The sequence below is a fragment of the Candidatus Nitrotoga arctica genome (genome assembly GCF_918378365.1).
In the GTDB taxonomy this organism is placed as follows: domain Bacteria; phylum Pseudomonadota; class Gammaproteobacteria; order Burkholderiales; family Gallionellaceae; genus Nitrotoga; species Nitrotoga arctica.
In genome coordinates, this window is sequence record NZ_OU912926.1 from 1,380,702 (window position 1) to 1,438,372 (window position 57,671).

A 57,671-nucleotide genomic window follows, 5' to 3' on the forward strand; every position below is an offset into this window, starting at 1 on the left:
CAACTTAGCAGGTGGATTTTGGTATAAATAATTGTCTTGTTTAACATATGGCAACTCTCTTCCATGATACCAAACCATGCTTCATTTCTGCTAAACTGGTTTTAACAATTATAGAGTCCGACATGAGATTTTTTTCCGTTATATCCCTGTTCTACTTGATTGGCTTGCAACCCGCCTGGGGCGAAAATATTTCACTAAAGATTGGCAAACACAGTATTCATGCCGAAATCGCCAACACCCCGCAAAGCCGCGAACAAGGACTTATGCAGCGCGGTCGTCTATGCGCAAATTGCGGCATGCTATTTATCTTTGAAAAAGCTGACAGGTATAGCTTCTGGATGAAGAATACGCCGCTGCCGTTAAGCATCGCGTTCATCGCTGTCGATGGCTCCATCCTCAACATTGAGGAAATGCAGCCTAACACCGAAGATACGCACCACGCTCAAAGCGATGCATTGTATGCACTAGAAATGAATAGCGGCTGGTTTACCCGGAATGGCATCAAACGAGGGAAAATGGTTCAAGGATTAAGGCAGGCTCCTACAGGATACTAACCTCCCTAAACTGCATAAAAAATCCCGGTGAATCCCGGGATTTTTTATTTTGCTCACGCTTTAAAAATTACGCGTAGTTCTTTGTTGCGAAATCCCAGTTAACCAAGCCCCAGAAGCTTTCAACATATTTGGCGCGGGCGTTGCGATAATCAATATAGTAAGCGTGTTCCCACACATCACAGGTCAATAACGGCTTGTCATTACCGGATAGGGGTGTGGCGGCATTGCTGGTGTTAACGATGTCCAGCGAGCCATCAGACTTCTTCACCAGCCATGTCCAGCCTGAGCCAAAGTTACCCACGCAAGAAGCAGAGAATGTTTTTTTAAAGTCTTCGAAACTACCCCATTTCTTGTTGATACCCTCCGCCAGCGCTCCAATCGGCACACCGCCACCATTAGGCTTCATGCCATTCCAGTAAAAGGTATGGTTCCATACTTGGGCCGCATTGTTGAAAATGCCGCCGCTAGATTTTTTGACAATCTCTTCCAGCGTGGCGTTCTCAAATTCAGTGCCTTTAATCAAGTTATTGAGATTGGTCACATAGGTTTGGTGATGTTTACCATAGTGATATTCCAAAGTTTCCTTAGAAATGTGCGGCGCAAGTGCATCCATAGCATAAGGTAGTGCAGGTAAAGTATGTTCCATTTAGTTCTCCTCTATTTAAGTTTCAAGTGGTTCAAAATTTACAGTCGAATAACAGCCCTTGGGGCTAAAAAAACATCACAATAAAGGCTAGTATGGTTTCCTCCATTTTTGCCAACAAAACTCACCGACTAATCGGTTTATATCGAATTCGCTTCGGCTTCGCACCTTCTTCACCCAAACGCTTCCTTTTATCCGCTTCGTATTCTTGATAATTGCCATCGAAAAAGGTGACTTGGGAGTTGCCTTCAAAGGCAAGGATATGGGTAGCGATACGATCCAAAAACCAGCGATCATGCGAGATAACCAGCACACAACCGGCGAATTCCAGCAGCGCGTCTTCAAGCGCACGCAGGGTTTCCACGTCGAGGTCGTTGGAGGGTTCATCCAGCAACAGAACATTGCCGCCCGAAATAAGGGTTTTTGCCAAGTGCAGACGTCCGCGTTCGCCCCCTGAAAGATTACCGACCAGCTTTTGCTGATCTGCGCCCTTAAAGTTAAAGCGGCCAATGTAGGCGCGCGAAGGCGTCTCAAACTTGCCCACGGTGAGGATGTCATTACCGCCGGAAATAACATCGAACACAGTCTTATCGCTCTCCAGCGCATCGCGCGATTGGTCTACATGCGAGATTTTGACTGTTGATCCGATCTTTATTTCACCAGAATCCGGTTTTTCTTTTCCAGTTAGCATGCGGAATAGCGTCGACTTACCTGCGCCGTTGGGGCCAATAATGCCAACGATAGCGCCGGGCGGAATCTTGAGGCTGAGATTGTCAATCAGCAGTCGATCGCCATAAGCTTTAGAAACATTATTAAACTCTATAACTTCATTGCCCAGCCTGTCCGCCACGGGAATAAAAATTTCCTGGGTCTCATTGCGCTTCTGATATTCCTGCGAATTTAATTCCTCAAAGCGGGCAATACGCGCCTTTGATTTTGCTTGCCGTCCTTTGGGATTCTGGCGCACCCATTCCAGCTCTTTGCTTAGTGCCTTTTGGCGCGCGGACTCAGAGGACTCTTCTTGCTTGAGCCTGGCTCCTTTTTGTTCCAGCCAGCTTGAGTAGTTTCCCTTCCACGGAATCCCGTGACCACGATCGAGTTCTAAAATCCACTCGGCGGCATTGTCAAGGAAGTAGCGATCATGTGTCACTGCCACCACGGTGCCAGGAAAGCGTAAAAGAAATTGCTCTAGCCATTCTACCGATTCAGCATCCAAATGGTTGGTCGGCTCATCTAGCAGCAACATGTCTGGCTTGGACAGCAGCAACTTGCACAACGCAACGCGACGTTTCTCGCCTCCGGAGAGATTTTTGATAACGGCATCCCACTCGGGCAGACGTAATGCATCGGCAGCAATTTCCATTTGTTGATCCGCATTACCGTCACTGGCAGCGATGATGGCTTCGAGTCGAGCCTGCTCGGCGGCCAGTGCATCAAAATCGGCATCAGGATCAGCATAGGCAGCATACACCTCATCCAGTTTTTTTTGCGCACTGAATACTTCACCCAGTCCTTCCTGCACTGCCTCGCGCACGGTCTGCTCCGGGCTAAGTTGTGGTTCTTGCGGCAGATAGCCGATATTCAAGTTCGGCATCGGAATGGCTTCGCCTTCGAAATCCTTGTCCACGCCAGCCATAATCTTTAGTACGGTAGATTTGCCCGAGCCATTCAGTCCCAGCAGGCCGATCTTGGCACCAGGGAAGAAGCTGAGGGAAATATCCTTGAGAATTTGGCGTTTGGGCGGAACGATCTTGCCCACGCGGTTCATGGTAAAAACATATTGGGCCATAGTGTCTATTTTTTTGTGTCGAATGATTAATTAGGTGTGTAAGCTTACCCCAAGGCAAAAAAATTTGGGAGTATGTTAAATGCGCAATGAAAAGGTAAAGATAAACGGTCGGAGCTTTGATTGAGCGCGCCACACGCTGCATGCAGGGCTGGCGCGGCTTTTACAAAAGCTTTGACTTGAAAACCACCGTCCTGATCTGAATAATTACATCCAAATAATCAAAATTCCTACTGCCAGAATTAATCCTCCTTTGATCACGTAATACAAAGATCGATTCCATGCTTTCAGTTTTCGACGGTACTGACCTGCCAACCAAACAAAACGGAATAATTTGTTGATACCACCGGTTTGATCCCCGGTTTCATTGGGTGAGCTTGCTGCGGTCATGATTGTTCTGCCTAACCATTTGTTAATCATTTGTGCCCAGCGGTAGCGCATTGGGCGCTCAATGTCGCAAAACAGGATAATGCGATTGGTGTCGCATCCATTTTGAGCCCAATGAATATAGGTTTCATCAAAGACAACGGCCTGTCCATCTCGCCAACTATAGCGCTGACCATCGACTTCTATAAAGCAGCGATCATTATTGGGTGTCACCAAACCAAGGTGATAGCGCAGTGATCCCGCGAAAGGATCGCGATGCTCATTGAGTTTTCCGCCGGGCGCTAATTCTGCAAACATAGCGGCTTTCACGCACGGAATAGCGCGCAAAAGTGCAACTGTTTGTGGGCAATAGTATTCAGCTGACGGATGGCTGGCGCCATACCATTTTAAATAAAAGCGTTTCCATCCATTTTTAAAAAACGAATTAAAACCTGCATCATCATTTTTTTGCGCAGCTTTGATCTTCTCCAAGGCTTGTAGATTAAGAGCTTCAGCTCTGATTAATTCCCAATTCTCTTCCAGCAATTTCAAGCCATGGAATTGACTGACAGAAAAATAGGCCGTGTAAGGAACCCCTGAAAACAAATACATAAACAGGTTCATCGGCGCCACGATGGATGAGTGATCGAATAACTGACGAAACAAAGGGAGACGGACCTTACCCCGAAAATGGACGATAAAAATTGATATCACATAAATCGAGATCACTGCCCATTTCATAACAACTCCTCCATTTACTGCTACTCAAAGAGATATTTTATCTTCATCGCCAACTAAGTTTGGCATTATTTTTAAAATTATATACTTATGATATTCACTCTTTGTCTGCTTCTTTCGACAAAGAAAAGAGATCCCAAACAGCTATGAACATTGCAGCAATCACCGGACCGATGATAAAACCGTTCAGGCCAAAAAGAGCCATGCCGCCAAGCGTTGAAATAAGTACTACGTAGTCTGGCATTTGTGTGTCCTTACCAACGAGCACAGGCCGAAGAATATTATCAATCAGTCCGATCACAAGCACGCCAAATGCGATCAGGATCACGCCGCTCCAGATTTCACCTGTAACGAGAAAATATATTGCGACCGGTGCCCATATTAATGCCGCACCAATTGCAGGCAATAACGAAAGAAACGCCATCAGGACGCCCCATAACAGCGGTCCCTGAATACCAAGAATCCAAAAGATTAAACCACCTGATGCACCTTGCATCGCGGCCACAGCGATGTTGCCTTTTACCGTCGCACGAATGACCGTGATGAACTTGCTGAGCAAATGGCGCTTGTGCTCCATACTTAATGGAATTGCTTGCTTGATCCGTCCGGACAAACCGGAACCTTCACGTAGCAGAAAGAACAGCAAATACAGCATGATTCCAAAACTGATGATGAACTCAAAAGTATTTTGACCGATAGTGAAAGCCTGAGTCGCAATGAATTTGCTGCCTTCCATCACGCCGGTAGATATCTTGTCTTGCAATGCGGAGATGTTTCCAAATCCGAAACGATCTAGTAGATCGACCATCCATCGCGGCAAGGCGTTAATGATCTGTTGAAAATACGTGCCGAAATGTAGCTCTCCCGACTGGAGTTTTTGGTAAAGGCTGACTCCCTCTTGCACTAGTGAAGCGGTGATGAACGTCAGCGGGAGAATTACTATAACCAAACAAAGTACCAGAGTGGCGAGCGCAGTCAGATTCTGCCTGCCGCGCGTTACAACGAGCAAACGACGATAGAGTGGTGTAAACAGTATGGCAAGGACGCTACCCCAAAAAACTGCCCCGAAAAATGGCCATACGATCCAGCCGAATGCAATGGAAACGATAGTTAACAGAAGTAAAAATGCTTTTTTCTGAAATTCTGAGGAATTCATATGTAATTTTGGAGACCAAGTGAATGGTATTCATTGTTTTGGAGTCTCAATGTTACCTGAACTTAGTATTGAAGGTAGATCAAGAATATATCGACAAACTATGCCAGATTTATTCTTGGCAATTTTTAGAATGTAACCACTGCCCCCAATAAATTAATATGCCTCTAAACCATTTTCAGTTTAACCTGAGCCTGCGTCAGGCAAGCGTTGAGGAGGTGTAATGACAATTCTGCTCTCCACGCACGCCGATTGAATCGATAACAGAACTTATTGAGATACTCTTGCAGATACTTGGACGATACCCCGTGATAGGTTCCCAGCAGAAACGCCTTGAGGTTGCCGATGGCGATATGCACCCAGGGCAGCCATTCTCCGGCTTTGTCGGGCGGGGTCACCCGTGCGGTATGGTGCTGGGTCTTGCCGATCTCCACCAACGAAGCCAGCGCATCATTGCGCACTATTGATCCGGCACGAATTATTCATGAAGCCGCGTAGGCGACTTTTGGGTCGCGGAAATAACGGCGCACGCGTTCGGGGTTTTGCTCAAGCATGGTCATGTGATCAGTCGCAGCAGCTCTGAGTTTTGCCTTGGTGCGCACTGGCACCTTTGAAGTGATGACGTGCTTGAGATCTGCATTCAGTCTTTCTTCGGGGTTGAGTTCAGGGCTGTAGCTGGGCAAGTAGAACAACTCGATTTTCTGTGCGTTCTCGGCAGCCCAAGCCTTTACAGGTTTGCTGTGATGAACTCTCAAGTTGTCCAGTATCAGAAACACCTTGCGGTCTGTATCCTTGATGAGCGCCTCCAGAAATTCAATGAGCTTGTCGGAGTTAAATGCCTCATCAATAATCATCCAGCGCGTTTTACCCTGATTGGTTACCGTCGCAATCATCGATAGCTTGTGGCGCGTGCCGCCTACTGCGAACGTCACAGGTGTCTTGCCCACCGGCGCATAGCTCCTGCCTCTGACATCCGTGTTGACTAGCGCCGTCTCGTCGCCCCAGTGAATTTCCGCACCTTCGGCTTTTGCTCTGGTTTCAATGGCCGGATACTGTTCAACAAGCCAAGCCTGGACGGCTTCAGGCCGCTGCTCGTATGCTTTTTTAATGGGTTTTTGTGGTGTAAAACCCCAACGTGCCAAGTGGTTGCCTACTGCCCGAATAGACAGCTTGATACCGTGCGCCAGCTCAATGTGCTGGCGCACAGCGGGCCTGCTCCATAGCGCAAAATCCATCTTGAGTTGTTCGGGGCGTCTGTCGCAGATGGTTTGTTGAATCGCCAGCTCTTGGCTAACCGTCAAGCGACGTCCACTGCCAGGTTTTTTACCCCGAACGCCGGGCTTGAGTGCCCCCGAACCTTCAGCCTTATACAACCGCAGCGCCGTATTGACTGCCGTCCAGCTCAGTCCCGTTTGCACCACGATCTCCATCACCGCCACACCTTTGCGGTGCATACGAATGACTTGCTTGCGTCGTTCATGCAGTACTTCTCGCGACTGCTTGCGGGCATCTTCTTTTTCCATACTCCATAGACATCGAAAACCAATAAAAATTCATTTATAAATCGTGCCGGGTCTATAGTTGGCCAGGCGGGAGGTGGTGTTGCACAAACTTCGCCACCGACTTCTTTGTGACAGCGGAGACCTTTTGCATGGCGATATAACCGGCACGCTGACCCCGGTTCTCAACCGCCACCAGCACCGGAGATTTTCCTTCAGCGCCGCGCCCTCGCTTTCCACTACGTCGGCCACCTACCAGAGCATTGTCAATCTCGATCAGATCTTGCAGCCGATAGAGGCTATCGCGATGCCCCATGGCAATACGTATCTTGCGCAGCATCCGGCGGGCGGTGATCCAAGATATACCGATTTGTTTGGAAAGCCGCATGGCGGAGATACCGCCCTTGTCCGATGCACTCAGATAGATTGCCCAGAACCACTTGGTCAGGGAAAAGTTGGTGGAGTGAAACAGCGTCCCAGCCGTGAGCGAGGCTTGGTAATGACATTGGGAGCATTCGTAACTGTGGCGCGTGGGGTGATGGCATAGCCATGATCATGTCCACATCGCGGACAACGGAATCTTTCCGACCAACGTTGTTGCGCCAGCGCTTGAGCGCAGGTTTCTTCCGTTCCGTACCGTTTCTGCCAGTCCAGCAGGTTCACTTCCGTCGTATTCATGAGTCAACTCCTTATCTCTTTGATTATGAAGGGTTGGTCAAGTAGAACTGAAAATGGTTCAGAAGCATATAAATTAATGACTCTCAATGAATTAGGGACGCATGAATTTTAGATGCCTAGAATGCACAAAATTATCAAATATTTAATAATGTAACCGTCTAACTCCCTGACGCTCCGCCAAAGTTGAGGTTGACCTGGTTGCCGTGAACGGGGTTTCGTGCATCGGGAAAAAGCCAGGAAAGAAATCTGATTAAGAAGTGTTAGGTGGACATGACTTTAGTTCAGACGATCATCTAATGCAAAAAAGAGCGGGCCTTTGATCGTAAGAATGACCGTTATAAAAAGTTGGTGTGTTAGTGAGTAGGATCCAACGCCTAACATGAGGATCGTAAACCAACTTGCATGATTCGCTTTTTTTGCTTTAATAGTTGATTAAAGCATCTAAATCCCGGCCTTCGCGGGAATGACGAATCATACTATTTGATGGCTGAGTCTTTAGGCGCTGGCGCTGTTCGCTCAAATGAAGGTGATAATATCGTCACCGTAATTCGGCGATTTCGCGCGCGTCCTTCTGCCGTATCATTGGATGTGACTGGATAGTTGGCGGCGGAGCCTATCGCTTTCAGGTATCGTGGCGTTAACCCATGTCCGATAAATAAGCGCACTACGCTACTGGCACGTGCCGAAGATAATTCCCAATTGGATGGAAACTGCTGAGTGTTAATGGGGATGTTATCGGTATGTCCTTCGACCTCAATGGCCAGATCGACCTGCTCCAGCACCTTCGCCACTTCAGCCAGAGTATTTATTGCACTACCTTGCAATACCGCATCGCCCTGATTGAATAGCGCGCTAGCATTGATTTCCACCGCTACACCGCGATTAGTCTGCATTACACTGACCTGGCCATTTTTAACCAATGCGCTCATAACTTGATTGATTTTTTTGGCGATGTCCTGCATGGCTTCCTGCTGTTGCTCGGCTAGCTTGGCGTTCCTCCTGTCCACTAGGGATTTCAGCAATAAGTCTTGCTCGCTGGTTGGAACAATTGCTTCGGATTTGACTATCTGTTTACCAAAGGCGGAAGTCAATGAGGCACTGAACATTTGATATTTACTCTCATTAACCGAAGAAATTGCATACATCACCACAAAGAAGGCAAATAACAGTGTGATGAAGTCGGCGTATGAGATCAGCCAGCGATCATGGTTGTCATGTTCTTTATGTCTCACCCGACGTGCCATGGCTTAAGGAATAAATCCCTGCAATTTGCTTTCGATGAAACGTGAACTCTCACCACTGGCGATGGCTGTCAGTCCATCTACCAATATTTCACGCATTACTACCTGTTGCAGGATTAACATTTTCAATTTATTGGCCATAGGCAAAAAAACCAGATTCGCAAGTCCCACACCGTAAATGGTAGAAATAAACGCAACGGCAATACCTGCCCCCAGTTTTGACGGTTCGCTAAGACTCTGCATGACGTGTATCAATCCAAGCACAGCGCCTAGAATGCCGATAGTCGGCGCATAACCTGCTGCTGATTCCCATATACGTGCAGACTGGAATCGCAATTGTTCATACGCATGATTATCGACCTCCAGTACTTCTCGAATTTTTTCCGCACTGTTGCCATCCACTAGCAGTTGAAGTCCTTTTTTCACAAATAAATCGCTGCTTCTGGCAATGTGTGGTTCCAGAATAAGTATGCCGTCCTTGCGTGCCTGTTTGCTCCAAGCGGTAATCTGATAGATCAATTTTTGCGGGGATAACTTGGGTGTAACGAACACCCAACGACCCATTTTGATCCCAGCTAAAAAAACATTTAGTGGGCTTTGTAGCATCACGGCGCCCAGCGTACCGCCGAACACGATGAGAAAAGCCGCGCCCTGAAAAAGAATGGATAGCTCACCGCCTTCAAGTAATTGTCCGCCTAAGATACCGCCCAGGCCAAGCAAAAGACCGGCTAAGCTAAGCTTGTCCATTAATGGCCTTTCAACGAACTGCGCAAACGCGCTACCGCTTGGCTGTGCAACTGGCACACCCGCGATTCGCTTACGCCCATCACCTCACCGATTTCGCGCAAGTTCATATCCTGCTCATAATGCATGCCCATCAATAGGCGCTCACGCTCCGGCAAATTTCCGATGGCCTTAATCAATGCACCGCGAAAACGTTCATCTTGCAATACTTCGAGCGGATTGGCATCGCTATCAAAATCATAACGCTCAAAGAAATCCTCTTCACCTTCGCTGTGAAAATCCTCGTAATAAACTAATTGCGCGCCACGCGACGTGAATAACATATGCTGATACTCGGTCAAGGGCATGCCCAACTCCTGAGCAAGTTCCGTTTCGCTCGGTGGTTTGCCCAGACGTTGTTGTAGTTTGCTGATTGCCGCTTCAATTCGGCGCATATCACGGCGCAAGCTGCGCGGCATCCAATCGGCTTGGCGCAATTCGTCCAGCATCGAACCGCGGATGCGCTGCGAGGCATAAGTTTCAAACTGCGCGCCCCGCAACTCGTCATAGCGCCCCGCTGCCTCCAAAAGCCCCATCATGCCAGCCTGTATAAGGTCATCTACTACTATGCTGCTGGGCAATCGCACCATCAAATGATGCGCAATACGTTTTACTAGCGGCGCATATTCTTTGATGCACTGTTCCTTGTCGCTTAATCCGCTTGCTGTGTACATAATATTTATTATGGAGATTTACATTGATTATGGAAGGTGTAACTGTAGCAACCATCATTCCCGTTTCGATAAGCTCAATACAGCTGGCTTTGGTGAAACGAAAATCAAAAATTTAAAATGCTTTATTAAAGTTTACGAGGCCCTGTCTTTGTGGAAATGACTGGGTTCAGTAAAACAAGGCGTAATTTGAAATTCTAGCGCCATATCTGTAAATTAAATTAAAATTTATTGATAAAATTTCCTAATCGATGACATATCAAAACGTTGTTTGATTTATAGAGATATCCATAATGTATGTATTAATAATTTGCGTGTGTCCTAATTCAGGGTACTTACCTGCCGAATCAATCGCTGCATAATGCTGGGCAGACCTTCTCCTGACCCCTCCCTCTCCGTAGCGGGCAGCAACATCAGGTTGCGTCCCAGCTCGCCAAATGCCAGCGCAGACCGTGCAGTTGGGAATACATCAAGAACGGGGCGGCATAATTGTGTCGCACGTTTGAGCTTATCATCAAACGGAATATAACCTAGATATTCCACGCATACCTGCAAATGTTGGCGTGCCACTTGTGCCACGTTACCAAATATAAGACGTGCCGCTTGTTCATTACATGCTTTGTTAACAATAATCCCAAAGTTCTGGCGTCCATCCTGCATGGCCATGCGCTTGATTAAGGCATAACTTTCAGTAATAGCAGAGGGAGTGGAGTTCAGTACGAGCAGTAGCGGCTGATTGGGTGCCAGGCTACCAGTAATATCCGGCTCCCTATATGTTGTTGCATCCACCAGTACAACATCAACATCACAGGACGCTTCCGCCAAACTTTCCAGCAAATGCTCACGTTTTTGTGTACACAATGTTGGCAACGCTTGAATGGCACGTGCTACAGGTAGTATGCGTATATTCTGTGGACCATCATGCAGCATAATATCGCGCATCGTCTTTCCGTGTTGTACAGCGTGCAACAAATCATGATGTGGCTTAAGCGCAAGCATATTACTTACATTGTCGTGTGACGGACTTTCGTCCAGTATGAGCACCTCTTTGCCGGCGTGCGCCAAGGCCGTAGCCAGATTCACCACTACACTGGTCGCTCCGAAGCCAGCGCGGGCAGCGGCCACCGTGATCACACGCGTGGAAGCACGAACCAACAGACGGCGCAATCCCTCTGCTTGATCAGTTACGCGTTCAAGTTGCATATTCCTCCCGCATTACAGGTGCCGCACCCACCCCCGCCATCAGCGCAGGGAATTCCAGTTCATGCAAAGCGAATGGAGTTGCTTTAGCAGATTGTTTGAAGGCACGATGCAACAGATATTCCATGTTCACTTCGTGCAAGTCTTCCGGCACGCGTTGTCCATTGGCGATGTAGTGCAATGTCAATTTGTGGCGCATTGCTACATCCAGCACCGTACCGAAGGTTACTGCTTCGTCCAGTTTCGTGGGGATGCAACCAATGACCCCTGCACCGCTATACATGCACACCACATCATTTAGGGTGTCACCGCTACTGGTGGCATTAAGCAACAACAGTCGTTGCACTCCAGTAGCATTGAACATCTCGGCTTGTGCTGCCATGCGACTATCGTGCTGCCCCATACCGATGGTATCAATCAGCACCAAATGTTTTTGTTTCAGGCTGGACAAGGTGAGACGTAAATCCTCGGTGTCGCGTACAGTATGCACTGTCACACCAAGTATTTTGCCATAAATGCGCAATTGTTCATGCGCACCAATTCGGTAGCTGTCGGTGGTGAGTAATGCCACTTTGGCTGCACCATAACGAACCACCGCACGTGCCGCCAGCTTGGCCGTGGTGGTGGTTTTTCCAACGCCGGTGGGGCCTATCAATGCAACCACGCCGCCGCGCACGATTAAATCTTCTTGCTTCGTGGCGATACGCAAGTTGTTTCCTAGCACTTGACGCACCCATTCCATATTGGCTTTAGCAGGCATCTTGTCAATCATTTGGCGCGACAGGGCTGGGCTAAATCCGGCATTCAGCAGATCGCGCAACATACGTGTGCGTTGGGGGTCGCGCTGCTGCCTGTCTGACCATGATAGACAGTCCATTTGTTCCTGCATCATATTACGCATGAACTTGATCTCACTGAGGATGCCTTGCTGTTCCAATTGCATTGTTGATATGGATGATATTGGAGGCTCCGCCATAACTGCGACGGGTGCGCGTTCCTGCATAACTATCGGCGCTCGGGCTGACACGGGAACGGGTTGCTTGGACTCATGTGTTAACTGGGCAAATTCCGCGCTGGCCAGCGCCATAATCTCGACCCCACCGTCTACCTTACGATTGGATAGGATAACCGCATCAGCGCCCATCTCAATGCGTATCAGCCGTAATGCTTCGCGCGAAGTTGGTGCCACAAATTTTTTCATGTTCATGCTCTTCCTCCTACCATTGAAGTTACCCGTACTGCTTTGAAGCCCGGCACTTCCTCATGCGAAATAACTTTCAGTTGCGGTAACGCACGTTTTAGAAAACGTGCCAGCAAATCACGTAACTGTCCCGGTACCAACAGCACCGTGGGCAGCCCTAATTGTTCTTGTAGTTGTGCAGCAGTTCGCGCTTCACGCAGAAGCGTATCGGCTAATCCGGGTTCGATAGCCAAATTGCTGCCGCCCGTCTGCATGGCTTGCATCAAGATATATTCCAGCTCTTTGTCCATGCCGATGACCTGCAATTCTTGCGCCGCAGGGTAGAACTGTTGCACGATGGCCGGGCCCAGCGCGACACGCACTAAGGCGGTAAGATGGTGAGCGTCCTGTGTCTGAGCGGCACACTCAGCCAACGTTTCCAAAATGGTGCGCATATCACGGATATGCATACCTTCGTCGAGCAAGTTCTGCATCACCTTCTGTACTGTAGAAAGCGGCAGCAATTTAGGGATAAGATCTTCGGTCAATTTGGGTGACAGCTTGCTTAAATGATCGAACAATAGCTGTAATTCCTGTCGACCCAATAATTCAGCGGAATGGGTATGGATAAGATGGCTTAGATGGGTGGCGATAACCGTGCTGGCATCAACCACCGTATAGCCCATAGACTGTGCTTGCTCACGCATCGCCGTATCTACCCAGATAGCAGGCAGGCCGAATGCCGGGTCATGTGTCTGGGTACCGGGCAATACACCGCTGACGCTGCCGGGGTTAATCGCCAGATGCATATTGGGAAAGGCGTCGCCCGTGCCAATTTCCACCCCTTTCAGGGTAATGCGGTAAGTATTCGGGCGCAGATCAAGATTGTCGCGAATATGCACTGCAGGCGGCAAGAATCCGATGTCATGGGTAAATTTCTTGCGTATCCCCTTGATGCGTCGCAATAGATCACCGTCCTGTGCTTTATCAACCAACGTGATAAGACGATACCCGACTTCTAGTCCCAGTATGTCCACTTGCGACACGTCTTCCCAGCTTGCCTCATTAGTTTCCGATGGGGATACCTCAATGCTGGCAGCCTCAGGCTTTTGCTCGACTGTCTTGGGGCGTTGGATAATGAAATAAGCCAGGCCGCCTAGAGCGCCAGCAAGCAACAGGAAAGAGAAGTGCGGCATGTTAGGAATAAGACCCAGCATGCCGATGATGCCCGCAGTTAAAACCAGCACCTGGGGTTGACTAAATAACTGTCCCACGATTTGCTGGCTGATATTTTCTTCAGTGGATACACGGCTCACCATCATGCCGGCGGCAGTGGAGATAACAAGCGCCGGAATTTGCGCCACCAAACCATCGCCAATGGCTAACAGGGTATAATTATTGGCGGCCGTAGCGATGTCCAGGTTGTGTTGAAATACGCCAATGATTAATCCGCCGATGACATTGATAAAAATGATGATAATGCCCGCTACCGCATCGCCCCGCACGAATTTGCTGGCGCCATCCATTGAGCCATAGAAATCTGCCTCCTGCGAAATAGCAGCACGCCGCCGTCGCGCTTCTTCTTCGCCAATCAGCCCGGCATTCAAATCGGCGTCGATCGCCATCTGCTTACCAGGCATCGCATCTAATGTGAAGCGTGCTCCCACCTCAGCGATACGTCCTGCACCCTTGGTAATCACCACAAAGTTAATCACCACCAGAATGATGAACACTACAATGCCGACGGCGTAATTGCCGCCCACCAGGAAGTGGCCGAATGCTTCAATTACCTTGCCCGCAGCGCCAGGGCCGGTATGACCTTCCAGCAGCACCACACGAGTGGAAGCCACGTTGAGCGAAAGGCGTAGCAGTGTGGTAATCAGCAGGATGGTTGGGAATACAGCGAAATCCAGAATCTTGACGGTATGCATGCTTACCAGCAAAACCATAACCGCTATTGCAATATTGAAAGTGAACAGAATATCAAGCAGAAATGGCGGCAACGGCAACACCATCATTGCCAGAATCATCACAATCAGCACTGGTCCAGCCATGCTGCGCAAACCAATACGCTTGATTAAATTTTGTATCGTTAATAAATTAATCATATAGATCCTTCCTCATCAGATGCGGGATCAAGTTGTGGTGGCACCGGCAAATCATGTGGAGCATCCGGCATGACACCACTCCCTTGACGATAACGGCGCAATTGATAAACATAGGCCAATACTTCCGCTACGGCGTTGTATAACGCTTCGGGGATGGCCTGCCCTAACTCGGTATGCTTGTGCAAGGCGCGCGCCAGTGGTGGTGCTTCAAGGATAGGCACATTATTCTTTATGGCAATTTCACGGATGCGTGCAGCAAGCAGATGGGAGCCTTTGGCCACCACGACAGGCGCGCCCATACCTTTTTCGCTGTAACTCAATGCTACGGCATAGTGTGTGGGATTGGTCACCACCACGTCGGCAGTGGGAATGTTCGCCATCATGCGGCGGCGTGCCATTTCGCGCTGCATGCTGCGAATGCGTCCCTTAACCTGTGGATCACCCTCGGATTCCCTCGCCTCCTTACGCACCTCTTCCTTGGTCATCTTCAGTTTTTTGTTGTGTTCCCACAACTGAAAGGGGACATCCACTGCCGCAATCAGAAACATGCCACCCATAATCGTGACGAAGCTCATCCACAACAGATGGCCTAGATGAGGCAAGGCAGCAGTTAATGGTTCCGCTATCAACATCATCACCGAGTCCTTGTAGTGCCAGATAGCCCATGCACCTATTCCACCTACTACCAGCGATTTGGCGATAGCCTTACCAAGTTCGACTAGGCTATTAATCGAGAACATGCGCCCTATCCCTGTGATCGGATTGAGTTTTGAAAGGTTGGGTTGGAGGGGTTTCAAGCTGAATATCCAGCCATTAAGTAATAATGGGGAGAGCGCGGCAGTAACAAGCAGTAACAATAGAAAAGGCAAAAATGCCACTAGAACCTCCAGTGACAGCGTATGCAAGCGTGGTAATAATAAATCGTCATTGAAAGCCAGTGTGGCATCAAGAGTGAGACCATCACGCAACAGTTTGACTAGTTGAGCAGACAGCGCGGAACCCATCAGCCATAGCCCAGCACCACCTGCAAGTAGCACGGAGAAAGTTGACAATTCGCGCGAACGCGCGGCCTGACCTTCTTCACGGGCCTGATCCAAGCGCCGCTGGGAGGGTTCTTCTGTTTTTTCGAGATCGCTGTCTTCTGACATGACTTATTACTCCACTGACTATAACGATTATCAGCAATCTGGAAGAACACGACCCGACGAATAAAGCGGGTTTTACGGTTTATTTCACTCTCTGAACTATAGACCCGGCACGATTTATAAATGAATTTTTATTGGTTTTCGATGTCTATGGAGTATGGAAAAAGAAGATGCCCGCAAGCAGTCGCGAGAAGTACTGCATGAACGACGCAAGCAAGTCATTCGTATGCACCGCAAAGGTGTGGCGGTGATGGAGATCGTGGTGCAAACGGGACTGAGCTGGACGGCAGTCAATACGGCGCTGCGGTTGTATAAGGCTGAAGGTTCGGGGGCACTCAAGCCCGGCGTTCGGGGTAAAAAACCTGGCAGTGGACGTCGCTTGACGGTTAGCCAAGAGCTGGCGATCCAACAAACCATCTGCGACAGACGCCCCGAACAACTCAAGATGGATTTTGCGCTATGGAGCAGGCCCGCTGTGCGCCAGCACATTGAGCTGGCGCACAGTATCAAGCTGTCTATTCGGGCAGTAGGCAACTACTTGGCACGTTGGGGTTTTACACCACAAAAACCCATTAAAAAAGCATACGAGCAGCGGCCTGAAGCCGTCCAGGCTTGGCTTGATGAACAATATCCGGCCATTGAAGCCAGAGCAAAAACAGAAGGTGCGGAAATTCACTGGGGCGACGAGACGGCGCTAGTCAACACGGATGTCAGAGGCAGGAGCTATGCGCCGGTGGGCAAGACACCTGTGACGTTCGCAGTAGGCGGCACGCGCCACAAGCTATCGATGATTGCGACGGTAACCAATCAGGGTAAAACGCGCTGGATGATTATTGATGAGGCATTTAACTCCGACAAGCTCATTGAATTTCTGGAGGCGCTCATCAAGGATACAGACCGCAAGGTGTTTCTGATACTGGACAACTTGAGAGTTCATCACAGCAAACCTGTAAAGGCTTGGGCTGCCGAGAACGCACAGAAAATCGAGTTGTTCTACTTGCCCAGCTACAGCCCTGAACTCAACCCCGAAGAAAGACTGAATGCAGATCTCAAGCACGTCATCACTTCAAAGGTGCCAGTGCGCACCAAGGCAAAACTCAGAGCTGCTGCGACTGATCACATGACCATGCTTGAGCAAAACCCCGAACGCGTGCGCCGTTATTTCCGCGACCCAAAAGTCGCCTACGCGGCTTCATGAATAATTTGTGCCGGATCAATAAGAAGGAAGTAATTGCCCACAACCTGAAATGTGAGTAAGCACTTATGAAGAATAGCTTTAGCACGCTCTAATGAAGAACGCGTGTATTCCGTGCAATCTAAACTGTTTAATTTGCTATGAACTTGCAAAGAGGAAAAATGTGCTTTGGGCTATAATGTCAAAGTTAAAAGGTTACGTGTACATATAATTTGATGGGCTAAGTGATTCGTAGCAGGCAATATTTCGATAAGTGCCCAATGAACAACAAGAAATTGTCAACTAAAAATTTGTTCATTCGTTGATTACGTACTCTATCTCATAGAGCCGATTTGATATGATTTTCTTCAGGAATGCCTAGAACATTCAAATTATCATTAAACATCACATTTAATTCAGGCCAACCTTGGCAATTAAGCAGCACAAAATAATTAAGCGAGCAACTAGAAAACTCTTAACGAAGAGCTCATTCTACTGGGTTGCGCTAGTGTTTTCGGCATTGCTGAATGGCTGTGTTATGGGTCCTGATTTCAAAAAACCTGAAGCCCCTCTTGCTACCAGTTACGCTCCTCAACCATTGTCTCAAGGAACTGCTGGGGGACCAGGTCAAGCTAGGGAATTGCAAAAATATAATGTAACAGCAGCCATTCCTTATGACTGGTGGACAATGTTTCATTCACCGCAAATTAATTCATTAATTGAACGAGCTTTTAAGACCAATCCAACGATACAGTCTGCACAAGCCGCGTTGCGTGGGTTGCAGCAGAATGTTATTGCGCAAGAGGGCTTTTTCTATCCCACCATAGGTGCCAGTTATTCGCCATCGCGTAATAAACTGAGTGGTAACAATGGGGGTAACGCATTAGGTCTACAGGGGAATGGTCGGAATATCCAAACCGTTTCAAACCCTGCAGGACCAGTATTTGTCGGGCCAGTTTATTACAATTATCATATCGCGCAATTAACGGTTGGTTACGTGCCGGATGTGTTCGGTGTTAACCGTCGGCAGGTCGAGTCTCTTCAGGCCCAATTAAATGCGCAGCATTTTCAATTGGAAGCTACCTACATCACACTTGCTTCAAATGTTGTGGCGGCTGCCTTACAGGAAGCGTCGCTACGCAGCCAAATTGTTGTGATGCAAAAAATCATCAACTCCTACAATGAAAATCTCGAGATTATGCGCAAACAGCTTAAGCTTGGATTTATTGCTGAGCTTGATGTGGCGTCTCAAGAATCAGTGAAGGCACAGGCAGAGCAAGCGCTCATCCCAATGAAAAAACAGCTCGAACTAACTCGCGATTTGATTCGCGCCCTTGCCGGCAATTTACCCAATGAAGATGTGCCAGAAAAATTTGAACTCGGGTCGCTTCATTTACCGGAGGAGCTTCCATTAAGCCTACCCTCGCAGCTTGTTGAACAGCGCCCCGATATTCGAGCCGCGCAAGAACAATTACACTCAGCCAGTGCGGAAGTGGGCGTGGCCATAGCCAGCCGACTTCCGCAGTTTTCAATTACCGGTGCGATTGGAGGAATGGCCTCAACCCCGTCTTGGTTGTTCCAGACAGGTGGTCCTTTTTTTTCTTTGCTTGGAAGTATTTCTAAAACGCTATTGGATGGCGGGACATTAAAAGCTAAGGAACGCGCCGCAAGAGAGCGTCTGGTTGAGGCCGGTGCAGATTATCGAAATGTGGTGATTACTGCTTTCCAGAATGTGGCTGATACGCTGCATGCTATCCAGTCAGATGCCGATTTCTTGAAAGCTGCTGCAAGATCTGAACAAGCACTGAAAGTAACTGCTGATATTACCCGCAAGCAATACAAGTTGGGCTATGTCAGTTATCAAATCGTGGTGATAGCCGAACAAAGCCACCAGCAATCATTAATTAATCTGATTCAGGCTCAAACTAATCGCTTTGGCGATGCGGCGGCGTTGTACCAAGCACTCGGAGGAGGATGGTGGAATCGTTCCGATGCCACAAATAAGTACTAATTTAATCACGACGCTCGCCTTACCAAATGAGAAATTCGTTCTATGATCAAACTAAATAAAAAAATTTTGCTATTCTTTTTTGTCATTACCTTGGTGATTGTTGCAGGCTATTGGGGATGGAATAAATTTCGTACTCCCAGCGTGGTTCCTAGTCCAGAAAAATCTTCTATCCACACGACTTCTGACCAGCTACGGTTTGCTGCGAACGCGCCACAGTTGTCATTTTTGAAAATAAAAACGGTTGAAGCATTTCCTGAGCCTTTGGTGGAACCCTTAAATGGGCGTATTGTTTACAACGATAATCATACTGCTCGTGTTTTTTCTCCGCTTGTCGGCCGTGTCGTAAAAATACCGGTCGAAGTAGGGATGCAAATAAAAAAAGGTGACCAACTGCTAGTACTGGACTCACCTGATTTCGCTATGGCAATAGCCGATAACGCAAAGGCAAATGCCGACCTATTACGTAAACAAGAAATTTACGAGCGGACTAAACAGCTGTATCAAGTCAAGGGAATTGCTCGCAAGGAGGTAGAGGCTGCGGCGGCTGATTGGCAACAAGCACAAGCAGAATCCCGGCGAGCTAAGGCACGGATGAAAAATTTGAATGCCGATGTGCCCACTTTAGCGGGCCAATTCATTTTACGTGCGCCAATAGATGGGACCATCAGCGAACGTCAGGTTAATGCCGGTAGTGAGGTCAGGTCGGATGCCGTCAATCCATTGTTTGTTATCACCGACCCACTTCATCTTTGGGTGCAAATTGATCTACCCGAACGGCAACTCGACAAGGTAAACCTTGGTGACCTGGTTTCTGTTGAAGTAGATGCTTACCCTGGCGAAATTTTTCAAGGGAAAGTGACTGTCATCGGTGGGGCATTGGATCCACTCACCCGACGCATACAAGTGCGCTGCGAACTGGATAATCCACACCTCAAACTAAAGCCGGAAATGTTTGCACGCGTCACTCCCATTGCAAATGGAAAATCGAAATTACCCCGCGTACCGAATGCATCTATAGTCACCCAAGGCTTGTTCAGTTACCTATTTGTTGAGCAGTCTCCCGGCGTATTGCAACGACGTCGGGTTACGCTCAGTCTACAGGGAAGCGAGTATGCCTATGTCAAAGAAGGTTTGCAGGCAGGCGAACGTGTGGTCACAAGTGGAGCATTGTTACTTAATTCTGAACTCGGAACAACGAGTGATGCCGCTCATAACTAAATGTTGGTTCTAAGCAAATGCTAGAGAAGTAATGTTAGAAAAGTTAATTACATTCGCACTGCAACAGCGCATGTTTGTGCTCGCCGGCACATGTGTACTGATGATTGCCGGTTGGCAGGCCATCGAAAATCTGCCGATTGAAGCATTTCCTGATGTGCAGGATGTCCAGGTACAGATTGTTACCCAAGCTTTGGGACAAGCTCCCGAGGAGGTAGAGCGCAGCATAACGTTACCGATTGAGCGCGAAATGAGCGGCGTTCCACGCATGACACAATTGCGTTCTGTATCTATTACTGGCTTGTCAGTAATTACTCTTACCTTCTCCGACCGCACCGACGATTATTTTGCACGTCACCAAGTGCTGGAAAAACTACAGAACATCAGCTTGCCTCCTGGCGTACAGCCTAGTCTGGCACCCCTAACGAACGCGGTAGGTGAAGTGTATCGTTATGTGCTGGAAGTACCTAAAGACATGTCACCCAACGAAGTGCGCGCACTACAGGACTGGGTGTTACGCCCCGCGTTACGTCAAGTTCCAGGTGTAGCAGATGTAGTCAGTTTCGGCGGCACGGTGAAAGAATATCAAGTTCATATCAATCCTTTTCTTTTACGCAAATTCAATGTAACGCTCGATCAGGTAGCACAAGCCCTTAGTATCAATAGTAATAATGGTGGTGGCGGTGTGCTGAAGCGAGGTGATGAGGCATTGGTGGTGCGCAGCATCGGGTTATTTAAAACCACAGGTGACATTGCGCGTGTGGTGATTATGGCCAAGGATGGCAAGACCGTGCTGGTTAGTGATGTCGGTGAGGTAGCCATTGGTGAACGGCCGCGCTCCGGTATTGTGGCCTTCAATGATTATGACAACGTAGTACAAGGTATCGTGCAGATGACCAAAGGGCAAAATGCCACCAGGATCGTAGAAGCCCTCAAAATTCGTATTGCACAACTTACACCAAAATTGCCACCCGGAGTGAAAATCGTCCCTTACTATGACAGAACTGACTTGGTTCGCCACGCAGTTCGTACTGTGAGCGAAAATCTGATTGTTGGCGCGATATTAGTTATAGCCATCCTGATATTATTTCTGCGCAACTGGTATGCGGCACTTGCCGTAGCGGTGATTATTCCGCTGGCAATGTTGTTTGCATTTATCCTGCTTGATCATGGAGGCGTGTCAGCCAACTTGATTTCGCTCGGTGCAGTGGATTTCGGAATCATAATTGATAGTGCAGTTGTTTTGATCGAAGCGCTGATGGTCAAGCTCGCTCTAGCCAAGGCGGATGCATTGCCGCAGCATCAAACTTATGGCTGGCGTTTACATCTCATAAAGCAAACCAGCATTGAGATGGGGCATCCCATCTTGTTCTCCAAGGCAATAATTATATTGGCTTTTTTGCCGATATTCACCTTTCAGCGCGTAGAAGGAAAGATTTTCACGCCCGTTGCTCTTACCCTGACGTTCGCTCTTATAGGTGCAATTTTGTTGACCCTGACATTATTGCCTACGTTATTGAGCTATGCGGTGAAAAATAAAGATCTTGCCGAAAAGCACAGTGACTGGATGCACAAACTGCAAGAGCACTATCGAAATTTGCTGCTGTGGGCAGGTAATCGTCGTAAAAGTATCGTAGCAGCTTCTACCATCGTGCTTGCTATCACACTCATGGCAGTCCCCTTTCTTGGTAGCGAATTTCTACCCAAGCTGGACGAAGGCAACATCTGGCTGACTATCAGCCTGCCGCCCGCAACCGCATTAGATAAAACCAAGGATGTTGAACGTCAGGTGCGCGCTATCCTGAATTCCTATCCTGAGGTAAATAATGTCACCACTCAAGTGGGTCGTCCCGATGATGGTACTGATCCGAAGGGGCCGAACAACCTCGAAATTATGGCCGATCTCAACCCGCATGACACATGGCATTTTGTCGACAAAGAAGCATTAATTGCGGACATGACCAAAAAAATTCGCGCTATTCCCGGCGTCCCGACGAACTTTTCGCAAGTCATCCAAGATAATGTGGAGGAAGCGCTATCTGGCGTAAAGGGCGAAATCTCGGTTAAGATTTTTGGTTCTGATTTAGAAATTCTTGAAGATAAATCGGAACAAGTCGCCCATATCCTTAATGGCATTCGTGGAGCGGCTGACGTAGCCGCAATTAAAGTTGGCGGGCAAACCGAATTGAATATTACGCTCGATCGCAATCGGATGGCGCGTTATGGCATCAATGTCAATGATGTGAATAACACCATAAAAATTGCTATGGCAGGTAGCACAGTCAACATTTTTTACGAAGAAAGTCGGCGTTTCGATGTGACACTGCGCCTGGATAAGCCATACCGGGACGCAGTAGATGACCTTGCCGATTTACCGATAACATTACCTGCTGGAGGAACTTTACCCTTGGGTTCAATTGCTGAAATTGCAGTGCGGCAGGGAGCAGCTCGGGTCGGGCGTGAAGCAGGTGGGCGATTAGTCGCAGTAAAAGCCAATTTGCTCGGACGCGACCAAGGCAGCTTTGTTGATGAAGCGATGGCAAAAGTGAATGCACAGGTGAAGCTTCCGCCGGGCTACAGCATGACTTGGGGTGGACAATTTGAAAATCAGCAACGTGCAATCAAACGTCTCAAAATCATTGTACCGTTGTCAATACTGATGATTTTTATATTGTTGTTCTGGGCATTTCGCTCCATGCGTAAAGCACTTTTGGTAATCTTGATGGTGCCTTTCACGTTGATCGGAGGGATTGCCGGACTTGGATTCGCGGGGCTACATCTGTCCGTTTCGGCCGCCGTCGGATTCATTGCCGTGGCAGGTATCTCAGTTCAAAACGGTGTGATCATGGTAGAGCAATTCATGGAAGGTTTACGTAATGGTAAAGAGATATATGAGAGCGTACTGGAAGGTGCGGTGGCACGCCTACGTCCTATCTTGATGACCGCGCTGATGGCCGGTATCGGTCTGTTACCGGCTGCGCTCTCTCATGGTATAGGCTCGGAAACCCAGCGTCCTTTTGCTGTGGTTATCGTCGGCGGAATTGTTTCCGCTACTCTATTCACTTTGTTATTGCTGCCCTTGTTGTTTTCCGTCTTTGCTGAAGAAACCAATTCTTCTCAAAAAACCCCTGGTTCTTAGATCAGAGATTATGCCAGTGGAAGTCTCACAATCGGGTTTTCGAAGAGTCGAAAGTCATGAGGACGGAAAGGGCATTGTCGCGAGTCTAGGTCTGAAGAAAACTGAATTTAAAGCTGCGGGTCGATGAACAAAAATCGGATATGAGGCTTGATATATCTAAAACGAGCAGATAGGTGACCACGGCGTCCTTCATCTGCGGCAGTTGATGTGCCTTTATAAATCCAGTATTACGCAAGTCCGCAGCCATTCACGCAGTGGTAGACCGATTCAAACAGCAAGCAAGCTATTTACGCAAAATGGGAACCTTGCTCTCATCCAGGCTTAAGGATTCTGCACCTTATGTCACAGTGAGGTGAGAGGGCGGGTAGCGAGGTCTTTACCCTATTCCGATTAAAAAGGCGGTGCACCTGCCACATACCAAGTTATGTAGATAGCACCTGCCGCGCAGGCTAAGGGGGCAATAGACAGTAATAACGATTGCAACCACAGCCCCATTTTTTCGGAGACCGGAATTTTGGCAGCCAGTGGAATTCCCGCCAGCACCGTTAAAACATACCATGGCAACTGTGCGGTCAACACTGCGAGACAGCCAGTCAATCCGGCGATGAGTGACAAGGGCAGGGTAAAGCTACGCCCGCATGGTAATCGGCTGTTAAATATTGCTTGAAGCATAAGGTAAGCACTTGCCGCCGCACCCAGAGCTAAACCGAACTGGCCGAGCAGGGCAGAAGCACCAAGCAATGCAGATCCGCCCGTGCCCAGTCCCAGTGCCATGCCTGCACTTCCTGCTCGTACGGGTGATTCATGTAATGTATCCATCCAGAATATCAACCAGCCAACATACAAAGCGCATCCGCCACTCCAAAGCAACATATGCGTCATGTCCTGCTGTTGTAAAATGCGCAACGCCATCCACACTGTCGCAAAACCGCCCGCTATAGCGAGGATCAAGCGTAGTGGACGCCAATTGAATCGTAATAGCGTTAGAGCAAGCAGCGCAGAAAGCAAGCCCAGCAGCACGATTTTGCGCGCAGAGGTGAGTGGCTCAAAAGAGAAATCACTCACCAAGTAAACAGTGACAGCAAACCCGGCAATAATCGCTAAACCGCTTAAGCGTAAGCGCTGTAATAATTCTGCCACTATCAGTGCGATGACGAAGGGAGCGAGACCGCCCTGTACGGCGGGATGATCTAGCAATTCTTGCATTTTGTGCGCACAATTTTATTAGTTTCTAATGACATTTTTATCCTCACTCTGGAAGTTTATTTGCCTGCGATTAAGTGTATTCATAGTAATAATTTGCATTTTATAATATAAATTTGCATTGGTGTGCACCCCTTGAAATATTACTTACTACCCCAACGTTAAGCACTACGATATGCAAAAATAAGAAATTGCATCCCCTATTTTCAGTTTAAGAGAGGTACATATATGAAACGAATTTTTCTGTTTATTCTGACCAATTTGGCTGTACTTTTTGTCATCAGTATTACCTTACGCTTGCTGGGTATTGACAAAATATTGAATGATAGTGGCGGCATCAATTTCAATGCTCTCTTGGTCATGTCGGCGGTGATGGGTTTTGCTGGCTCGATAATCTCGCTGTTCTTGTCCAAATGGTCGGCCAAGCGGATGGTTGGAGCACAGGTCATTTCTAACCCGATTGATCCTACTGAGCGCTGGCTGATGGAAACCGTGCGCAAGCAGGCGCAAGCTGCGGGAATCGGCATGCCTGAAGTAGCTGTCTATGAAGCACCAGACGTAAATGCTTTTGCTACCGGCTGGAACCGCAACAATGCGCTAGTGGCGGTAAGTACCGGCTTGCTGCATAACATGAGCCGGGATGAGGCGGAAGCTGTGCTAGCGCACGAGATCAGCCACGTTGCCAACGGCGACATGATAACGCTTGCGCTTATACAAGGAGTAGTCAACACTTTTGTAATCTTTTTCTCCAGAATCATTGGCCATTTAGTGGATCGTTTGGTGTTCAAGACTGAACGTGAATATGGCCCAGCTTACTGGGTTACTAACATCATCGCACAAATGGTGCTGGGCATCCTGGCCAGCATTATCGTTATGTGGTTTTCGCGCCAGCGCGAATTTCGCGCCGATGCAGGAGGGGCAAATCTGGCAGGACGTAATAAGATGATCGCTGCATTGGAGAAGCTGAAAATTAATCACGAACAGGCTACTCTGCCCGAGCAGATGGCAGCATTTGGTATTGCGGGTGGGGGTGGTTTAGCTAAATTATTTAGTACCCATCCATCTCTCGATGAGCGCATAGAGGCATTACACGCAGGACGTTAAGTTAACTTTATTTTCGTGGGTTGCTGGGAGGGGCGACTACGGAGCGAAGGTACAATCAATAAGCTGTATTCTATTTTTATTAAAATAAGATTGAATTTGGATCAATATCAGAATTAACATTTAATTTAGCATGGGATTTTCTGTTGTTGTTGGTATGGGTTGTTCTATTTTATACGGGTTAAAAGATGTGTCAACAGGCAGCCCCATTTCTATTGGCTGCACACTAGACGCAGCATCACTCGATGGCTGTTGCACTGGTGATTCCATGCTGTGCTGTGGAACAGGTGTGTCGACTACTGCTGGCTTAGGTGTATCAACTACTGCTGGCTGTGAATTTTCTTGTTTATCTTCGATCGAAATTTTATCTGGTATATCGCTACTTTCCTCGTCATCGAATTTTTCACGAGGTGGATTACCGTCATACACTAAGCTTTGACGTTGTTGCAAATAGGCATCACGGATAAAGGCATAACGGTCAATTGCGGCTTCTTCCAATATTTTTTCCTGATCCAGTAGCCCTGCTCGGAGACTGATCGTCCGTGCTACATACATTTCGTTGCGTGTAGGTATATTAGGAATAAGGCGAATGGGGCTGGCATAACTATCCGCATACAAGCCGATGCTATCGCGAACAGTTCTGGGGCCAAAGAATGGGAGGACGACGTAAGGCCCACTGCTGATGCCCCAGTAGCCTAAAGTCTGACCGAAGTCTTCATTGTGTTTTTCAAGTCGATCGGTAATGTTAAATAGCCCTAAAATGCCAAACGTTGAGTTGAACAATACGCGTGTGCCATCGGAGGCGGCTTGAGCAAATTTTAATTGTAGCAGGTCGTTTATAGTGACAATGATGTCATCCAGATTCGAGAAAAAATTTGTCACCATGATTTTTCCGGGTTCCGGGATGATGGTGTTATAGCCTTTCGCTACCGGTTTCAATACAGCCTTGTCCACCGCATCGTTAAATTTATACATACTCCGGTTAAATGGTTCCAGTGGATCTTGCGGATTTCTTTCCCCCTGAGTTGAAGCACAGCCACCTAATGCAAGGCTGACAAGCAATAAATAAATTCTAGTTGAGGACATGAAGATCATTGGAAGTGAGTTTATTTTGTACAATTATAGTCGCAATGCCAATAGTCGCAAGTATCTAGGTATTGCTCAGATAGTACGATCCCATATGGATTTATTATCTTCGCTACCTGCATAGAATTGCATCCGTTTGGATGGTATTGCCCGATCCAGGGTGTATTATTAATAATTATACACTTATACTGCGTTTTACTTCGCGGATGCTAAATTAAGCGACCGGAGTCGAGTGGCATATTATGTTCAGCACATCTATATTTATTTGGATTTTTCCTGAAATCGAAATCAGCAATCTATTATCCACATTATTAGCAATTAGTCCGTACCATTAAGAAACAGACGTTCATTACGTTACAGAGAACGCCTGCGTCTTGCACCATTTTTCAATCTTTGTTAAGGTTGACCGCATCATGCAATTTTCCCGTGCTCTTTTTCCGCTATTCCTTACATTGCTGTTGCTTTTTGCCCAGCAAGGTGGAGCTATGCATGCTTTACATCATGCCCTTGCTGAGCATGGTCAGCAGCATGATAAGCACACACCACATTCATCAGCGTGTGGATATTGTGCGGCTTATACGCAACTGGGTGGCGTATTTGGCAGCTCTCCCCCGGCCTTTGCAGTTACCGTTATTCCGAGCGGAACGGTATGGTTTAACACCATTACATTCCGTTCCAACCAACCCCTTATCGCCGTTGCACGCGGCCCGCCTGATTTTCTCCAAGAAATTGCATAAGACTGCCCCGTTTAACGCGGGGTTGTGTCATTTATTTTTGGAGAATTACTATGTTTATGCACGTCATATTTGGCGCGGCGTTTTTCACCTACGCCGCGACCAAAAAACCCGTTTACTTAATCCCCCTGCTATTTTTGGCTTTTATAGCATCCGTTAAAGCCCACGCGGCTGATTCCATGCTCAGTGTTACTTGCAAAGATGAGGACATGGGCGCCGAAGTGTTTATCAATGACAAATTTAAGGGCAAATGCCCATTGGATTTAACCGTTCCCGCTGGCAAGTTGAAGTTAAAAGTTCAAAAGAAAGTGGATACTTTTAGTATTCGCGTATTCGAGCAGGAAATAAGAGTGGGCCAAGGCGTGGATAAAAATGTCAAAGTGCTATTAGGTGCTGCGCAGCTCAACGCTAAAGGTAAGCAACTCCAAGCCAGGCGACTGAGCCTGGAGCAAGCAGAATTAAAGAAGCCAGAGAAAGAAGGCACGCCCGAAACTGTGGCGACTCCAGTCCCAAACTTTGCCATGACCCATCCTGTCGCTCTGCCGCCGGTCGTGGTAGCCGCCCCGGCCATAATTATTCCTCCTGTCATGTTGTCGCCGCAGATTGTGGGTACAGAGCAAGCAGAAAATGAACCGATCTTATTGCCGCCAATTGTTGTTACCGCCAACCCGTTGGGAAGCGCGCTGTTTGACCTTGTATCCCCTGTTTCTGTGCTGAGCGGAAAAGAGTTATCGTTTCGACAAGAGAGCACCTTAGGTGAAACGCTCTCCAAACTTCCTGGCGTCAGTTCCACCTACTTTGGCCCGAACGCGAGCCGTCCCGTAATCCGTGGCCTGGACGGTGATCGTGTACGGATAATGCAGAACGGTGTCGGCATGCTCGATGTTTCAGCTTTGAGCCCCGATCATGCTACAACCGTAGATCCGTTGGTGGTAGATCGGATCGAGGTGGTGCGCGGCCCTGCAACATTGATGTATGGAGGTTCCGCAGTTGGAGGCGTAGTAAATTCACTCGACAACCGTATTCCCCAATCACCCATCGAAGGCTTCACGGGCCGCGTTGAACCTCGGATTGGCGGTGCCGCCAATGAGCGCAGCGGTGCAGCCGTGCTGGAAGCCGGCAATGGCTTGGTTGCACTTCACGCTGACATCGCTTCACGCCGAACTGATGACCTCAAGATCCCCGGTTTTGCGCGATCAGACCGACAACGTACCCTGGATGGCCCCGCAGTCGAACAGCCTCGTGGACGTCTAATCAACAGCTCGTCGAACAGCGACAGCGGTGCGGTGGGTGCTTCTCTTACTTTGGACAAGGGATACCTTGGACTCTCATATAGCGACTATAAAGCGAATTACGGTACCGTGGCGGAACCGGACGTGCGCGTCGACATGAACAGCAAACGGTTAGGTGTGGCGGGGGAAATGCGCGAGCTGGGCACGTTTGTTCAGAGTGTGAAGTTCAAATATGGCTATACCGATTATCTGCATAACGAGGTGGAGAACGGTGTAATTGCAACCACGTTCAAAAACAAGGGATATGAAACACGGATAGACGCAACTCACGCCAAGCTGGGGCCATTCACCGGCGCCTTCGGCGTACAGCTTTCAAATACTGATTTCGCGGCGCTCGGCACAGAGGCATTTTTGCCGAAAGTCAATACCGACGCCAAAGCGCTTTTCATTTATGAGGAAGCCGTATTTGGCGATGTCAAGTTTACCGCAGGGGGCCGTAACGAACATACCACAGTAGAATCGGCTGGGGATAGCCCAACAACGACGCGCTTTGGTGCTGCCCAGGCGCGCAAATTTTCGGCCAATAGTGGTGCCTTAGGCGCACTCTACACCTTCGATCAGAATGTTAGCCTGGCTGCAAACCTTTCGCACACCGAGCGTGTGCCGACTTATGCCGAGTTATTCGCGAATGGCAGGCATGTAGCAACGGGACAGTTCGAGGTGGGTGACACAACGCTTTCGAAGGAAAAGTCGAATGGTGCTGATGTGCAACTGCGCTGGCGTTCGGGCCCCCATTCAGCAAGTATCAGCGGTTTTTACACCCGTTTCCAGAACTACATTACGTTGATCAAAAGCGGTCAGGAGCAGGAAGAACTGACGGAGGCGCTATTTCGTGCGGTGAAGGCTGAATTTTATGGTTTTGAGACGGAAGGAAAATTCCGGATATATGAGAAAAAAGGTAATCTCGATCTCAACCTGCGCGGCGACTATGTGCGGGCGAAGAACAGCGACACGGGCGAGCCATTGCCGCGCATTACTCCAATGCGTCTCGGCGGGGGCCTCGATTACCAACTTGGCAAGTTCAGTGCAAGGCTCGACATTTCCCATTCTTTCAAGCAGGATCGAGTCGCAGCGAACGAACTACCCACCAGTGGCTACACGTTGACCAACACCACATTGAACTACCGCTTTAAGACGCAAGCAGTTAACTGGGATGCCTATATCAAGGGCAATAATATTTTCAATCAGGAAGCACGAGCGCATACCTCGTTCTTGAAGGAAATCGCCCCGCTACCGGGTCGCGGTTTTCTTATGGGTGTACGTGCCAATTTTTGAGTTTCCTATAACGTAATTCACTCGACGGCATGCACGTGATGATGCCGTATCTAACAGGGTGCGACAATTTGTCGCATTCTCATCTTGCTGCCTCCCCCCTATAATTACTTAATTCGAAAAATAATTATTTCAGGGGAAGAGTATGGAAGTACGCAGTAATAAGGTTGGTTTAGTTGCCCTGAGTTTGTTGTCTATGGCAGTTAATCAGGCTGTCCACGCCAGCCATGCCACTCCCCCCGAAGATACGGCTAGTGAACAGTTGCCTGAGATAACTGTGATTGCTGAGCCGGGTAGTGTTGTACGCATCCCCCCGATAGTTAAAAAATTTAAACTGCCGCAGACAACCGAAAGCACGACAGCTGAAAAAATCGCTGATACGGTTAATATTGTTGATACTGAGGATGCTGTCAAATATATGCCCAGCATTTTTGTGCGCAAACGCAACTATGGTGATACACAGCCGGTAATGGCGACGCGTACATGGGGAGTCAATTCCAGCGCGCGTAGTCTGGTATATGCAGATGATGTCCTTCTATCAGCGCTTATTGCAAATAACAATACTATTGGCGCACCCCGCTGGGGGATGGTGGCTCCAGAAGAAATTCAACGTATAGATATTATGTACGGTCCATTTGCTGCGGCGTATCCCGGAAATTCAATGGGTGCCGTGATGCAAATTATAACCCGCATGCCGGACAAATTTGAAGGTTCGATAAGCCAAACTTTGGCTTTCCAGAATTTTCAGCAATACAACACCCGTGATACTTACCGTACTAGCCAGACTTCTGCCACTTTTGGAAATCGATCAGGTAATTTGTCTTGGTGGATTAGTGCCAATCATATGGATAGTTACAGCCAGCCGCTAGCCTATATCACTCAGGGACAAGCATCCGCTGAACCAGCTGCTCCGGCAAATACCACTGGCCGGATTACTGCAAATAACAAAATAGGCTTGTTCGCCGATGTACTGGGGGCGGGTGGGTTGCTGCATACACAGATGGATAATGCAAAAGTCAAAGTTGCTTATGATCTGACCCCTGCGTTACGCGCAACGTACACCTTCGGTTATTGGCGTAATAATGCCCAATCCAATGTACAAACGTATCTGACCAGTACGGCCCCCGCAACCATTGGCCAAGCTACCTTTGGTGGAATACCCGGATTTGCGTCAAACAATTATGATCTGATCCAGGAACATTTAATGCAAAGCCTCGCTTTGAAGTCTGACACCAAAGGTATATTGGACTGGGAGGCGGTGGTAACCGATTACAGGATTAACCGGGATAAACAGAGTACGCCATCCGGGGTGGGTGCTCTAACTACCTTTTCGACTACAGGCAAAACTTCTTTGATGGATGGTACTGGTTGGTCATCCGTTGATCTCAAAGGAATATGGAGACCTGGTGGCAACCATGAAGTTAGCTCGGGCATTCACAATGATCAATACAACCTGGACAATCCAGTGTTTAACACGTTCAATTGGACTGTTTCCAATAGCTTCATCAATCCATTCACTATCAGTCGCGGAAAAACCCAGACTAATGCGCTGTGGGTTCAGGATGTCTGGAAAATTTTACCGGAGCTCAAGGCAACTTTAGGGGGGCGTTATGAAAATTGGAAAGCATACGACGGCTATAACCTTAATGGGGCAACCGAAGTTTTCCAGCCTAAGGTGACATCGACAAATTTTTCCCCTAAGGCTTCACTTTCTTGGGTAGCTTCTGCAGACTGGGTGATAACGAATTCATTCGGACAAGCATACCGTTATCCGACAGTTTCAGAGCTTTTCCAAAGTGTTAACACAGGACCAACGGTTACCATACCTAATCCCAATTTACGGCCGGAAAAAGTACTGTCTGATGAGTTGGTATTTGAGCGAGCATTAAAGGATGGGAGGTTCAGGGTTTCACTGTTTCGTGAGGAAGTTTCCAATGCAATAATTTCCCAGACCAGCCCTCTCGTTTCCGGTAGCGGCATTCCCTTCACCTTTACGATGAACGTAGACAAGATCCGCAATCAGGGTATAGAGCTGGCCATGCAAAAAGACAATGCATTCATGCATGGCTTGGAACTTTCTGGCAGCGTGACTTATGTTGATTCCAAAATTGTTGAAAACAACAGCTGGAAGAGTCCCGCTGCGCCAGCTCCCCAAAACACAATCTCTGTTGGAAAAAGAGTACCGTATGTTCCTGACTGGAGAGCTACCCTGGTCGCGACTTACCGTCCGAATATGAAATGGGCGTATACCTTGGCGGGTCGATATAGCGGCAAGCAGTATTCAACAATGGATAATACTGACAACACTTCAAATGTGTATGGAGCATTCGACAGTTTTGTAGTCATTGATGCCCATGCAAACTTTAAAGTGAACAAAAATTGGAACGCAACAATGGGGATCGATAATATTAACAACTACAAATACACCCTTTTTCACCCATTCCCGCAACGCACGTTTGTTGCCAATCTGAAATATAAATTTTAGAAAGGCATTCATGAAATTTTCATTTTGGGTTACGTTTCGTAGCGCAACGATTGCCATGTGTTGCCGGATTCCTAGCTTGCATCATGAATAATACAATTATAAGGAAGCGTTGGTGCCAGCGCCTGAGCGCATGGCGGTTTGGTTATTGCCGTAGGATCGGGTTGATTTCCTGTTTGGCGGTCAATGGAATATGCATGGCAGCAGACCATTCAGGTCATGGTTCTGCGCATCCTCAAGATATGGCGAAGATATGGAAAACCGCACTTGCCCGCCAGCCGCTTGCGGTCACCGCCACGTTTGATACTAGCGGCAAGCTGTGGCAGGCATCCGTGAAAGATGGTCATGTGATGGTGAGCCAGTCTGACAATCAGGGAAAAACCTTCAGCACGCCAGTTCCGGTTAATCCAGAGTCTGAATTAGTGGCCGCGGTAGGTGAGAACCGTCCAAAAATTCTGGTGGGGAGCAATGGCAATATCTACATTTCCTACACTCGGAACCTGGAGACACCTTTTGCCGGCAATATCCGTTTCAGCCGCTCGGTAGATGGAGGAAAAAGCTTTTCTGCACCCATTACGGTCAATAACAATCTGGATCCTATAACCCACAGTTTCGACGCAATGGGTGTAAACGCGCGCGGCCAGATTTACATCGTCTGGCTGGACAAGCGCGATATATCAATCGCTACAAAAAATGGGGCAAAATACAGTGGGCTAGCGATCTACTACGCCATTTCTGATGATGAAGGCAAAACTTTCCATACCAACATCAAAGCCGCCGATCATTCCTGCGAATGCTGCCGTGTGGCGATGGCAATGGATAAGGATGGCACCCCGATTATCGTGTGGCGGCATATTTTCGGTAAGAACATACGCGACCATGCCATGATGCGGCTTGATAGCAAGTCTCAACCTATCCGCCTAAGTTACGAAAACTGGGAAGTTGATGCCTGCCCTCATCATGGTCCAGCAATATCCATTGCTAACGACGGTAATTATCATTTTGTTTGGTTCAGTAACTCGTTGGAACAGCACGGATTGTTCTACTCTCACTCTTCCGATCAAGGCAAGCATTTTTCTCGACCATTAAATTTTGGAAACTTCCAGGCTCAAGCCTCACACCCATATATTTTGAGTCTGGGCCCACGCGTTTTTATTACCTGGAAAGAATTTGATGGCATGGCTACGGGCATCTATCTGATACATTCCATTGATGGAGGTAATCTTTGGTCGGCCCCCAAAAAAATTGCGTCTACCACTGGCACTTCAGATTACCCATTTCTGATCAGTGATGGCAATAAAAACTATCTCTCCTGGAATACCGACAAAGAAGGCTACCGACTTATTAATTTAGCTGAGACCGCACAATGAAATCCGGTGGCACAATAGTTCGATGTCTGCTCGGTTTATTGTTGTGCTTAAGTTCTACTTGTTCCTCGGCTGCACAAATAGCCAAACATTTTGTGCGCGGCAGTTATCAGGAAATTGTTTCAGCTCGTGCGGGTAAACCTTTCATTATTAGTTTATGGTCTCTCGACTGCACATATTGCCACGACGATATGGTGCTGTTCGGCAAGCTATCAAAAAAATACCCTGACCTTGACTTGGTACTGATCTCAACCGATACCCCGGAACAAATAAAGGAAATTGCGCGCAGGCTACAAAAATACCCTCTGAAGAAAGCTGAATCCTGGATTTTTGCCGACAGTTTCGTTGAGCGCTTGCGTTACGAAGTGGATGCGCAATGGTATGGAGAGCTACCCCGCACCTATTTTTACGATGCGCAAGGACATGTCTTAGGATTAAGCGGAAAGTTGGACTATGCCAAAATTGAGCAATGGATACGCGGAGTCAAAAAGAACGAATAACAACTCGACAGAGAATTTTAACCATCACCAATCATGTCCCTAGTCCATAGGCCACATATTAGTGTGCGCATCAACCAAGCTCCGGCAGTTGGCATTGCTGAATTACGCGAGTTCCTACTGTATCTTTGCAGGTAAACCTAAACTTACCGTCGTGTTGCGCTTTACCTCTGAACAAGCGTGCTGGGTGCGGATGGATACTGGCATCCGCAACCGCAGTGCGGCGGCAACTACGAATTGCGTGTTCCCTATTTAGGCCTTCGTGAATTAGTAAGGAACATTCTAAAAGATGACTGCAGAATTGAAGTCATCACATCAGAAATACTACGCAATGTTGTAGCTGAACATCTAAAAAACGTCCGGGGATGCTACCGCTAAAATAGTCTGAACTGGCTCATGCTATGAGCCAGTTGGAGTGTTAGCATGCTTGGCATGAACGATAAACAAGAAAATTTGGCACTTGCACATGTTCGTCAAAGTGATGGCGGTGTATGGCACAAACATTTGTTGGACAAACATCTGCGCGATGTGGCTAAGCTGGCTGCCGATTTTGCCGCTGGTTTTGATTCTAGTGACTGGGCGAGCATCGCCGGGTTATGGCACGATTTGGGCAAATACAGCACGGAGTTTCAACGGTATATCCAAACCGTAAGTGGATACGACCGGGAAAATGCCCACATTGAAGGTGGTGCACCGGGTCGGGTTGACCATTCCACCGCGGGCGCGATATATGCAGTTCGACAGTTTGATAAACACGGACGCATTTTGGCGTATCTGATTGCGGGGCATCACGCCGGATTGCCTGATTGGGATTCGGCAGATACTGGTAGAAAAGCACTCTCCTTCAGGTTAGAGAAAAGCCAGTTGCTCGACCGCATTCCAACGCAAGCCATTCCGCAGAACATACTCATGCAGAGCAAGCCACCCTCCAAGGTGTGCGGAGGCGAAAATGGTTTTCACTTGTGGGTTCGAATGCTGTTTTCGTGTTTGGTGGACGCTGATTTTCTCGATACTGAATTCTTTATGGATAAAGGGAAAAATCAGGCGCGGCAACAGTTTCCCGCACTTGCGGAAATGCTGCCGATTTTCAACCGGGCTATGGAAGCAAAAGTTGCTCAATTAATAGTTGAGCAATCTGCCGAGACACCGGTCAACCGTATACGCGCCGACGTATTAGCACAATGCCGAAAACAGGCGGCGTTGTCCCCCGGCATGTTTTCGCTCACTGTGCCCACTGGTGGCGGCAAGACACTTTCCAGCTTGGCCTTCGCGCTGGAACATGCCAAGCATCACTCAAAGGATCACGCAATGCGTCGCATCATCTACGCCATTCCCTATACCAGCATTATCGAGCAGACCGCCGATGTGTTTCGCGGCATCTTCGGCAGAGATGACATTGTGGAACATCACAGCAATTTTGATGTAGACCGCGAAACCACGCGCAGTCGTTTGGCAGCAGAGAATTGGGATGCGCCGCTGATTGTGACCACCAATGTTCAGTTGTTTGAATCGCTGTTCGCCGCCCGCACAAGCCGTTGCCGTAAGCTGCACAATCTCGTCAACAGTGTGATCGTGCTGGATGAGGCGCAACTGCTACCGCCAGAATTTCTACAACCGATACTTGATACGCTCAACCTGTTGACTACCCACTATGGTGTAACCATCGTGCTTTCCACCGCCACCCAGCCAGCACTGAATACGGTCAAGGATAACTTTGGTCGCACTACGCGCAAGGGGCTAAACAACGTGCGTGAAATTATCGCTGACGTGGATGGACTCTATGCCGATCTGGAACGGGTAGAAGTTCAGATACCTGCTGATTTCAATCAACCCACTGATTGGGAATCTCTTGCCGCAGAGCTTTGTCATCATGATACGGTGCTGGCCATCGTCAATACTCGCAAGGATTGCCGCGAGCTTTGGGAGCTTATGCCCAAGGGTACATTACACCTTTCCGCACTCTTATGTGGTGCGCACCGCTCGGCGATAATTGCCGACATCAAGGAGCGGCTCAAATGTGGCGAAGCGGTGCGCGTTATCAGCACACAACTGGTCGAAGCCGGAGTTGATCTCGACTTCCCCGTGGTTTATCGGGCGCTGGCCGGACTGGATTCTATTGCGCAGGCGGCGGGTCGCTGCAATCGTGAGGGAGCGTTGAAGGGAAAAGGCAAAGTTGTGGTGTTCGTTCCGCCAAAACCCGCGCCCAGAGGCTTGCTGCGCTTTGGCGAAGATGCCACCAAAGACGTATGGCACAAGCGGCCAGAAAAGCCGCTGGCGCGGGAATTGTTCACCCGCTACTTCAATCGTTTTTTGAGTATGCCAAATCTGGATGAGCACGATATTGCTGGTTCTCTCAAATGCGGAAGTGGTCTGGAAGTTCAATTCCGCACCGCCGCCGAGAAATTCCGCCTGATTGATGACCGCGAAACGCAGGCCGTGTTTGTGCGCTATAACGCGGAGAGCAATAAGCTGATTCAGCAGTTGAATCAGATAGGGCCAAAGCGTGATTTAATGCGCAAGCTCCAACGGCACTCGGTGACGATTTATCGCCACGATTTGAACCGTCTGCTCCAGAATGGTGACATTAAGGCAATTGAAAATTACCCTGACCTATATGCTCAAGTAGGCGATACGCTATACCACAAGAAAACAGGGTTGTTGCTTGCCGAATCGCCGATATTGAACCCCAGCACGCTTGCGTTCTGAAAACGAGGGAAAGCCATGCTAAGAAAAACCTACTGTCTGGAAGTGAGCGGCGATTTCGCCTGTTTCACCCGCCCGGAAATGAAAGTGGAACGGGTTAGCTACGATGTCATTACGCCATCTGCCGCCCGTGCTGTGTTCGAGGCCATTCTATGGAAACCGGCGCTCCGCTGGGTGCCAACCAGAATCGAAGTTTTGAAGCCAATCAAATGGGTTTCTGTGCGACGCAATGAAGTTGGCAGCAAGGTGTCGGTCAGCAATGTCAAGACTGCAATGAAGCGGGGGGATGGTAATTTGTGCATCTATGCAGATACATCAGATGAGCGCCAGCAGCGCGCCGGATTGTTTTTGCGCGATGTGAAATATCGGCTGTATGCACACTTTGAAATGACCGAACGCGATCATCGGTTCAGCTACCCGCACCTGACCCATATCGTGCAAGACCTTAAGGAAGAAAAGGAACGGCACAAGCCCAATACGCCAGTCAAGTTTTTCAATATGTTTGAGCGTCGAGCTGAGAAAGGCCAGTGCATCAATCAGCCTTATCTTGGCTGCCGCGAGTTCGCATGCGATGTTCGGCTAATTGATGATCCAGCCAAACAGCCCGCCCCACTCATTGCGGAGACACGAGAATTGGGCTGGATGCTCTACGACATGGACTACGCCAATTCATCAGACCCCGCCCCGCGTTTTTTTAATGCACGAATGAAAAACGGCATAGTAGAAATTCCAGACTGGAACAGCGAAGAGGTGCGGGGATGATACTTCAGTCTCTGCAAGGGTATTACAAACGAATGGAGGCCAATCCCGATTCTGATATTGCGCCAGAAGGATTTGAGTGGAAGGAAATGCCGTTTGTGATTGTTCTCGATGAAAATGGTGTGTTTGTTGATTTTCGAGATCGTCGTCAACCCAAGGGGAAATTTCTGAGAGCCAAGCCTCTCTTGGTTCCAAAAGGATACCCAAGTCGCCCCGGAACTCAAGGCTGGAAAAAATCCAACATCCTTTGGGATCACTATGGATATGTACTTGCACATCCGAAATCAGAAAAGCAAGATGATGTTGAAATGGCTAGAAGGCAACATGGAAGTTTCAAAAAACTTATTGATGATTTGCACAAAACGATTCCTCACGATAGCGGCATTGCTGCTGTGTCAGCATACTTAAGCCAAGAGGATTTCTCCCGAGTTCTAAATCATCCGTCTTGGAAAGAATGCAGTTTGATTAAGGGATGCAATATCTCTTTTCAACTGGTTGAAGGTTTAGAGCTTGTCTGTCAGAGCGCAATGCTGATTCAACATATCAAGCTCCAACTAGAACACAGAGCCACGATTGAGATTGGAGAAAGTGGGCATACAGCCGTGTGCTTGGTAACTGGAAACGTGGCGGAAATTGCAAGACTACACTTCCCCATATCCGGCATTAACGACAAACCTGCGCCATTTTCGGCAGTGAACGATGGCGTGTCCCCAGCCTTTTCTTCCTATGGAAAAAGCCAAGGATTTAATTTTCCTATTTCAGAAACTGCGGTATTTCAATATAGCGAGGCACTAAACAATCTACTGAAGAAATCTCCAATTCGTGTTGCTGGTCAGAAAATTGTTTGCTGGAGTGAGAAAACAAGTGGTTCCGAGATGGAAGAACTATTCGGTACTTGTTTGAACAATGACGATCCATTGGACGGCGTAAAGAAAGTTCAATCACTTTTTGCGTCCATAAACACAGGTGCAAAAATTACCGAAGATGATGATCAGCTATTTTTTGTCCTTGGTCTTGCGCCAAACTCGGCTCGTATCGTTGTGCGCTATTGGTTGAAAGACACAGTTCGAGATGTCGGAGCCAAACTGGCAATGCATTTTAGTGACCTAGAAATAATAGCTCCCTCGAATTTTCAGCCTTACTTGCCGCTGTGGCAACTACTCCAATCCATTGCAGTTCGAGGGGATAGCGACAACATTCCACCCAATCTGACAGGCGATACCATGCGGGCGATTTTGTCGGGTACACCTTATCCCGTCACTTTGTTGCAAGCGGCTATTCGGCAGATTCGCGCCGAACAAGCAAAGAAAAACGATAAAACCGGCAAGTCACTGCCAAATGTGACTTACGCCCGTGCCGGGCTCATCAAAGCCTGCCTCAATCGGGCATCCCGTTTCAAAAATCAAAAGGAGGATATTGCCATGTCGCTTGATACCACCAATCCCAATCCGGCTTACCGTTTGGGACGTTTGTTTGCCGTGCTGGAAAAAATCCAGGAAGCGGCCAATCCAGGATTGAACGCCACTATCCGTGACCGTTTTTACGGTGCGGCATCCAGCAGTCCGGTGACGGTTTTCCCAACTTTGCTGAAATTAAAAAATCACCACCTAGCCAAGTTGAGCGTGGGGCAAAAGGTGTATTACGAAAAGCTAATTGGCGAAATCGTCTGGGAACTCGATCCCGTAGTAGCTTTCCCTGCTCAGTTGCCACTGAACGAGCAAGGGCGATTCGCCATCGGCTATTACCATCAGCAGCGTGATCTTTACACCAAGAAGTAACAACTTTAACCAGAACAGGGAGCTTGAACCATGAGTATTCAAAATCGCTATGACTTCGTTTTGTTATTTGACGTAAAAGATGGTAACCCCAACGGCGACCCGGACGCAGGCAACTTGCCGCGTATGGATGCCGAAACCGGGCGGGGCTTGGTGACTGATGTGTGTCTAAAAAGGAAGATTAGAAACTACGTTGCTCTAAGGGAAAGTTACAAGACACCCAACAACATTTATGTGCGTGAAAAAGCTGTTCTAGGGCGTGCGCATGTTGAAGCTTTCAAAACTCTTGGCATTGGTCTTGGCGAAGAAGCACAGTTGAAAGTCGAGTCAAAATTGGCGCAGGAATTCGAGGATGTGATACTGCCAGATGGGTTGACGCTTACTGGGGACGACGAAGACGGCTGGCTCTTGGTGTTCGCAGCAGACTTGGACAAGGCAGAGATCAAAGATTGGTTAAAAGAGGCAAAGAAGGAGAAATTGTGTTCTGCTGATATTCAAAAACTCGTTGGGGAAGGACTCAAACAAGTGAAGGCGCGTCGCCCTGTCGCTGACGAGGTGGAGAAGGGACGAGTGTGGATGTGCAAAAACTATTTTGACATCAGAACGTTTGGTGCAGTTATGTCACTTAAGTCGGCACCCAACTGCGGTCAAGTGCGCGGGCCTGTGCAGCTGACTTTTGGCCGTTCAATCGACCCTATCGTGGCACTGGAACACTCCATTACCCGCATGGCGGTGGCCACCGAAGCTGAAGCCGAAAAGCAGGGTGGCGACAACCGCACGATGGGCCGCAAGTTTACCGTGCCTTACGGTCTTTATGCGGCGCATGGATTTATTTCTGCGCATTTGGCGGAGCAGACAGGGTTTTCAGATGGTGACCTTGAGCTGTTATGGGTAGCATTAGCCGAGATGTTCGAGCATGATCGTTCCGCTGCTCGTGGCGAGATGACCACGCGCGGGCTGTATATTTTCAAGCATGATTCAAAACTGGGGAATGCACGCGCCTACAGTTTGTTCGACCACATCCAGCCCAAACTCAACGAAGGTGTTGCCGTGCCGCGCGACTTCAGCGATTACACAGTGACTGTGAGCGATGCCGAATTGCCAGTAGGGATCACTTTGCACCGCAAGGTTGGGTAAGTGCAATCCCATGCACAATGAGCCAGCCGACCCCATTATGCTTTCCGCTCTCCAACACTGGAGCTATTGCCCACGCCAGTGCGCGTTGATTCATGTCGAGCAGGTATTCGATGAGAATGTTTTCACCATGCGTGGTAATGCAGCGCATGAGCGGGTGGATGATCCGGGATTTGAAACTTTTGAGGGTGTGCGTGCCGAACGTGCTTTGCCGGTTTGGTCGGATCGGTTGGGGCTGATCGGTAAATGCGACGTGGTGGAGTTTCACCCAGACGGGCGCATCTATCCGGTGGAATATAAACATGGCCGCAAGCGCGAAAAAGTCCACGACGATCTCCAACTTGCCGCGCAGGCAATGTGCCTGGAAGAAATGACTGGCAAGACCATTACGCATGGCGCGATTTATCACCACAGTTCACGGCGTCGGCGTGAGGTGGCGATTACACAAGAATTGCGCGATAAAGTGGAAAAAACTGTGAATGCTATTCGCGCCATTATGAATTCAGGCAAGTTGCCGCCGCCGGTCAATGACGCGCGCTGCAAGGAGTGTTCGTTGATAGAAATTTGCCAGCCTCAGGCTGTCGCTGAACGTGCGGTGCAGCATAGTCTGCTGAAAACTTTGTTCGAGCCGGAGGGTATATAAAAATGGCGCGTCAGTTGCTTAACACCCTTTATGTCATGACACCGAATTCCTATCTCCATCTGGAGAACGATACGGTGCGGGTAGAAGTGGAGCGTGAGAAGAAATTACAGGTACCGCTGCATCATCTGGGTAGTGTGATATGTCTGGGTAATATCATGCTTTCACCTGCGTTGATGCATCGCTGTGCGGATGATGGCATCAGCTTGGTGTTACTGAATAATCACGGACGATTTAAGGCTCGCCTGGAAGGCTCCGTTTCCGGCAATATCTTGTTGCGACAAGCGCAGCATCGTTTGGCACTAGACCGAAAATTTGCGCTGGGTATTGCTCAGAGCACGATTGCCGGGAAGTTGCGTAATGCCCGTCAAATCTTGCTGCGTGGTGCACGTGAAGCAGGTGATGTTGAGGATAGTAGCGCACTCGCGGCGGCAACCGAGAGACTCTCCAATTCGTTGCGTAACCTGCCTCACGCACCTGATTTGGATGTGGTGCGCGGTATTGAGGGCGATGCGGCAAAAAATTATTTCGCCGCGTTGTCGCTGTTGGTCAAGCGCGAGGTACGCGACAAGTTCACCATGGATGGGCGCACTCGTCGTCCACCGCGTGACCGATTCAATGCGCTGCTTTCTTTTCTCTACTCCATGCTGATGAACGACTGCCGTTCCGCGCTGGAGGCGGTGGGTCTCGATCCTCAGCTTGGCTTCTTGCATACCGTTCGCCCTGGACGGGCCGCACTCGCACTGGATTTGATGGAAGAGTTTCGTGCCATTTTCGCTGATCGGTTGGCACTCACCTTGATTAACCGGGGGCAGATTGGCCCCAACGATTTTGCTGAACGTGAAGGTGGAGCGGTTCTGCTTGAAGGCGATGCACGCCGTACCGTGGTGGTCGCCTATCAAGAGCGCAAACAGGAAGAGGTGATGCATCCTTTGCTTGAAACCAAGGTGCCGATTGGTCTGATACCGTTGCTGCAAGCGCGCTTCATGGCGCGCACTCTGCGCGGGGAAATGGAAGGCTATCTCCCGTTTCTTTACCGTTAAATACTATGCTGATTATTATTACTTACGATGTATCTACTATCACCGCTGCCGGACGCAAACGGTTGCGTCGCGTCGCGAAAGTTTGCGAAAGCACTGGGCAACGAGTGCAGAATTCTGTGTTTGAGTGCAAGGTTAACCAAATGCAGCTTGAAGAATTAGAACGGCGACTGCTTGCCGAGATAGACGAAAAAGAAGACAGCCTGCGCTTATATCGCTTGACCGAACCGGTGGAGTTGCACATCAAGGAGTATGGGAATTTCCATGCTGTGGATTTTGAAGGGACGCTGGTAATATGACGCGCGAACCAGTAGCAACGACACAAACCCGGCAGGTTCGCGCTGTGGCTAATATATTGACGAAGGAGGATTTCCTGTCTTCGTCGTTTGATTGTACGGACTCTCTGCTGTGTGAAAACAGAGGGTTCGCGCAAAGTGCGCTTTTCATCGTTGCAAGTCATGACGTTGTAAGCGGACTGTAGCGCCCGTCCTTCGGGATGGGCGAGGATTGAAACACTAACAAAGACACAGGCGTAATCACCCCAGCCGGTGTAGCGCCCGTCCTTCGGGATGGGCGAGGATTGAAACTATGTAATACCCGTACAAAGTCTCCCATGGGAGAGTAGCGCCCGTCCTTCGGGATGGGCGAGGATTGAAACAAAAAATGATAATGAAGCGCTGCGCTCAATTGGTGTAGCGCCCGTCCTTCGGGATGGGCGAGGATTGAAACTTCCGTAAGGTATTAGGTAACCTTGACCATTAAGTAGCGCCCGTCCTTCGGGATGGGCGAGGATTGAAACGACCAATACCAGCAGAGCGCTGCGTAGCCATAGAGTAGCGCCCGTCCTTCGGGATGGGCGAGGATTGAAACTCTATAGACGATCCGCTAAGAGGCACTACGCTACGTAGCGCCCGTCCTTCGGGATGGGCGAGGATTGAAACCTACTAGCACTGCCTTTGTAAGGCCCTTTGTAATGGTAGCGCCCGTCCTTCGGGATGGGCGAGGATTGAAACACATTCACCGGCGTCAGTATATTGGCTGATGGACTGTAGCGCCCGTCCTTCGGGATGGGCGAGGATTGAAACACTGCGCTGACCAGTTGTTACGAGTGGCTTCTCGGTAGCGCCCGTCCTTCGGGATGGGCGAGGATTGAAACAGGCATTCCAGAATTTTTGGGTATGATCTTCGGCGTAGCGCCCGTCCTTCGGGATGGGCGAGGATTGAAACCAATACTTTGCATTATACCAATGCGCCGCGCTCCCGTAGCGCCCGTCCTTCGGGATGGGCGAGGATTGAAACCATCTGTCCTGCCATCCGTGCCAAGGATCTCTTAGTAGCGCCCGTCCTTCGGGATGGGCGAGGATTGAAACACATGGACACTCACGGCAATTTTTAAATTTAATCGTAGCGCCCGTCCTTCGGGATGGGCGAGGATTGAAACACCTATATACGAAAGAACGCCATCAAGATAAATGGTAGCGCCCGTCCTTCGGGATGGGCGAGGATTGAAACACAGATGTTTACTTAATTCCACTCGAAACCGGCGTAGCGCCCGTCCTTCGGGATGGGCGAGGATTGAAACATCTGCACAGTGGAGTCTGATATCGATAGGCATTGGTAGCGCCCGTCCTTCGGGATGGGCGAGGATTGAAACAGAGATTTCAATGTGGGCTTATCAAGCAAACCTGCGTAGCGCCCGTCCTTCGGGATGGGCGAGGATTGAAACAGGTGTAAGCACTATTTTCCAGTCGTCCTGCATACGTAGCGCCCGTCCTTCGGGATGGGCGAGGATTGAAACAGTTTATTGGAACCCTTCAAGCACTCTCAGAATGGGTAGCGCCCGTCCTTCGGGATGGGCGAGGATTGAAACATTGATCAGGCAGCAGGGCAAATGAGTGCGCCTTGTAGCGCCCGTCCTTCGGGATGGGCGAGGATTGAAACACCAAGCAGGGCTGCCACTGACCGTATGAAAAACGTAGCGCCCGTCCTTCGGGATGGGCGAGGATTGAAACTTCCCAAACCAGGATTTCCTCTTCCGGGTTTACAAGTAGCGCCCGTCCTTCGGGATGGGCGAGGATTGAAACGAGCAATGCTTTGCTTTGCGTGGCATCCAACCCGAGTAGCGCCCGTCCTTCGGGATGGGCGAGGATTGAAACATTTTCACATGCAAAAGCCGTCAAAGTAACTTAATGTAGCGCCCGTCCTTCGGGATGGGCGAGGATTGAAACCGACAAGCGCATTCCCAGTAGTAGCGCCTGCCCACGTAGCGCCCGTCCTTCGGGATGGGCGAGGATTGAAACCACCAATTCGGCGCGTTCTCACCAATGTCCGGCAGCCGGTAGCGCCCGTCCTTCGGGATGGGCGAGGATTGAAACTAGTGCCGTAATGATCTGGCCTTTGCCTGCTTCTGTAGCGCCCGTCCTTCGGGATGGGCGAGGATTGAAACTTGCTTAGAGCAAGGACAGAGCTATATTTCAATGAGTAGCGCCCGTCCTTCGGGATGGGCGAGGATTGAAACAAACCTTTGCTATTTTAGAGACCGTAGCCAAATCGGTAGCGCCCGTCCTTCGGGACGGGTGCTGCCAGTTTCGACCTCACTATTCCTCTCTGAGTAAGCGTTTGGCGTTTGAATAATTAATTTTGTGACTGTTTAAAAATGGAGGGATCGAGTTGATGCCTCTGGAGTAATTTATAGAACTCAGTTCGGTTGCGTTTGGCTAAACCTGCAGCTTTGGTCACATTACCTGCCGTAATTTTTAGCACACGTACCAGATAATCTCTTTCGAAGTGCCTGCGCGCATCTTCGAACGAAACTAACCCTTCTTCTTCTTTTTGCATGGCATCGTAAATCAGCACGGGAGAAATGAGGGGAGCAGTGCCTAACACAACGCATTGTTCGACAATATTCATCAGTTGGCGCACGTTGCCAGGCCACGACGCACGAACCAGCATTTCCATTGCATCAGGAGAAAATCCATTAATCTCTTTATCGTATTTTGCGCAAAGCACACTGAGAAAATGGTTTGCCAGCAGAGGGATATCTTCTCGTCGTTGTGATAATGCAGGGATTGTCAGCGCTACAACTTTTAGTCGGTAATAGAGATCCTCGCGAAAGCTGCCTGTACTGATTTCAGTCAGAAGGTCCCGGTGGGTAGCAGAAATAATGCGTACATCCACCGGAATCGTCTGCACTGATCCTACAGGGCGTACTTGTCTTTCTTGGAGAACTCGTAACAATTTGACCTGGAGCGGAAGCGGCATATCGCCAATTTCATCCAGAAGAAGCGTGCCTCCTTCTGCCAATTGAAACAAGCCCTTGTGATCACGAACTGCGCCGGTAAACGCGCCTTTGACGTGCCCGAATAATTCTGATTCCAATAACTGTTCGGGAATTGCAGCACAATTGACGGCTACAAACGGCCGATCACGGCGCTTGGATGCATCGTGAATGGCATGGGCAAATAATTCCTTGCCGGCACCGCTTTCTCCGTAAATCAGCACGCTTGCATCGCCTTTTGCGACGAGTTCTGCTTTTGTGAGGATATCCTCCATCATGGCGCTTTGGGTAATGATATCTTTACGCCACGGTGCTTGAGATTCTTCTTTTTGGAGCGCAGTGCCAGGTACCAGTCTAAGAGCCTGAACAACCTGGGCCAGCAGAATTTTACTATCGAAAGGTTTAGTCAGATAGCCAAATACTCCTCGTTGCGTCGCGGCAACCGCATCAGGTATCGTGCCATGTGCTGTTAGGATGATTACAGGCAAAGTAGGTATGGTGCGGTGAATATGTTCGAACAATTTCATTCCGTCCATGCCGCTCATTTGCATATCGCTAATAACCAGTTGCGGGCGCGACACATCCAAATAATTAAGGGCTATCTCGGCACTTTGCGCCAATTCTGTTTTATATCCAGCGGCTGTCAAACGAATGGAAAGCAGCTCTAGCAGGTCTGTATCATCGTCGACTATGAGGATTTTTGGATTAGATTCAATTATTTTTTGCATACTTATGGCTTATCCCTGAGGATGAGATTTTTTTCCATACTCTTAATGTTATCAATCTGATTTTTCAAAACCTCAGAGTATTTTTGTTCTTCTTTCAACTTTTGCGATAGCTCATTCACACTGCCGTTAATGCGCTGCTGTTCAGCAAGTAGCATTAATAGTAAATGTTTGAAGCTACGCATGCCGGTCGACAATTTCGCATCTTTCGGCAATTCATTGAGCAGATTAAGCGCAGCGCCAGTGTCACGGAAGGATGAGTTGGGCAATATAAGGAGTAGTGCTAATTCTGCTCGGGCAGTATCGCTTTTGGCCAATATTAGATTTTGTTTCGCTTTGTCATGTTCTTTAATCAGTTCTGTTACAGACATTTTTCGGATGTATTCGAAATATTGCATTAATACTTCCAGTTGGCTGGGTGCGATAAGAGGTTGAGGAGGTAACATTACTATAGGTGGCTGGTTCGCTGGTATGGCTGATATGACTGGTACGGTTGAACAAGCGTTCAGAGTGACCAATATTATTGTTAGAAAAACCCATGAATTTTTAGGGTTAATACTCATTAGCTACTTTCTGGATCATGGATGGGCAAGGTAAGACGGAAATGGGTGCCTGCTGTACTTTGTTGCACTAGATCAATATTTCGACCATTAGCGAGAGCGTATTCACTATCGCTTCGCCGTTCAGAAGAGCGGTTTGCCTTGAGCTCAATATTGCCACCGTGAGCAAGAGCGTATTCACGCGCAATGGATAGTCCCAACCCCGTTCCCTTGACATGGCTATCAGGCATTCTTCGCCCCTGATAAAAGGGCTCAAATACTCTGTCCTGGTCGATTTCGTCTATGCCTGGACCGGCATCCATTATGTCCAGTTGTGCCGAATCGTCAACCTTGTTTGTCCATATTTTAATGCGACCGCCGGGCGGGGAAAATTTCACGGCATTTGATAAAAGGTTGTCAATAATGATTCTGATTTTTTGTTTATCGCAGTCAATCATCAATTCCGTGCTAGCTAGATCGATTTTCAGGTTTTTATTCATAATGGCGAGGTTCTGATCTTGCAATACGACACTCAAAATGCCCGCTAAATTCGTTTGATGTTTCATAAGTGCAGATTTTTCGGTCTGCAACGCGCTGTAGTTTAATAAATCTTCGATGCGTTTTTGCAATTGTATGCTGTTGCTATGGAGGATATTTGCGATCTGTTGTTGTTTTACGGTCAATGCCCCGACCACTCCTTCTGCAAGCAAGTCCGCACCTTCGCGCATTGACGTAAGGGGTGTTTTGAGTTCGTGAGAAACGTGTCGAAGAAATTTGGTTTTTTGTTCTTCCAGTTTTAGCAAGCGTCGACGCATCCAATCAAGTCGTTCGCCTAGGTACATTAAATCCTGTGGGCCATCGACACGTACTATTTTTGATAATTCACCCTGTCCCATGTTACGGATAGCTTCATCAATTTGACGAATGGGGCGTGTAATCAACACAGAGAATCCAAGTGCCAGCAATATCGCGAACGGGATCAACGCGAACAACTCCCAAACCATAACCGTATGTGCATGCTCTGCCATATTTTGCATTTCCTCCACTTCTAGTTCAATTAATGCATAACCGACGGTAGAAAAATTGCGCGTAGATTCCAGCAGTGGGGTAAAGCTTTGAACCAGCTCGCGTAGTTTATCTGGAACTTGGCTCGCAGCCGATACTTGCTGAAAAATCGCGGTTTCAAGCGATTGTAGCTGGGCCAACATATGCTTCTGTTCAGTACGTGATGAGAGTTGGAAAAGGTTTGTGGCTGTTTTTCCAAACTTCGTATGTGCTTGAAAATATCCCTCGAGCAAGGATTCATCACCAAGAATAAGCGTCTGTCGCACGCTTCGTTCCATTAGATGAATTTCATTTGTTAAAGTATGACTGGCAAGTGTAATTTGCACTGCCTGATATACAGCCTTGCGACTTTGGCCTGCCAAACGGTCGATGGATACAGCACTATTAATAAGCGCAACAATGAGCGGCAGACCAACGAGTGTAAATCCGAGCAGAATCAGCTTCAGGAACGATTTTGGATTGTGCCGAAATCTTCCTAAAGCGGTGGCAGCAAGCCCCCCCTCTGTTCCTGTAGTATCAGCGGTTGTGAAGAACCCCATTATTTATTCGGTATCAGTAAAATAACTATGAGGATATAAACGTATGGTCGCAGTTCGGGTAGAGAAATGGTTAGTGCACCAAATTTCGGATAGCCTATTTCCTCAGCACTATTTCCCTGCCATTCTTTCATGTGAATCAAGAAAGAGCCAACTTCAAAATATTTTGCATCTACATGTTGTACCGAGAAAAATAATTGGCTACTTTAGCCTTAAATTGTATTGAATCGCAATAACTATCTGGATCGCCTTAATTCACGATTCGCGCATTGCGGAGAGCATCGGCAAGTTGGTACACTGACATAGCGTAGAAGATGTTGTTGTTGTAAAGCATAATGACTTGATAATTTTTGAATGCCAGCCAGAATTCCTTGCCATCGGATACAGTAAAATCCAGCAGCCATGCAGATTTCAGGTCTGCGGTTTGTACCACTGGAATCACTCCCATTTCTGCCCAAGCTGCCATGTTGTGGGTTTCTTTGATATTTAATTCAGCCTTTTCGTTTAATTTGGCACGAACCGCCACAGGTTCGCCACTTTGCCAGCCATATTGTTTGAAATAATTTGCCACACTACCGATGGAGTCTTCCGGATCATTGAATAAATTGATTTCTCCATCGTTGTTAAAATCCACTGCGTGTTTGCGGTAACTGCTCGGCATGAATTGTGGAATGCCCACTGCACCTGCATAGGAGCCTTGTATTTTGAATGGTTCGAATTTTTGTTCGCGTGCCAGCAATAGGTATTGCTCCAATTCGTTGCGGAAAAAATAGGCACGACGCGGATAGTCGAAGGCTAAGGTAGTCAGTGTATCCAATACATTGAACTTACCTGTGTTGCGACCATAATTGGTTTCCACACCAATCACCGCGACGATCATTTCCTGCGGCACGCCGTATTCCTTTTCCGCACGTTGCAGCGCGTTTATATGGTTTTGCCAAAATTTTAGTCCATCGCTTATGTGCTTATTGTTGGTGAAAGCGGCACGGTATTGTGGCCAGGGTTTGATGGTAGCTGGTGCGGAAATGAGATTGATAACCGCTGGGCGGTATTGCGTGCGTTGAAATATTTGCTCCAGTTCATCACGCTTGAACTGGTGTTTTATCACCATTTCGTCAATGAATTGGGGGAGGCCGGGTAATTCCATTGCACCCACGCTTGGAATAAAAAGCAGTAGCAGAGCGAAACAAAGCCAAGTCATCATATCGACTGTCTCCCCTGTTTGTAATAATGAAACCGGCTGAAAATGGTGGAGCCCAATGGGTAAAGCATTTTTATTTCCTGTATCAAGCATTTTATAGAAACATTGGGCTTCATTTTTCTGGCTCACAAGTAAAAAATGGAGTCCAACAGAGCCAAGGCTGAGTTAAATCGAACAAATCTAGTGCTACAAACCCAGACAGTTTATTGGGCCGCTATCTGTTTGTATTTTACCCTCGACAAAGGGATGCACCACTGTTAAATTCCGCTCCCTGATTGCATTGGACTGGAGAATTTTATTTTTATGAAAAAACCAACACAGCATCACCGCCTACTTATTCTTGGCTCAGGCCCTGCAGGATATACTGCCGCAGTCTATGCTGCGCGTGCCAACCTTAAGCCGATGTTGATAACCGGCATGGCGCAAGGGGGCCAACTGATGACTACCACCGATGTAGACAACTGGCCCGCCGATGCGATGGGTGTGCAAGGCCCCGAACTGATGACACGCTTTCAGCAACATGCGGAACGCTTTGATACACAAATTATTTTTGATCACATTCATACCGTCAAGCTGCAACAAAAACCATTCGCTTTGATCGGCGATGCGGGTAGTTATACTTGCGATGCACTTATTATCGCCACGGGTGCTTCGGCACAGTATCTCGGTTTGCCTTCTGAAGAAAAATTCATGGGTAAGGGTGTGTCCGCTTGTGCCACCTGCGATGGTTTCTTTTATCGCGGGCAGGATGTGGCAGTAATAGGGGGTGGCAACACAGCAGTGGAAGAAGCGCTGTATCTTTCTAAGATTGCACGCCATGTCACGCTCGTGCATAGACGCGATAGCTTCCGTGCTGAACGCATCACAGTGGATCATTTAATGAAGCAGGTTGAGCAAGGCAAGATTACGCTGCAACTGCATCAAGTATTAGACGAAGTGTTAGGTGACCACAGCGGTGTAACTGGTATGCGTCTCAAGCATATGCAAACCGGTCACACGCAAAACATCTTGCTGACCGGTGTATTCGTCGCGATCGGCCATAAACCCAATACTGACATTTTCAACGGTCAGTTAGAAATGGAAAATGGCTACATAATCACGCGTGGGGGGCTGAATGGAAATGCTACAGCCACTAGTATTTCCGGTGTGTTTGCGGCAGGTGATGTACAAGATTATATTTACCGTCAAGCGGTAACCAGCGCCGCTACTGGATGCATGGCAGCGTTGGATGCGGATAAATATTTAAGCACACTGAGCCACTGTAAGGAGTAATTGAAGGAGCAATGAAAAAAAAGAAGGATCAGCCTGCACCTATTAATGCCGAGTTATTCCGACAGGCACTGGATGGTGTTATTCCCTTGCCGCCATCCAACCGCATCTCCTTGGCTCAACCATTACGTCGCGTAATGCCACGTGGCACTGTAATTTCTACCCACTTAATTGAGGACACGTTATCCGACAATGATGCTGGGGGTGATGTTCCGACCGAGTTTCTGCGTTCTGGTATGTCGCGCATGACCCTGCGTAAGTTGCGGCGTGGGCGATGGCCGATGCAGGACACCCTGGATTTACATGGTTTCCACAGTGATGCGGCACGCAAGCTATTGCTTGAATTCTTGCGCGATGCGGCGCAGCATAGTTTGCACTTTGTGTGTGTGATACACGGCAAAGGATGGCAAGCAGGTGGTAAGGAAGGTGTACTGAAAAGCCGTGTGCGCCATTGGTTGTCACAATATTCCGAAGTGCTGGCATTTTGCGAAGCGCCGCTAAATGCGGGTGGTAGTGGCGCAGTTTGGGTATTGCTTAAGGCCGGTGGCCAAAGCAGCAACATTCTGGATAAATGAGAGTCGGCAGAATACTAATTTAAACGAAATAAATCAGATAAGGCGGGGGAGTTTTAAACATGCTTATGTGTTATTCGCTGACGGTCGCCGTAATACAAAGAGTCATATTCAGATTACTGTCTCTTTGCCTCATTCTGCTCGGACTCCCAACAAATATGTCTTGGGCCGATAGCCTGCAACTCGATAAGCTGCGCCTTCCACCGGGTTTTCAAATTGAATTGCTGACCGACGCCGTACCGAATGCGCGCCAGATGGTTCTGGGTCGATACGCGGACGGTCGAGGTGTACTTTATGTAGGTAGTATGGCTGCCGGAAACGTCTACGCAGTTGAACTGAAGCAGGATCGAACTGCTGCGGTACATATTATTGCATCAGGTCTTACGAAGCCCGTAGGCGTGGCTTATCGAGAGGGCCAGTTATATGTATCCGCCGTATCCCGAATTCTTCGTTTGGATGAAATTGATGGTCGATTAACCAATCCGCCCAAACCCATTGTGGTCACTGATCGCCTTCCTATCGAAACTCATCACGGCTGGAAATTTATCGCTTTCGGTCCCGATGGCTGGCTGTACGTGCCAGTTGGGGCGCCTTGCAATATCTGTAATCCAGACGATCGCTTTGCCAATATCCAGCGGATGAAACCGGATGGTAGCGCGATGGAAGTTGTGGCACGTGGCGTACGGAACTCAGTTGGGTTTGACTGGAGCCCGATCGATAGTTCGCTATGGTTCACCGATAATGGGCGGGACATGCTAGGAGATGATCTACCGAGCGACGAACTCAATCACGTCTTAAAGCCCGGTCAACATTTTGGTTATCCATACTGTCATCAAGGTGATACGCCAGACCCGGAATTTGGGAACAAGCGAAAATGTGAAGAGTTCGTGACGCCGGTAGTTAAGCTTGGAGCACACGTCGCATCCCTTGGGATGAGGTTTTATACTGGAAAGCAATTTCCGAATGCATATCGGAATAACGTGTTCATTGCTGAACACGGTTCATGGAATAGAAGCCAAAAAGTGGGCTACCAGATTGTCAGGGTGGTGCTTGATAACCAGGGTGGAGTCGCTCGTCATGAACCTTTCATTAGCGGCTGGTTGCAAAAGGATGCTAGCGGCAAAGAATCGGTTTGGGGCCGTCCTGCCGACGTACTAGTCATGCCTGATGGTTCGCTGCTCATTAGTGACGACCTTGCAGGGGCAATTTACCGTGTGAAGTATACGCTTTGAATACATGCATTGTTGCGTGCTGCAAGAGCCTGAATACGCTGTTGTGATTGATTCTTGAATCCGCCAAATTGAACGCGATCTGATCAAGGGATTTTACGACATACCGTTTCAAGGGACTCAACTTCAAGAGGGCAACATAAGTTGGTTGAGCTGCTGTGCTGGTAGTCAATGGGTTATTGGGGCATCTGGTATAAATGGCATCAGAAATTTGTGATGTGATATATAGATGTATTTAGGTTGCTCTGCATTTTTAAGAGTTTGTACATTTTTCGAAAGAGATATCTGTTATTTATTGGCTTGACTGAGGGGGCTACTTTACATAGACTGCGGCGGCTTTGAGGGCCTTGTTGCTATCAGTAAATTGTTCATCTTATATTTTTATGCTTTAAATTATCAAACAGGAAAAAATTATGCCCGCCATCGACGTTAATGATAAAACCTATGAAACCGACAAGGAAGGTTATCTCGTCAATTTTGACGCCTGGAACATGGACATCGCGAAATTTATTGCACACGCCGAGGAATTGGAAATGACCGATAATCACTGGGAAATTATCAAATTTTTGCGCGCGTACTACAAACAACATCAAAGTACACCCAATATTCGGGAATTAACCCAAGCAGTCAGCGAGGAATTAAGCGAAGAAAAAGGTAAGAGTCCCTACCTGTATGATCTGTTCCCTTCAGGTCCGGCGGAGCAAGGATGTAAGATCGCGGGATTACCCAAGCTTTTTGTAGATCCCAATGCACATACAGTCATTTAAGTTTATGTTTAAAAGTAAAAAATTTGACAATTTATGTCATAGACTCTAAGCGTTTTAGTAATTAATTCAAAGCTAAATTAGTTTAGAAGATTATCTGATCCTTGATTTAGCTATCCCGTTGTTTATTCCGTAACAGTCTCAGTTTGCGCGGCTGTTACGCTTGGTCAGTAAGCTTACTGGTCAAGCGTAGTCCTTTCCAGAATCTTATATAGTCCTGGAGTTAATGTACCCTACCAGCTGGTAAGGTATATTCGCGCTGGGAGATTTGATCAAGTGTGCATTGATGTGTGCACAGATTTGCTGGCGCAGTTTGACTTAGAAACTATGTCTTGCTCTGATTATCTGGGACGAGGTATTTGATAAGATACTAGCGTTAATCGATGGCGATAACATGATAGCTCATATGCCAGCGTTCGCACTCATTGCGGCAGAGCATACTTGGACGTTGGGGTATTTGCGCCAGACTGATTCCAGCACAAATACCTTTTCTTACTATTCTATACAATCATTAGCGTGCTGCCTTGGCCAACGCAGCCAGCGTGTCACCTCCCAAATCGGCACTATAGTAGCCCAGGTTTGCGCCAGTCTCATCTATGCTCACTTTTGGCATCAGTCCGGCGGCCAGTAGCGACTCATTCTTGGCAACACGGTGTACGTCGTGAGGATCAATGATGCCGGCATTGCTATATACGTTAGAAACTGCGCTGTTATCGTTCTTTTTCGTGCTGTCGTCCAGCGTGTATATGGTGCGCTGGTTAAGAAGGGATACAGCATGGGAATCATATTCATTAAGTAAAAAAACCAGAATATTTTTGCCTAAAACTTCTTTTTTGTTAGTTGATTTCACATCCAGGATTGCGCTTTGGATTACGCGGTGGAAGGCAAGTGTAGGCTGTGTATTAATTTCGTCGCTATCCGGTGCGACAGGTGTATTTTTATCGACAAAATCAATTAGCAAGATGCGCAATTCTTCAATATTTACCCCGCGGGACTGCAATACCTCTATCGCCGAAGGATTATCCAACATGGCCAGCAGCAAATGCTCCACTGAGAGGGTTTTATGCCGCTTTGCGCGCGCTTCGATGATAGTTTGACGTAGGTTGGTTTCAAGTTCTTTTCCAAGCAAATCTGCCCGATAAAGTTTCCACATTGATGTTTCCTCCAGTTGATTATAGCGAATGTCATTGCTGTTTGGCATATGTCGAAACCTGTACTATTTTGATCTCGATGGGTGACTACCTTTCAGTATATTACGAAAAATATGTGGTGGGCAAATGAAATATCTAACGCTAGCATTAACATAGTCGTTTCAGAAAAATCCCATTTTAAGCTTCTATTTTTAACAATTGTCAGTCGTAAAAATTTTGTTGCTGAACAAGTTTTGTAACGGTTGCGTCAATTCAGCCGCACAAAAGCGCCAATTGGGCTTGTCCCGCATAACAAGGCTAGCTAACGATTTCATAGCTACCCCAAATCATGTGACCAAGGCCAATTTCGACACAATCCCTCAGCTTTGAATAGGAATTGAATAGCATCGTTAATGACGGGAATTATTATTTATGGTTTATGCTTTTGTTGATAACTTGATTTTGTTGCATTTACCGCAAAAATGCATACTGTCGGATGCGTAAATATGTCGGTACTTGAAGCTAACGCAATGGATGCGCAGTGTACCAACGAACGCATACCAAAACCCCATCTTCGGAGAGTCATATCTTTTTAATATCGAGCATCTCGTGTTACAGCGACCATTTTAAATCGACCAGCATAACCAATTTTAATTGGTCGCACTTAATGCGACAGAACCATTTGGTTGAGCCTCTGTATCAGTAGCAAAAAGGAAGGGGATTTCATACCAATTCAGGTTGCTTGGTTGCAAATTTTGCTCATGTCCTTTAGTTTTCATGATGCTGCAGCCATTGCTCCAGCATCATCAACACCCAAATCATAACGCCGTAATAAACTGCATGTCCTGAGCGGTGTTGTTCTATCAACGCATCAAGGTATTCTGGTTTGATATAACCGCGCCCTCGTAATGATTTCAAACTGTCGTAGGTTAGCTTTTGCAGTGGGAGGTAAGTTTGCATCCATACGCCAAAAGGTAAACCAAATCCTTGCTTGCTTTTGGTGAGAGTCTCTTGGGGCAAAAAATCTTTGAGTGCTTCCTTGAAAAAGTATCTGAGCTTCAACCCTTTTACTTTAAGAGACGGGGGAAGTTGCGCTGCAAACGTGACAATATCCTCATCCAACAGAGGGTAATGAACTGCTACACCCGCCAATTCACACATTCGGTTAACCTTGCGCAAATCGTTGTCAGCTAAGGTGAATTTTAAATCCAGATTAAGGAGGCGATTGATAGAGGAAGTGGAATCGGTACGGCCATATTCTGCTCGTAGCAGTTCGTTCGGTTCTTGGTGATTCACTTGAGCCAGAAAGTCAGCAGTGAATATCTCGCTCGGCGAGGCGCGATGTAAAAAATTATAAGTTTCCAACCGATCTGGTAATGGGATTTGAGCTTGCGCGATGTAGCTTTTTAACTTTCTCAATAATGGGATATGTTCTATGCCCGGCATGCCAGACATAACAGGCTCCAATATGCTACGTCGTAGCATTGCAGGTACAAGAGAATAAGCTTCGAATATTTTTTGTTTGGCATAGCGCGCGTTTCCGCCAAAAATTTCGTCCCCGCCGTCCCCCGCCAGCATCAGCCGGATGCCTTGCTCTTTGGCTAATTTGGCACAACAATAGGTAGGAACTGCCGATGCATTTCCAAAGGGCTCGTCGTAGGCTTTGGCAATCAGCGGGATCGTATCAACGACATCTTGTGCCGTAACATAGTATTCGTGAGCATGGGTGCCAAAATGCTTGCTCGTAATCCGTGCAAACTCCATTTCATCGTAGCCTTCGGCTGCAAATCCAATAGAAAAAGTATCTGCCGGTTTAGTAGATGACTGGGCGAGTACTCCTGCGATAGTCGAGCTGTCCGTACCACCACTTAAAAAGGCACCGACTTGTTCATCAGTTACCGATCTTCTCAGAGCCGTTTGCAGCAATTTTTGGAGACTTTCCTTGCGTTGTATAAAGTGGCTTTGCCCCGAATCAGCATATTGCAGGTGCCAATAAAAGTTCGTTTCCACTTTCCCATTTTGGAATAGCGCAGACTGCCCGGGCAGTAGCTTGCGTACATTTTTATATATACTTCCAGGAGAAGGAACTGAATGAAAAAATAAATAATTAAAGATCGATTGCGGATCAATCACTCGCTCCATATTAGGATGAGCGACCACTCCATTCGTGCTGGTCGCAAAAATAAAATGGTTGCATGGTGCGGCATAGCAAATGGAGTAAATACCCAATCGATCAATGGCGACAAGAGCCGTACCTTCCTGTGCATTAATAATGGCAACGCAAAAAGCTCCATGCATATCCTCAAGAAATGTTTTTCCTGATCGAGAGTAGGCTTTAGCTACTGCAGCCGCTGAAGTTTTCTCTTGCGCAAGTTCATTTAATTCATCGTTTCCCCAATATACATTGCCGACAATAACTATCTTAAGCAAGCCTTCTTCATGGCAACTTGCTTGGTCAATTTTTGACCAAGCTGCTATTCCCTCACAAGAGCCATAAAGCGCCTGCATCGAATCGCTTTTTTCGTCAGTCATAGCATCTACCATGGCATCGGTTATTTCTTTAGCAAGCATACAATCCTCCTTGCCCCCGAACCAACCACACATTCCCTTCATGCAATCTCCTTGTTAGTTCTCAATGGAGCAACTTTAATTAAACCTTTGGCATTGCCGGAGGTCATTCAATTTGATAAATCTGCTTATTACATTGATCTCATTACATTTCCTTGATGAGGATGGAATCTTAGATTGATCGATGTAATAACTATGCATTCCTCATTAATGTAATGATGTTGTTACTTATACTTGCTACCATATTACTTTATAACATTTAATCGGCTTTATGTGATTTGTAGTGGATAACTCTTAGGTAAGTGCAAGATGAGCAAAAGAGATAGTCATCTAAAAGTTGGTTCGTCCTGAGCAGATGCGGCCATATGTTAAGGTACTCACCATGCTGGTTATTATGTCTAAAATGGCGATGAGGTTTTTGTTCATG

At 48.0% G+C, this 57,671-nt stretch carries 44 protein-coding genes, 2 pseudogenes and 1 CRISPR repeat array (1 of these 47 only partly in view); of the genes and pseudogenes, 22 read left to right on the forward strand and 24 right to left on the reverse strand.

What is annotated here, in order from left to right; genetic code table 11:
* Positions 1-47: the beginning of an AsmA family protein gene (locus MKZ32_RS06195; protein ID WP_239796472.1), read on the reverse strand. 1,969 nt of this gene lie to the left of the window's left edge; 47 of the gene's 2,016 nt are visible here — the first part of the coding sequence; the start codon lies at positions 45-47; its stop codon lies off the left edge, out of view.
* On the opposite strand from MKZ32_RS06195, the gene MKZ32_RS06200 reads away from it, so the two are divergent.
* Entirely contained in the window at positions 48-554 is a 507-nt protein-coding gene (locus MKZ32_RS06200; RefSeq protein ID WP_239796473.1) for a DUF192 domain-containing protein, read from the forward strand.
* A gap of 67 nt (positions 555-621) precedes the next feature.
* On the opposite strand, the gene MKZ32_RS06205 is transcribed toward MKZ32_RS06200, so the two are convergent.
* The 14 genes and pseudogenes from MKZ32_RS06205 to flhB form a co-directional block, all read right to left on the reverse strand.
* Complete coding sequence (locus MKZ32_RS06205) at positions 622-1,200, reverse strand: superoxide dismutase (protein ID WP_239796474.1); 579 nt, start codon at positions 1,198-1,200, stop codon at positions 622-624.
* Between the two features lie 121 nt (positions 1,201-1,321).
* Positions 1,322-2,986, reverse strand: coding sequence for an energy-dependent translational throttle protein EttA (gene ettA, locus MKZ32_RS06210; protein ID WP_239796475.1), 1,665 nt, complete (start codon positions 2,984-2,986; stop codon positions 1,322-1,324).
* A gap of 204 nt (positions 2,987-3,190) precedes the next feature.
* Positions 3,191-4,090: a lipid A hydroxylase LpxO gene (lpxO, locus tag MKZ32_RS06215; protein WP_239796476.1), complete on the reverse strand. Its 900-nt coding sequence runs from the start codon at positions 4,088-4,090 to the stop codon at positions 3,191-3,193.
* 94 nt (positions 4,091-4,184) lie between these two features.
* Positions 4,185-5,243: an AI-2E family transporter gene (locus MKZ32_RS06220; RefSeq protein WP_239796477.1), complete on the reverse strand. Its 1,059-nt coding sequence runs from the start codon at positions 5,241-5,243 to the stop codon at positions 4,185-4,187.
* A gap of 164 nt (positions 5,244-5,407) precedes the next feature.
* A pseudogene (locus tag MKZ32_RS06225) lies at positions 5,408-5,710 on the reverse strand (transposase); the annotation flags it as partial.
* 12 nt (positions 5,711-5,722) lie between these two features.
* Positions 5,723-6,763 (reverse strand): IS630 family transposase, encoded by a 1,041-nt coding sequence (locus tag MKZ32_RS06230; RefSeq protein WP_239796478.1) that lies wholly within the window; start codon positions 6,761-6,763, stop codon positions 5,723-5,725.
* Positions 6,764-6,833: 70 nt separating this feature from the next.
* Positions 6,834-7,417 (reverse strand): annotated as a pseudogene (locus MKZ32_RS06235) (IS1595 family transposase); the annotation flags it as partial.
* Positions 7,418-7,893: 476 nt separating this feature from the next.
* Positions 7,894-8,649 carry a flagellar motor protein MotD gene (motD, locus tag MKZ32_RS06240; RefSeq protein ID WP_320412262.1) on the reverse strand — a complete coding sequence of 252 codons (756 nt, stop codon included), beginning with the start codon at positions 8,647-8,649 and terminating at the stop codon, positions 7,894-7,896.
* Positions 8,650-8,664: 15 nt separating this feature from the next.
* Complete coding sequence (locus MKZ32_RS06245) at positions 8,665-9,405, reverse strand: flagellar motor protein (protein WP_239796480.1); 741 nt, start codon at positions 9,403-9,405, stop codon at positions 8,665-8,667.
* Positions 9,405-10,115, reverse strand: coding sequence for an RNA polymerase sigma factor FliA (locus MKZ32_RS06250; protein WP_239796481.1), 711 nt, complete (start codon positions 10,113-10,115; stop codon positions 9,405-9,407). Before MKZ32_RS06250 ends, MKZ32_RS06245 begins: the two co-directional genes overlap by 1 nt.
* A 318-nt stretch (positions 10,116-10,433) precedes the next feature.
* On the reverse strand, positions 10,434-11,315 hold the full coding sequence (locus MKZ32_RS06255) for a MinD/ParA family ATP-binding protein (RefSeq protein ID WP_239796482.1): 882 nt from the start codon (positions 11,313-11,315) through the stop codon (positions 10,434-10,436).
* Positions 11,305-12,519, reverse strand: coding sequence for a flagellar biosynthesis GTPase FlhF (gene flhF / locus MKZ32_RS06260; RefSeq protein WP_239796483.1), 1,215 nt, complete (start codon positions 12,517-12,519; stop codon positions 11,305-11,307). The genes MKZ32_RS06255 and flhF overlap by 11 nt, the downstream gene beginning before the upstream one ends.
* Positions 12,516-14,600, reverse strand: coding sequence for a flagellar biosynthesis protein FlhA (flhA, locus tag MKZ32_RS06265; RefSeq protein WP_239796484.1), 2,085 nt, complete (start codon positions 14,598-14,600; stop codon positions 12,516-12,518). The genes flhF and flhA overlap by 4 nt, the downstream gene beginning before the upstream one ends.
* Positions 14,597-15,748, reverse strand: a complete 1,152-nt coding sequence (gene flhB, locus MKZ32_RS06270) for a flagellar biosynthesis protein FlhB (RefSeq protein WP_239796485.1) — start codon at positions 15,746-15,748, stop codon at positions 14,597-14,599. Before flhB ends, flhA begins: the two co-directional genes overlap by 4 nt.
* Before the next feature lie 154 nt (positions 15,749-15,902).
* Here flhB and MKZ32_RS06275 point away from each other — a divergent pair, with 154 nt between their 5' ends.
* From MKZ32_RS06275 to MKZ32_RS06290, 4 genes are all read left to right on the forward strand, one after another.
* Entirely contained in the window at positions 15,903-16,943 is a 1,041-nt protein-coding gene (locus tag MKZ32_RS06275) for an IS630 family transposase (protein WP_239796007.1), read from the forward strand.
* A gap of 484 nt (positions 16,944-17,427) precedes the next feature.
* Positions 17,428-18,930: an efflux transporter outer membrane subunit gene (locus tag MKZ32_RS06280; protein WP_275584318.1), complete on the forward strand. Its 1,503-nt coding sequence runs from the start codon at positions 17,428-17,430 to the stop codon at positions 18,928-18,930.
* Positions 18,931-18,972: 42 nt separating this feature from the next.
* On the forward strand, positions 18,973-20,148 hold the full coding sequence (locus tag MKZ32_RS06285; RefSeq protein WP_239796487.1) for an efflux RND transporter periplasmic adaptor subunit: 1,176 nt from the start codon (positions 18,973-18,975) through the stop codon (positions 20,146-20,148).
* Positions 20,149-20,179: 31 nt separating this feature from the next.
* Entirely contained in the window at positions 20,180-23,284 is a 3,105-nt protein-coding gene (locus tag MKZ32_RS06290; protein WP_239796488.1) for an efflux RND transporter permease subunit, read from the forward strand.
* Positions 23,285-23,674: 390 nt separating this feature from the next.
* Here the strand turns inward: MKZ32_RS06290 and MKZ32_RS06295 are convergent, their stop codons facing one another.
* Entirely contained in the window at positions 23,675-24,490 is an 816-nt protein-coding gene (locus MKZ32_RS06295) for a hypothetical protein (RefSeq protein WP_239796489.1), read from the reverse strand.
* Between the two features lie 225 nt (positions 24,491-24,715).
* Between MKZ32_RS06295 and htpX the strand changes: the two genes are divergently transcribed.
* Positions 24,716-25,591: a protease HtpX gene (gene htpX, locus MKZ32_RS06300; RefSeq protein WP_239796490.1), complete on the forward strand. Its 876-nt coding sequence runs from the start codon at positions 24,716-24,718 to the stop codon at positions 25,589-25,591.
* A 120-nt stretch (positions 25,592-25,711) separates the two neighbouring features.
* Here the strand turns inward: htpX and MKZ32_RS06305 are convergent, their stop codons facing one another.
* Positions 25,712-26,674 (reverse strand): MlaA family lipoprotein, encoded by a 963-nt coding sequence (locus MKZ32_RS06305; RefSeq protein ID WP_239796491.1) that lies wholly within the window; start codon positions 26,672-26,674, stop codon positions 25,712-25,714.
* 413 nt (positions 26,675-27,087) lie between these two features.
* On the opposite strand from MKZ32_RS06305, the gene MKZ32_RS06310 reads away from it, so the two are divergent.
* The 12 genes from MKZ32_RS06310 to cas2 all read left to right on the forward strand — a co-directional run bounded on the left by MKZ32_RS06310 (position 27,088) and on the right by cas2 (position 42,668).
* Positions 27,088-27,411 (forward strand): DUF2946 family protein, encoded by a 324-nt coding sequence (locus MKZ32_RS06310; RefSeq protein WP_239796492.1) that lies wholly within the window; start codon positions 27,088-27,090, stop codon positions 27,409-27,411.
* A 50-nt stretch (positions 27,412-27,461) separates the two neighbouring features.
* Positions 27,462-29,975, forward strand: coding sequence for a TonB-dependent receptor (locus tag MKZ32_RS06315; RefSeq protein WP_239796493.1), 2,514 nt, complete (start codon positions 27,462-27,464; stop codon positions 29,973-29,975).
* 142 nt (positions 29,976-30,117) lie between these two features.
* Positions 30,118-32,457, forward strand: coding sequence for a TonB-dependent receptor (locus tag MKZ32_RS06320; protein ID WP_239796494.1), 2,340 nt, complete (start codon positions 30,118-30,120; stop codon positions 32,455-32,457).
* 194 nt (positions 32,458-32,651) lie between these two features.
* Positions 32,652-33,824, forward strand: a complete 1,173-nt coding sequence (locus tag MKZ32_RS06325) for a sialidase family protein (RefSeq protein WP_239796495.1) — start codon at positions 32,652-32,654, stop codon at positions 33,822-33,824.
* A 92-nt stretch (positions 33,825-33,916) separates the two neighbouring features.
* Positions 33,917-34,321, forward strand: a complete 405-nt coding sequence (locus MKZ32_RS06330) for a TlpA family protein disulfide reductase (protein WP_239796496.1) — start codon at positions 33,917-33,919, stop codon at positions 34,319-34,321.
* A 420-nt stretch (positions 34,322-34,741) separates the two neighbouring features.
* Positions 34,742-37,024 carry a CRISPR-associated endonuclease Cas3'' gene (locus tag MKZ32_RS06335; RefSeq protein ID WP_239796497.1) on the forward strand — a complete coding sequence of 761 codons (2,283 nt, stop codon included), beginning with the start codon at positions 34,742-34,744 and terminating at the stop codon, positions 37,022-37,024.
* Between the two features lie 15 nt (positions 37,025-37,039).
* Positions 37,040-37,783 (forward strand): type I-C CRISPR-associated protein Cas5c, encoded by a 744-nt coding sequence (cas5c, locus tag MKZ32_RS06340; RefSeq protein ID WP_239796498.1) that lies wholly within the window; start codon positions 37,040-37,042, stop codon positions 37,781-37,783.
* Positions 37,780-39,558 (forward strand): type I-C CRISPR-associated protein Cas8c/Csd1, encoded by a 1,779-nt coding sequence (cas8c, locus tag MKZ32_RS06345; RefSeq protein ID WP_239796499.1) that lies wholly within the window; start codon positions 37,780-37,782, stop codon positions 39,556-39,558. Before cas5c ends, cas8c begins: the two co-directional genes overlap by 4 nt.
* Positions 39,559-39,588: 30 nt before the next feature.
* The gene (gene cas7c / locus MKZ32_RS06350) at positions 39,589-40,692 is read left to right on the forward strand and encodes a type I-C CRISPR-associated protein Cas7/Csd2 (RefSeq protein WP_239796500.1); all 1,104 of its coding nucleotides are present in this window, start codon (positions 39,589-39,591) and stop codon (positions 40,690-40,692) included.
* Positions 40,693-40,702: 10 nt separating this feature from the next.
* Positions 40,703-41,332 carry a CRISPR-associated protein Cas4 gene (gene cas4, locus MKZ32_RS06355; RefSeq protein ID WP_239796501.1) on the forward strand — a complete coding sequence of 210 codons (630 nt, stop codon included), beginning with the start codon at positions 40,703-40,705 and terminating at the stop codon, positions 41,330-41,332.
* A 2-nt stretch (positions 41,333-41,334) separates the two neighbouring features.
* Entirely contained in the window at positions 41,335-42,372 is a 1,038-nt protein-coding gene (gene cas1c / locus MKZ32_RS06360; protein ID WP_239796502.1) for a type I-C CRISPR-associated endonuclease Cas1c, read from the forward strand.
* A gap of 5 nt (positions 42,373-42,377) precedes the next feature.
* Positions 42,378-42,668 carry a CRISPR-associated endonuclease Cas2 gene (gene cas2, locus MKZ32_RS06365; RefSeq protein ID WP_239190183.1) on the forward strand — a complete coding sequence of 97 codons (291 nt, stop codon included), beginning with the start codon at positions 42,378-42,380 and terminating at the stop codon, positions 42,666-42,668.
* 178 nt (positions 42,669-42,846) lie between these two features.
* A CRISPR array of direct repeats spans positions 42,847-44,887; the repeat unit is 37 nt; unit sequence GTAGCGCCCGTCCTTCGGGATGGGCGAGGATTGAAAC.
* A 116-nt stretch (positions 44,888-45,003) separates the two neighbouring features.
* Here the strand turns inward: cas2 and MKZ32_RS06370 are convergent.
* The 4 genes from MKZ32_RS06370 to mltB all read right to left on the reverse strand — a co-directional run bounded on the left by MKZ32_RS06370 (position 45,004) and on the right by mltB (position 49,715).
* Positions 45,004-46,374, reverse strand: coding sequence for a sigma 54-interacting transcriptional regulator (locus tag MKZ32_RS06370; RefSeq protein WP_239796503.1), 1,371 nt, complete (start codon positions 46,372-46,374; stop codon positions 45,004-45,006).
* 2 nt (positions 46,375-46,376) lie between these two features.
* Complete coding sequence (locus MKZ32_RS06375; protein ID WP_239796504.1) at positions 46,377-46,934, reverse strand: dihydrolipoamide acyltransferase; 558 nt, start codon at positions 46,932-46,934, stop codon at positions 46,377-46,379.
* On the reverse strand, positions 46,934-48,514 hold the full coding sequence (locus MKZ32_RS06380; RefSeq protein ID WP_239796505.1) for a sensor histidine kinase: 1,581 nt from the start codon (positions 48,512-48,514) through the stop codon (positions 46,934-46,936). The genes MKZ32_RS06375 and MKZ32_RS06380 overlap by 1 nt, the downstream gene beginning before the upstream one ends.
* A gap of 247 nt (positions 48,515-48,761) precedes the next feature.
* Positions 48,762-49,715, reverse strand: coding sequence for a lytic murein transglycosylase B (gene mltB, locus MKZ32_RS06385; protein ID WP_239796506.1), 954 nt, complete (start codon positions 49,713-49,715; stop codon positions 48,762-48,764).
* Positions 49,716-50,015: 300 nt separating this feature from the next.
* Here mltB and trxB point away from each other — a divergent pair, with 300 nt between their 5' ends.
* The 4 genes from trxB (at position 50,016) to MKZ32_RS06405 (ending at position 53,549) form a co-directional block, all read left to right on the forward strand.
* The gene (gene trxB / locus MKZ32_RS06390; RefSeq protein WP_239796507.1) at positions 50,016-50,984 is read left to right on the forward strand and encodes a thioredoxin-disulfide reductase; all 969 of its coding nucleotides are present in this window, start codon (positions 50,016-50,018) and stop codon (positions 50,982-50,984) included.
* A gap of 11 nt (positions 50,985-50,995) precedes the next feature.
* Complete coding sequence (locus MKZ32_RS06395; RefSeq protein ID WP_239796508.1) at positions 50,996-51,556, forward strand: Smr/MutS family protein; 561 nt, start codon at positions 50,996-50,998, stop codon at positions 51,554-51,556.
* A gap of 155 nt (positions 51,557-51,711) precedes the next feature.
* Complete coding sequence (locus tag MKZ32_RS06400; protein ID WP_239796509.1) at positions 51,712-52,785, forward strand: PQQ-dependent sugar dehydrogenase; 1,074 nt, start codon at positions 51,712-51,714, stop codon at positions 52,783-52,785.
* A 410-nt stretch (positions 52,786-53,195) separates the two neighbouring features.
* A complete protein-coding gene (locus tag MKZ32_RS06405; protein ID WP_239796510.1) occupies positions 53,196-53,549 on the forward strand; it encodes a TusE/DsrC/DsvC family sulfur relay protein in 354 nt (117 codons plus the stop codon).
* Between the two features lie 508 nt (positions 53,550-54,057).
* Here the strand turns inward: MKZ32_RS06405 and MKZ32_RS06410 are convergent.
* The 3 genes from MKZ32_RS06410 to MKZ32_RS06415 form a co-directional block, all read right to left on the reverse strand.
* The gene (locus MKZ32_RS06410) at positions 54,058-54,699 is read right to left on the reverse strand and encodes a Clp protease N-terminal domain-containing protein (protein ID WP_239796511.1); all 642 of its coding nucleotides are present in this window, start codon (positions 54,697-54,699) and stop codon (positions 54,058-54,060) included.
* Between the two features lie 627 nt (positions 54,700-55,326).
* Positions 55,327-55,455: a hypothetical protein gene (locus MKZ32_RS15430; RefSeq protein WP_275584262.1), complete on the reverse strand. Its 129-nt coding sequence runs from the start codon at positions 55,453-55,455 to the stop codon at positions 55,327-55,329.
* Positions 55,445-57,247 carry an asparagine synthetase B family protein gene (locus MKZ32_RS06415; RefSeq protein WP_239796512.1) on the reverse strand — a complete coding sequence of 601 codons (1,803 nt, stop codon included), beginning with the start codon at positions 57,245-57,247 and terminating at the stop codon, positions 55,445-55,447. Before MKZ32_RS06415 ends, MKZ32_RS15430 begins: the two co-directional genes overlap by 11 nt.
* Between the last annotated feature and the right edge of the window lie 424 nt (positions 57,248-57,671).

Coding starts and splice junctions, on each gene's coding strand:
- MKZ32_RS06200 (WP_239796473.1), top strand. CDS start 48: ATGGCAACTCTCTTCCATGATACCAAACCATGCTTCATTTCTGCTAAA.
- MKZ32_RS06205 (WP_239796474.1), bottom strand. CDS start 1,200: ATGGAACATACTTTACCTGCACTACCTTATGCTATGGATGCACTTGCG.
- ettA (WP_239796475.1), bottom strand. CDS start 2,986: ATGGCCCAATATGTTTTTACCATGAACCGCGTGGGCAAGATCGTTCCG.
- lpxO (WP_239796476.1), bottom strand. CDS start 4,090: ATGAAATGGGCAGTGATCTCGATTTATGTGATATCAATTTTTATCGTC.
- MKZ32_RS06220 (WP_239796477.1), bottom strand. CDS start 5,243: ATGAATTCCTCAGAATTTCAGAAAAAAGCATTTTTACTTCTGTTAACT.
- MKZ32_RS06230 (WP_239796478.1), bottom strand. CDS start 6,763: ATGGAAAAAGAAGATGCCCGCAAGCAGTCGCGAGAAGTACTGCATGAA.
- MKZ32_RS06245 (WP_239796480.1), bottom strand. CDS start 9,405: ATGGACAAGCTTAGCTTAGCCGGTCTTTTGCTTGGCCTGGGCGGTATC.
- MKZ32_RS06250 (WP_239796481.1), bottom strand. CDS start 10,115: ATGTACACAGCAAGCGGATTAAGCGACAAGGAACAGTGCATCAAAGAA.
- MKZ32_RS06255 (WP_239796482.1), bottom strand. CDS start 11,315: ATGCAACTTGAACGCGTAACTGATCAAGCAGAGGGATTGCGCCGTCTG.
- flhF (WP_239796483.1), bottom strand. CDS start 12,519: ATGAACATGAAAAAATTTGTGGCACCAACTTCGCGCGAAGCATTACGG.
- flhA (WP_239796484.1), bottom strand. CDS start 14,600: ATGATTAATTTATTAACGATACAAAATTTAATCAAGCGTATTGGTTTG.
- flhB (WP_239796485.1), bottom strand. CDS start 15,748: ATGTCAGAAGACAGCGATCTCGAAAAAACAGAAGAACCCTCCCAGCGG.
- MKZ32_RS06275 (WP_239796007.1), top strand. CDS start 15,903: ATGGAAAAAGAAGATGCCCGCAAGCAGTCGCGAGAAGTACTGCATGAA.
- MKZ32_RS06285 (WP_239796487.1), top strand. CDS start 18,973: ATGATCAAACTAAATAAAAAAATTTTGCTATTCTTTTTTGTCATTACC.
- MKZ32_RS06290 (WP_239796488.1), top strand. CDS start 20,180: ATGTTAGAAAAGTTAATTACATTCGCACTGCAACAGCGCATGTTTGTG.
- MKZ32_RS06295 (WP_239796489.1), bottom strand. CDS start 24,490: ATGCAAGAATTGCTAGATCATCCCGCCGTACAGGGCGGTCTCGCTCCC.
- htpX (WP_239796490.1), top strand. CDS start 24,716: ATGAAACGAATTTTTCTGTTTATTCTGACCAATTTGGCTGTACTTTTT.
- MKZ32_RS06305 (WP_239796491.1), bottom strand. CDS start 26,674: ATGTCCTCAACTAGAATTTATTTATTGCTTGTCAGCCTTGCATTAGGT.
- MKZ32_RS06310 (WP_239796492.1), top strand. CDS start 27,088: ATGCAATTTTCCCGTGCTCTTTTTCCGCTATTCCTTACATTGCTGTTG.
- MKZ32_RS06315 (WP_239796493.1), top strand. CDS start 27,462: ATGTTTATGCACGTCATATTTGGCGCGGCGTTTTTCACCTACGCCGCG.
- MKZ32_RS06320 (WP_239796494.1), top strand. CDS start 30,118: ATGGAAGTACGCAGTAATAAGGTTGGTTTAGTTGCCCTGAGTTTGTTG.
- MKZ32_RS06325 (WP_239796495.1), top strand. CDS start 32,652: ATGGCAGCAGACCATTCAGGTCATGGTTCTGCGCATCCTCAAGATATG.
- MKZ32_RS06335 (WP_239796497.1), top strand. CDS start 34,742: ATGCTTGGCATGAACGATAAACAAGAAAATTTGGCACTTGCACATGTT.
- cas5c (WP_239796498.1), top strand. CDS start 37,040: ATGCTAAGAAAAACCTACTGTCTGGAAGTGAGCGGCGATTTCGCCTGT.
- cas8c (WP_239796499.1), top strand. CDS start 37,780: ATGATACTTCAGTCTCTGCAAGGGTATTACAAACGAATGGAGGCCAAT.
- cas7c (WP_239796500.1), top strand. CDS start 39,589: ATGAGTATTCAAAATCGCTATGACTTCGTTTTGTTATTTGACGTAAAA.
- cas4 (WP_239796501.1), top strand. CDS start 40,703: ATGCACAATGAGCCAGCCGACCCCATTATGCTTTCCGCTCTCCAACAC.
- cas1c (WP_239796502.1), top strand. CDS start 41,335: ATGGCGCGTCAGTTGCTTAACACCCTTTATGTCATGACACCGAATTCC.
- cas2 (WP_239190183.1), top strand. CDS start 42,378: ATGCTGATTATTATTACTTACGATGTATCTACTATCACCGCTGCCGGA.
- MKZ32_RS06370 (WP_239796503.1), bottom strand. CDS start 46,374: ATGCAAAAAATAATTGAATCTAATCCAAAAATCCTCATAGTCGACGAT.
- MKZ32_RS06375 (WP_239796504.1), bottom strand. CDS start 46,934: ATGAGTATTAACCCTAAAAATTCATGGGTTTTTCTAACAATAATATTG.
- MKZ32_RS06380 (WP_239796505.1), bottom strand. CDS start 48,514: ATGGGGTTCTTCACAACCGCTGATACTACAGGAACAGAGGGGGGGCTT.
- mltB (WP_239796506.1), bottom strand. CDS start 49,715: ATGATGACTTGGCTTTGTTTCGCTCTGCTACTGCTTTTTATTCCAAGC.
- trxB (WP_239796507.1), top strand. CDS start 50,016: ATGAAAAAACCAACACAGCATCACCGCCTACTTATTCTTGGCTCAGGC.
- MKZ32_RS06395 (WP_239796508.1), top strand. CDS start 50,996: ATGAAAAAAAAGAAGGATCAGCCTGCACCTATTAATGCCGAGTTATTC.
- MKZ32_RS06400 (WP_239796509.1), top strand. CDS start 51,712: ATGTCTTGGGCCGATAGCCTGCAACTCGATAAGCTGCGCCTTCCACCG.
- MKZ32_RS06405 (WP_239796510.1), top strand. CDS start 53,196: ATGCCCGCCATCGACGTTAATGATAAAACCTATGAAACCGACAAGGAA.
- MKZ32_RS06410 (WP_239796511.1), bottom strand. CDS start 54,699: ATGTGGAAACTTTATCGGGCAGATTTGCTTGGAAAAGAACTTGAAACC.
- MKZ32_RS15430 (WP_275584262.1), bottom strand. CDS start 55,455: ATGAAAACTAAAGGACATGAGCAAAATTTGCAACCAAGCAACCTGAAT.
- MKZ32_RS06415 (WP_239796512.1), bottom strand. CDS start 57,247: ATGCTTGCTAAAGAAATAACCGATGCCATGGTAGATGCTATGACTGAC.